This window comes from Aeromonas sp. 600282, from assembly GCF_049175755.1.
Lineage (GTDB): Bacteria > Pseudomonadota > Gammaproteobacteria > Enterobacterales > Aeromonadaceae > Aeromonas > Aeromonas veronii_A.
Genome location: NZ_JAAKVR010000017.1, coordinates 57,672 through 115,342 on the forward strand (window position 1 = coordinate 57,672; position 57,671 = coordinate 115,342).

The 57,671-nt window shown below is 61.0% G+C and carries 46 protein-coding genes and 1 pseudogene (1 of these 47 only partly in view); 21 read left to right on the forward strand and 26 right to left on the reverse strand.

Features of this window, described 5'->3' with window-relative positions:
* The 6 genes from G5137_RS16000 to pdxY form a co-directional block, all read left to right on the forward strand.
* On the forward strand, positions 1-733 hold the 3' portion of the coding sequence (locus G5137_RS16000) for a LysR family transcriptional regulator (protein WP_421172083.1). It extends 167 nt beyond the left edge of the window; the window shows 733 of its 900 coding nt (coding positions 168-900); its start codon lies beyond the left edge, outside the window; its stop codon occupies positions 731-733.
* A 101-nt stretch (positions 734-834) separates the two neighbouring features.
* A complete protein-coding gene (yjeH, locus tag G5137_RS16005) occupies positions 835-2,115 on the forward strand; it encodes an L-methionine/branched-chain amino acid transporter (protein ID WP_216977219.1) in 1,281 nt (426 codons plus the stop codon).
* 392 nt (positions 2,116-2,507) lie between these two features.
* Positions 2,508-4,061, forward strand: coding sequence for a lysine decarboxylation/transport transcriptional activator CadC (gene cadC, locus G5137_RS16010; protein ID WP_158111218.1), 1,554 nt, complete (start codon positions 2,508-2,510; stop codon positions 4,059-4,061).
* Positions 4,062-4,808: 747 nt separating this feature from the next.
* Positions 4,809-6,143, forward strand: a complete 1,335-nt coding sequence (gene cadB / locus G5137_RS16015; RefSeq protein WP_005338486.1) for a cadaverine/lysine antiporter — start codon at positions 4,809-4,811, stop codon at positions 6,141-6,143.
* A 77-nt stretch (positions 6,144-6,220) separates the two neighbouring features.
* Positions 6,221-8,353, forward strand: a complete 2,133-nt coding sequence (locus G5137_RS16020; protein ID WP_106842406.1) for a lysine decarboxylase CadA — start codon at positions 6,221-6,223, stop codon at positions 8,351-8,353.
* A 93-nt stretch (positions 8,354-8,446) separates the two neighbouring features.
* Positions 8,447-9,307, forward strand: coding sequence for a pyridoxal kinase PdxY (pdxY, locus tag G5137_RS16025; protein ID WP_047435702.1), 861 nt, complete (start codon positions 8,447-8,449; stop codon positions 9,305-9,307).
* A gap of 76 nt (positions 9,308-9,383) precedes the next feature.
* Here pdxY and G5137_RS16030 read toward each other — a convergent pair whose 3' ends face one another.
* Positions 9,384-9,827: a PliI family lysozyme inhibitor of I-type lysozyme gene (locus G5137_RS16030; RefSeq protein WP_421208777.1), complete on the reverse strand. Its 444-nt coding sequence runs from the start codon at positions 9,825-9,827 to the stop codon at positions 9,384-9,386.
* A 58-nt stretch (positions 9,828-9,885) separates the two neighbouring features.
* Positions 9,886-11,919, reverse strand: a complete 2,034-nt coding sequence (locus tag G5137_RS16035; protein WP_421208776.1) for a M13 family metallopeptidase — start codon at positions 11,917-11,919, stop codon at positions 9,886-9,888.
* A gap of 180 nt (positions 11,920-12,099) precedes the next feature.
* Between G5137_RS16035 and tilS the strand changes: the two genes are divergently transcribed.
* A complete protein-coding gene (tilS, locus tag G5137_RS16040; RefSeq protein WP_421208775.1) occupies positions 12,100-13,458 on the forward strand; it encodes a tRNA lysidine(34) synthetase TilS in 1,359 nt (452 codons plus the stop codon).
* Between the two features lie 78 nt (positions 13,459-13,536).
* On the opposite strand, the gene G5137_RS16045 is transcribed toward tilS, so the two are convergent.
* A complete protein-coding gene (locus G5137_RS16045) occupies positions 13,537-14,439 on the reverse strand; it encodes a GGDEF domain-containing protein (protein WP_005347848.1) in 903 nt (300 codons plus the stop codon).
* Positions 14,440-14,557: 118 nt separating this feature from the next.
* Here G5137_RS16045 and G5137_RS16050 point away from each other — a divergent pair, with 118 nt between their 5' ends.
* Complete coding sequence (locus G5137_RS16050) at positions 14,558-16,510, forward strand: monovalent cation:proton antiporter family protein (RefSeq protein ID WP_005338473.1); 1,953 nt, start codon at positions 14,558-14,560, stop codon at positions 16,508-16,510.
* 28 nt (positions 16,511-16,538) lie between these two features.
* Here the strand turns inward: G5137_RS16050 and G5137_RS16055 are convergent, their stop codons facing one another.
* The 4 genes from G5137_RS16055 to G5137_RS16070 all read right to left on the reverse strand — a co-directional run bounded on the left by G5137_RS16055 (position 16,539) and on the right by G5137_RS16070 (position 20,111).
* Positions 16,539-17,684 carry a patatin-like phospholipase family protein gene (locus G5137_RS16055; protein ID WP_421255658.1) on the reverse strand — a complete coding sequence of 382 codons (1,146 nt, stop codon included), beginning with the start codon at positions 17,682-17,684 and terminating at the stop codon, positions 16,539-16,541.
* A gap of 111 nt (positions 17,685-17,795) precedes the next feature.
* On the reverse strand, positions 17,796-18,674 hold the full coding sequence (locus tag G5137_RS16060; RefSeq protein ID WP_270904695.1) for an alpha/beta hydrolase: 879 nt from the start codon (positions 18,672-18,674) through the stop codon (positions 17,796-17,798).
* An 82-nt stretch (positions 18,675-18,756) separates the two neighbouring features.
* On the reverse strand, positions 18,757-19,353 hold the full coding sequence (locus G5137_RS16065) for a TetR/AcrR family transcriptional regulator (protein ID WP_270904694.1): 597 nt from the start codon (positions 19,351-19,353) through the stop codon (positions 18,757-18,759).
* Positions 19,354-19,466: 113 nt separating this feature from the next.
* Entirely contained in the window at positions 19,467-20,111 is a 645-nt protein-coding gene (locus G5137_RS16070) for a response regulator (RefSeq protein ID WP_005338467.1), read from the reverse strand.
* A gap of 170 nt (positions 20,112-20,281) precedes the next feature.
* Here G5137_RS16070 and G5137_RS16075 point away from each other — a divergent pair.
* Positions 20,282-20,793: pseudogene (locus G5137_RS16075) on the forward strand (glutathione S-transferase).
* A gap of 75 nt (positions 20,794-20,868) precedes the next feature.
* Here the strand turns inward: G5137_RS16075 and G5137_RS16080 are convergent.
* The 5 genes from G5137_RS16080 to G5137_RS16100 form a co-directional block, all read right to left on the reverse strand.
* The gene (locus tag G5137_RS16080; protein ID WP_421255659.1) at positions 20,869-22,980 is read right to left on the reverse strand and encodes an alpha-amylase; all 2,112 of its coding nucleotides are present in this window, start codon (positions 22,978-22,980) and stop codon (positions 20,869-20,871) included.
* Between the two features lie 228 nt (positions 22,981-23,208).
* On the reverse strand, positions 23,209-24,375 hold the full coding sequence (locus G5137_RS16085; RefSeq protein WP_421255660.1) for a hypothetical protein: 1,167 nt from the start codon (positions 24,373-24,375) through the stop codon (positions 23,209-23,211).
* Positions 24,375-24,746, reverse strand: coding sequence for a GtrA family protein (locus G5137_RS16090; RefSeq protein WP_005338463.1), 372 nt, complete (start codon positions 24,744-24,746; stop codon positions 24,375-24,377). The genes G5137_RS16085 and G5137_RS16090 overlap by 1 nt, the downstream gene beginning before the upstream one ends.
* Positions 24,743-25,762, reverse strand: a complete 1,020-nt coding sequence (locus G5137_RS16095; protein ID WP_058056731.1) for a glycosyltransferase family 2 protein — start codon at positions 25,760-25,762, stop codon at positions 24,743-24,745. The genes G5137_RS16090 and G5137_RS16095 overlap by 4 nt, the downstream gene beginning before the upstream one ends.
* A 55-nt stretch (positions 25,763-25,817) precedes the next feature.
* Complete coding sequence (locus tag G5137_RS16100; protein ID WP_088869915.1) at positions 25,818-26,363, reverse strand: hypothetical protein; 546 nt, start codon at positions 26,361-26,363, stop codon at positions 25,818-25,820.
* A gap of 316 nt (positions 26,364-26,679) precedes the next feature.
* Between G5137_RS16100 and G5137_RS16105 the strand changes: the two genes are divergently transcribed.
* From G5137_RS16105 to G5137_RS16120, 4 genes are all read left to right on the forward strand, one after another.
* Complete coding sequence (locus tag G5137_RS16105; protein WP_374995065.1) at positions 26,680-27,444, forward strand: substrate-binding periplasmic protein; 765 nt, start codon at positions 26,680-26,682, stop codon at positions 27,442-27,444.
* A gap of 92 nt (positions 27,445-27,536) precedes the next feature.
* Positions 27,537-29,021 carry a L,D-transpeptidase family protein gene (locus tag G5137_RS16110; RefSeq protein WP_421205215.1) on the forward strand — a complete coding sequence of 495 codons (1,485 nt, stop codon included), beginning with the start codon at positions 27,537-27,539 and terminating at the stop codon, positions 29,019-29,021.
* A gap of 164 nt (positions 29,022-29,185) precedes the next feature.
* Positions 29,186-29,731 carry a DUF882 domain-containing protein gene (locus G5137_RS16115; protein ID WP_005338458.1) on the forward strand — a complete coding sequence of 182 codons (546 nt, stop codon included), beginning with the start codon at positions 29,186-29,188 and terminating at the stop codon, positions 29,729-29,731.
* 47 nt (positions 29,732-29,778) lie between these two features.
* Positions 29,779-30,030, forward strand: coding sequence for a lipoprotein (locus tag G5137_RS16120; protein WP_005338457.1), 252 nt, complete (start codon positions 29,779-29,781; stop codon positions 30,028-30,030).
* A gap of 85 nt (positions 30,031-30,115) precedes the next feature.
* Here the strand turns inward: G5137_RS16120 and G5137_RS16125 are convergent, their stop codons facing one another.
* On the reverse strand, positions 30,116-30,730 hold the full coding sequence (locus tag G5137_RS16125) for a trimeric intracellular cation channel family protein (RefSeq protein WP_005338456.1): 615 nt from the start codon (positions 30,728-30,730) through the stop codon (positions 30,116-30,118).
* A 146-nt stretch (positions 30,731-30,876) separates the two neighbouring features.
* Complete coding sequence (cysZ, locus tag G5137_RS16130; protein ID WP_005338455.1) at positions 30,877-31,641, reverse strand: sulfate transporter CysZ; 765 nt, start codon at positions 31,639-31,641, stop codon at positions 30,877-30,879.
* A 214-nt stretch (positions 31,642-31,855) separates the two neighbouring features.
* On the opposite strand from cysZ, the gene G5137_RS16135 reads away from it, so the two are divergent.
* From G5137_RS16135 to ligA, 3 genes are all read left to right on the forward strand, one after another.
* The gene (locus G5137_RS16135) at positions 31,856-35,230 is read left to right on the forward strand and encodes an AAA family ATPase (protein WP_421205217.1); all 3,375 of its coding nucleotides are present in this window, start codon (positions 31,856-31,858) and stop codon (positions 35,228-35,230) included.
* A gap of 15 nt (positions 35,231-35,245) precedes the next feature.
* A complete protein-coding gene (gene zipA / locus G5137_RS16140; protein ID WP_421255661.1) occupies positions 35,246-36,415 on the forward strand; it encodes a cell division protein ZipA in 1,170 nt (389 codons plus the stop codon).
* Between the two features lie 99 nt (positions 36,416-36,514).
* Entirely contained in the window at positions 36,515-38,527 is a 2,013-nt protein-coding gene (ligA, locus tag G5137_RS16145; protein WP_266134289.1) for an NAD-dependent DNA ligase LigA, read from the forward strand.
* A gap of 197 nt (positions 38,528-38,724) precedes the next feature.
* Here ligA and ygjK read toward each other — a convergent pair whose 3' ends face one another.
* The 4 genes from ygjK to G5137_RS16165 form a co-directional block, all read right to left on the reverse strand.
* Positions 38,725-41,205: an alpha-glucosidase gene (gene ygjK / locus G5137_RS16150; RefSeq protein WP_421255662.1), complete on the reverse strand. Its 2,481-nt coding sequence runs from the start codon at positions 41,203-41,205 to the stop codon at positions 38,725-38,727.
* 195 nt (positions 41,206-41,400) lie between these two features.
* Entirely contained in the window at positions 41,401-42,201 is an 801-nt protein-coding gene (locus G5137_RS16155) for a helix-turn-helix transcriptional regulator (RefSeq protein ID WP_042054529.1), read from the reverse strand.
* 11 nt (positions 42,202-42,212) lie between these two features.
* Positions 42,213-42,749: a YbhB/YbcL family Raf kinase inhibitor-like protein gene (locus G5137_RS16160; RefSeq protein ID WP_005353872.1), complete on the reverse strand. Its 537-nt coding sequence runs from the start codon at positions 42,747-42,749 to the stop codon at positions 42,213-42,215.
* A gap of 196 nt (positions 42,750-42,945) precedes the next feature.
* Positions 42,946-44,202: an adenylosuccinate synthetase gene (locus tag G5137_RS16165; protein WP_005334922.1), complete on the reverse strand. Its 1,257-nt coding sequence runs from the start codon at positions 44,200-44,202 to the stop codon at positions 42,946-42,948.
* 170 nt (positions 44,203-44,372) lie between these two features.
* Here G5137_RS16165 and G5137_RS16170 point away from each other — a divergent pair, with 170 nt between their 5' ends.
* The gene (locus G5137_RS16170) at positions 44,373-45,287 is read left to right on the forward strand and encodes a LysR family transcriptional regulator (protein ID WP_042658174.1); all 915 of its coding nucleotides are present in this window, start codon (positions 44,373-44,375) and stop codon (positions 45,285-45,287) included.
* A 104-nt stretch (positions 45,288-45,391) separates the two neighbouring features.
* Here G5137_RS16170 and G5137_RS16175 read toward each other — a convergent pair whose 3' ends face one another.
* Together G5137_RS16175 and G5137_RS16180 are read right to left on the reverse strand one after the other, a co-directional pair.
* Entirely contained in the window at positions 45,392-46,804 is a 1,413-nt protein-coding gene (locus G5137_RS16175; protein WP_227342144.1) for a TAXI family TRAP transporter solute-binding subunit, read from the reverse strand.
* 81 nt (positions 46,805-46,885) lie between these two features.
* Complete coding sequence (locus G5137_RS16180) at positions 46,886-48,031, reverse strand: MalY/PatB family protein (RefSeq protein WP_421172064.1); 1,146 nt, start codon at positions 48,029-48,031, stop codon at positions 46,886-46,888.
* Between the two features lie 182 nt (positions 48,032-48,213).
* Between G5137_RS16180 and G5137_RS16185 the strand changes: the two genes are divergently transcribed.
* Positions 48,214-49,386, forward strand: coding sequence for an MFS transporter (locus tag G5137_RS16185; RefSeq protein ID WP_421255663.1), 1,173 nt, complete (start codon positions 48,214-48,216; stop codon positions 49,384-49,386).
* Between the two features lie 13 nt (positions 49,387-49,399).
* Here G5137_RS16185 and G5137_RS16190 read toward each other — a convergent pair whose 3' ends face one another.
* Positions 49,400-50,314, reverse strand: coding sequence for a LysR family transcriptional regulator (locus G5137_RS16190; protein WP_216975527.1), 915 nt, complete (start codon positions 50,312-50,314; stop codon positions 49,400-49,402).
* A gap of 132 nt (positions 50,315-50,446) precedes the next feature.
* Positions 50,447-51,202, reverse strand: a complete 756-nt coding sequence (locus G5137_RS16195) for a YciK family oxidoreductase (RefSeq protein WP_040069067.1) — start codon at positions 51,200-51,202, stop codon at positions 50,447-50,449.
* Positions 51,203-51,424: 222 nt separating this feature from the next.
* On the opposite strand from G5137_RS16195, the gene sohB reads away from it, so the two are divergent.
* The gene (sohB, locus tag G5137_RS16200; protein ID WP_421255664.1) at positions 51,425-52,432 is read left to right on the forward strand and encodes a protease SohB; all 1,008 of its coding nucleotides are present in this window, start codon (positions 51,425-51,427) and stop codon (positions 52,430-52,432) included.
* A gap of 200 nt (positions 52,433-52,632) precedes the next feature.
* Positions 52,633-53,856, forward strand: coding sequence for an MFS transporter (locus G5137_RS16205; protein ID WP_421255665.1), 1,224 nt, complete (start codon positions 52,633-52,635; stop codon positions 53,854-53,856).
* A gap of 36 nt (positions 53,857-53,892) precedes the next feature.
* On the opposite strand, the gene G5137_RS16210 is transcribed toward G5137_RS16205, so the two are convergent.
* Entirely contained in the window at positions 53,893-54,246 is a 354-nt protein-coding gene (locus tag G5137_RS16210) for a DsrE/DsrF/TusD sulfur relay family protein (protein WP_043822380.1), read from the reverse strand.
* A gap of 158 nt (positions 54,247-54,404) precedes the next feature.
* Here G5137_RS16210 and G5137_RS16215 point away from each other — a divergent pair, with 158 nt between their 5' ends.
* Positions 54,405-54,800, forward strand: coding sequence for a DUF1090 domain-containing protein (locus G5137_RS16215; protein ID WP_227342149.1), 396 nt, complete (start codon positions 54,405-54,407; stop codon positions 54,798-54,800).
* 168 nt (positions 54,801-54,968) lie between these two features.
* On the opposite strand, the gene G5137_RS16220 is transcribed toward G5137_RS16215, so the two are convergent.
* From G5137_RS16220 to G5137_RS16230, 3 genes are all read right to left on the reverse strand, one after another.
* Positions 54,969-55,217, reverse strand: coding sequence for a YfhL family 4Fe-4S dicluster ferredoxin (locus G5137_RS16220; protein ID WP_005334896.1), 249 nt, complete (start codon positions 55,215-55,217; stop codon positions 54,969-54,971).
* A 1-nt stretch (position 55,218) separates the two neighbouring features.
* Positions 55,219-56,583, reverse strand: coding sequence for a tRNA 5-hydroxyuridine modification protein YegQ (gene yegQ, locus G5137_RS16225; protein WP_421205236.1), 1,365 nt, complete (start codon positions 56,581-56,583; stop codon positions 55,219-55,221).
* A 256-nt stretch (positions 56,584-56,839) separates the two neighbouring features.
* Entirely contained in the window at positions 56,840-57,577 is a 738-nt protein-coding gene (locus tag G5137_RS16230; protein WP_421205238.1) for an EAL domain-containing protein, read from the reverse strand.
* Between the last annotated feature and the right edge of the window lie 94 nt (positions 57,578-57,671).

The window sequence follows — 57,671 nt, forward strand, 5'->3', positions numbered from 1 at the left end:
GACTCTCACCGAACTGGGCCAGCTCTTTCTCGCTCGTTGCCAGCGGGTGCTGGAGGAGCTGGCTCTGACCGAGTCACTCACCCAGAATCTGCTGGCCGAGCCGGCCGGACGGCTGCGCATCGCCGCCCCCCTCAGTTTTGGCCACCACCGGCTGGTGCCGCTGTTGCCCGCTTTTCTCGACTGCTACCCCAAGCTGGAGGTGGATCTGCAGCTTACCCCGCGCTGGGTCGATCTGGTGGAGGAGGGGTTCGATGCCGCCATCCGTACCCTTCGCCCGCAGGATGAGGCGCTGATTGCCCGCCCGCTGCTGACCCAGCACTACCGGCTCTGCGCGGCGCCCGACTACCTCAATCGTCACGGGGTACCCCGTCATCCGGCCGATCTCGCCCGCCACCAGTGTCTGCACGGCAACTGGGGCGAGCACGAGCGCTGGCAGTTTGTTGGTGAGGATGGTCAGAGCGAGGAGGTGCGGGTTGCCTCGCGCCTGCGCATTAATCACTGGCCAGCCTTGCTGACGGCTGCGCTCTCGGGGGCTGGCATCACCTTGCAGCCGGCCGAACAGGTGCGTGAGCATATCGCTGCGGGGCGTTTGCTGCCGCTGCTTGGTCGCTATCAGAGCCCGGCCAAGACCCTCTACTTCATCTATCCGGCGGCGCGGCGGCAGGTGCTCAAGATCACCCTGCTGGGGGATTTTCTGGCCGAGTCCCTGCAAGCTGAGCCCGAGCCTGAATAAAAGGCTGCATATTCTCGCCACCGCGCTTAACCATCGTGCTTAACAAAGGGGCGGAGCAGGCCTAACATGGCGGGATGTTTTTCTAGTCGGGACAAAAGGATATGTCTGGGTTGAAAAAGGATCTCGGGCTCTGGCAGGGGATGGGGCTGCTCGCCACCTCGCTGCTTGGCACCGGGATCTTCGTGGTACCGGCGACCGCCGCCTCGCTGGCGGGTGGGGCCTCGCTCTGGGCCTGGTTGCTGCTGATTGCGCTGGTGCTGCCCATCGCCTTTACCTTTGCTCGCCTCGGCCGTCGCTATCCCCATGCGGGCGGCGCGCCGCACCTGATCGGCCTCGCCTTTGGCAACGGCGCCGAGCGCTTCTCCGCCTTCCTCTTTCTGGCTGTGCTGCCGGTGGGGCTGCCTGCCGCCCTGATGATTGCCGCCGGTTTCTGGCATGCCCTGTTCGAGATGGGGGAGTGGACCCTTTGGGCCATCCAGTTGCTCACCCTGCTCGGGGTCTTTCTGCTGGGGCTGCGCGGGGCGCGCTCCTCCGGCAACCTGCAACTGTTGATAGCGCTCGCCATTCTGGGGCTCACCCTGCTGATCTGGTTCAAGGGGGAGGTGAGCTGGCGCGATGCGGCCCGGCCGCTGCCTAGCGCGGATGAGTGGCCCCCTATGGCCACCGCGCTGGCGGTGATGTTCTGGTGTTTCGTCGGGCTGGAAGCCTTCGCCCATATGGGTGAGGAGTTCAAGCGGCCGGAGCGGGACTACCCCATCGCCCTGCTCGGCGGGGTGCTGCTGGCGGGGCTTATCTACTGGGTGCACTCGCTGGTGGTGCTCAAATATGGCCTCTACGGCGATGAGGCGAAAAACGCCACCGCCATCCCCTCCCTGCTGGCGCTGCTGTTCGGCCCCACCGCCAAGTGGCTGGTGGCGGTGCTCGGCTACCTATCCTGTTTTGCCAGCATCAACATCTACATTCAGGGCTTTGCCCGGCTTATTTGGAGCATGGCACGGGAAGGCAAGTTGCCCCCCTCGCTGGCCGTGCTCACCGCGCGCGGCGCGCCGCTGCGGGCGCTCGGCCTAGTGCTCGCCATCTGTCTGCTCTGCATCACCCTCATCATCTGGTTGCGACTGCCGCTCGATGAGCTGATCCGCTACGCCAACGGCAACTTCGTGCTGGTCTACCTGCTCTGCATGGCGGCGGGCTGGCGTCTGCTCGGCGGGGTGGGCAAGGGACTGGCGGGCGTGAGCGTACTGCTCTGCGCTCTGGTGCTGGTGGCACTCTCCACTCAGGTGCTCTATGCGGTGGTGCTCAGTCTTGGCTACGGCGGCTTCTCGTTGTGGCGGCGTCATCTGCGCCGCAGTCGTCAGCAGGATGCGCTCCCGCTGGCGAAGTAACGTCTCCCCGATGGTCGAAGAAATGAGAAAGCCCTGATGTTCAGGGCTTTTTGATTGCGGCATATGGGATGTTCATATGAATACCAGTTGGCACGCTATTTGCTGAAAAGTGCGGTGTCGGATCAACTCAACGGCGATTTATAGCCAAAAAAAGTGGGATCCAGCTCCCGTTTTGCTTAAAGTGATCCCTTCCGATCCCGGTGGTCGGAATGCCCGCAAGGATGCCCTTCAGACGTAAACAGGATGGCCTGGCCAGACTGACTCTCAGAGATGTGATTGCTTCGGTTCTCTTTTTATCTGTCACCTGTGGTGATAGCGCCTTGTTCCGTTCAGTCAGCCCGGGTTTTGCGTCTCTCTCATCGTGCATTGTCACCATCTGCAGCGAGTGAATCATGAGCGAATCGGTTTTTGAGATCCACGACTGGACCCTGAGCGTTGACGACAACATGTTGTGTCGCCCCGACCGCGAGGTCTACCTCGAACCCAGACTGGTCAATCTGTTGCGGTTTCTTGCCCATAATGCCGGCACCGTGTTTGGCCGCGATGCCCTGATCAACGAGGTGTGGGATGGCGCCGAGGTGACCGATCAGGTTGTGACCCAGTCCATCTTCGAACTGCGCAAGATCCTCAAAGATGGTCGCACCGATGCGACCGACTATATCGTCACCGTACCCAAGCGCGGCTACAAGCTGGTGGCACCGGTGCGGCCGCTGCAGGTGGTTTCCGTGGTGATGGCGGACGAGCAACCCGTGCCCGCGGTCAATACCGCTCTCTCCGACAACCCGACGCTCTCCGATCTGAGCCCGCCCGCGGCTGATCAAGATGATGATGCACAGCCCAATGTCGCCCCTTTTCCCGCCGGGCCCCTGACCCGCGCCATCTCCACCCATGCCAAGGATGCTCGCAGCCGCTGGAAGATGGTGAGTTTCGATATCTTCGTTGCCATCGTGCTGATCGCTATTGTCAGCATGCTCAGCTACCAGCACACCAGTCCCCAGGTGCATGCCATGCTGGATCCCAATCTGCTGGTGTTCCGCTTCCACTCCGGCATGGATGACAACAACGAGAACGTGCGCCTCGCCGATGGCATTACCCGCGCCCTGATGGGGGAGGTGGCGGTGGCTACGCCGCTGCGGGTGCAGTACGGTGCCACCACTCTGATGGGGGGCATCATGCCTGGCAAGGAGCTGAGTGTGCGGGTCACCCGCCAGCCGCGCGGCACCTATCTCGATCTGGAGTATCGCAATATCAACACCAACCGGGTGCTGTTCAGCCATCAGTACCAGCTCAGTCGCCACAGTGTGCACGGCGTGTTGCAGGCGAGCAGCCAGGATCTGCTGCGCGCCCTCGACCAACCCGATGCCGAGCCGGGGATGGGCTGGCCGACCGATGATGCCTCCCTGATGGCGATGATGGAGGCGCAGTACTACATCAACAGCCGGGATCCGGTCGCCCTCAAGCGCGGCATCGATCTACTGGAGCAGGCGCTGATTGCCCATCCGGATCAGCCGCTGCTGTTGGCGGAGCGCTATCTGGCGGGCGAGGCGCTGGCCACCCTGGCGGGCAAATCCGAGAGCGAGCGGTTGCAGGGGATTGGCACCCATCTCGCCAGCGTGGTGCAAAACAGCGGCGCCCTGCCAGCCCGGGTGTGGGAGGCGTTGACCCTGCAGGCGATCCTCAACGGCCAGCAACAGCAGGCCAACTATCTGCTGGAGAAGGCGGCGAGTCGCGGCCGCTCGGTGCTCTATTACATACTGCAGGGCAAGCTGGCGGAGCTGGACGGTCGTCCCGAGGCGGCGGGGGATGCCTACAGTCAGGCCTTCCTGATGGAGGCGACCGAGCAGACCTATCTGCTCTGCCAGCAGCTCGGTTTCTACAGCAATATGGAGAGCCTCACTCCGGCTCTGTTCAATGCGCTGGGCCAGAGCAAGGTGAAGCTCTTCTAACACCGCAGTGTTGGTTTTCCCCCGGTCGGCGCGGTTGCCGACCTCATCCACAGGCTGCCTTCGGGCGGCCTGTGCGGTTTCTGCTTGTCTCAATCCTGCTTCTTTGCCACTGGGGATAGTCGCTCTGGTGCGGCCCGATTTATCCCCCGCAGCTCCCCACTTGCCTTTGTCTTGCCCGCGGCATTCGCGGCACTCGCGTTTGTTCGGCTTCACGCCGCGCACACAGCTTGTGACATCTGCTCATGGTTGGCGGCGGGATAAGCTGTCCGTCACGACCCATTTCTCATTGCTGACCGGTTATCGCCGTTGTGCTTTACCTCTGAGTTTGGATTGTGATGAGCCGAGCGAAGGGGAAAGCAGGAGGTGAGCGGCCACTCAGGGTGATGGTCAGCTGGGCGTTCGGATGGTTACAAGGGGAGGGGGCGCAATGGGAGCTGCTTTATCCCGGGTTTATCTGGCCAAAAATATCAAGACGGCGAGATAAGGGGGTTATCAAGGGGCAAGAATGGGGCAGAAGGATATCAAGGTTTTATCAAGACGGCTGTGTAATGTGATGTCAATGTACTGTTTTTAAATGGTTTTTATCAAAAGTGACGAGGCGGCGAAAAAAGTTGTCTCATATTTTTATCCGTTAGCTGGTCTTTATGTTTTCCGGGGATGAGAGGCCTAGTCTGTGCCCATTCTTTGGCGGGGCGTTCCGCCAAATGTGTATGTGACGACCCGACCTTTTATAGAACCGGAGATCTTATGTCCCTCGATACGAGCAAGAAGATTGGCCTTATCGCCTGTACAGGTGTGGTGGCCGGCAACATGATGGGGAGTGGCATCGCGCTGCTGCCTTCGGCACTGGCCACCATCGGCTCCATCTCTGTCTTTAGCTGGGCAATCTGTCTGGTAGGCGCCATGGGCCTCGCCTTCGTCTTCGCCCGCCTTGCTACCAAGAACCCGCAAGAGGGTGGCCCCATTGCTTACGCTGGCGAGATCTCTCCGGTGTTCGGTTTCCAGACCGGTGTGCTTTATTACCACGCCAACTGGATCGGTAACCTGGCAATCGCCATTACCGGCGTCTCCTACCTCTCGGTCTTCTTCCCCATTCTCAATAGCCCAATTCCGGCCGCCGCAGCCACCATCGCTGCCGTCTGGATCTTCACCTTCGTCAACCTGCTTGGCGGTAGCTGGGTGAGCCGACTCTGTACCCTGGGTCTGGTGCTGATCCTGCTGCCGGTTGTCGGTACTGCGGTGATGGGCTGGGGTCATTTTGATGCCACTGTCTACAGCCAGAACTGGAATACCACCAGCGGCAGCGATCTGCATGCGGTCATCAGCGCCGTGCTGATCTGCCTCTGGTCCTTCGTCGGTGTTGAATCTGCCGCCGTCTCTTCCGGCATGGTGAAGAACCCCAAGCGCACCGTACCGCTCGCTACCATGCTGGGTACCGGTATCGCGGGTGTTATCTACATCCTCTCTACCCAGGTGATCAGCGGCATGTTCCCGGCCGGTGAAGTGGCTGCTTCCGGCGCCCCGTTTGCCATGGCCTCTTCCGCCATCTTCGGTAGCTGGTCTGCACCATTCGTCTCTGCCTTCACCGCCCTGGCCTGCTTCACCTCGCTCGGTTCCTGGATGATGCTGGTGGGCGAGGCGGGCAAGCGTGCCGCCAACGACGGCAACTTCCCGAAAATCTACGGTGAAGTGGACAAGAACGGCGTGGCCAAGAAGGGTCTGATCCTGGGCTCCCTCAAGATGACTGCCCTGATGGTTGGCCTGACCGCCTTCACATCCCAGTCCGCCCACGCTGCCGATCTCTTCAACGTGCTGACCACAGATGCGGTGCTGCTGACCATGCTGCCCTACTTCTACTCCAGCATTAACCTGATCCGCTTTGAGGGCATGACCTCCCGCAGCATCGGCGCCATGATCTTCTCCGGTGTGGCCTGTGTCTTCTGTCTGGTGGCCCTGATGGGTGCCAAGGGTTCCAACCTTACCGCTACCTTCGTGGTGTCGCTCATCATCCTGATGTTCTACGCCAAAAAACAGGGTCTGCGTCAGCACGACGCCCTGCTGAGCGAACAGCCCAGCAACTAATTCCCCCTTTTATCTTCCGAGCGCTCTTCACTCACCATCCCTGATGGAGAGCGCCCCTTTACGTGTGGAGCATTACGATGAATATCATTGCCATCCTCAACCACCTGGGCGTTTTCTTTAAAGAAGAACCCATTCGCCAGCTGCAAGCCTCCCTCGAGCGCAAGGGTTTCGAGGTTGTTTATCCGGTCGATGTGGCCGACCTGCTGAAACTGATCGAGAAGAACCCCCGCGTTTGCGGCGCCATCTTCGATTGGGACAAATACTCTCTGGGCCTGTGCAAGGAGATCCACGATCGCAACGAGAAGCTGCCGATCTTCGCCTTTGCCAACGACCAGTCCACTCTGGACATTCACCTGACCGACCTGCGTCTGAACGTGCACTTCTTCGAGTACCGTCTTGGCATGGCCGATGACATCGCCCTCAAGATGGGTCAGGCCACTCAGGAGTATCAGGACGCCATCCTGCCGCCGTTCACCAAGGCACTGTTCAAATATGTAGAAGAGGGTAAATACACCTTCTGTACTCCGGGTCACATGGGCGGTACCGCCTTCCAGATGAGCCCGGCCGGCAGCATCTTCTATGACTTCTACGGCCCGAACGCGTTCAAGGCTGACGTATCCATCTCCATGCCGGAGCTGGGCTCCCTGCTGGATCACTCAGGTCCGCACAAGGAAGCCGAAGAGTACATCGCCCGTACCTTCAACGCCGATCGCTCCTACATCGTTACCAACGGCACCTCCACTGCCAACAAGATCGTCGGCATGTACTCAGCGCCGGCCGGCAGCACTGTGCTGGTTGACCGCAACTGCCACAAGTCGCTCACTCACCTGATGATGATGAACGACGTGACGCCGATCTACTTCCGTCCGACCCGCAACGCCTACGGCATTCTGGGCGGTATCCCGCAGAGCGAATTCAGCCGCGACACCATCGCTGCCAAAGTCGCTGCGACGCCGGGTGCCCAGGCTCCCCGTTACGCCGTCGTCACCAACTCCACCTATGATGGCCTGCTCTACAACACCGGCTTCATCAAGGAAGCGCTGGATACTCCTTACATCCACTTCGACAGTGCCTGGGTGCCTTACACCAACTTCAGCCCGATCTACGAAGGCAAGTGCGGCATGAGCGGCGAAGCGATGCCGGGCAAGGTGTTCTATGAAACCCAGTCCACCCACAAGCTGCTGGCGGCCTTCTCCCAGGCCTCGATGATCCACATCAAGGGTGACGTGGAGGAAGAGACCTTCAACGAAGCCTTCATGATGCACACCTCCACCTCGCCGCAGTACGGCATCGTGGCATCGACCGAGATCTCCGCTGCCATGATGCGTGGCAACACCGGCAAGCGTCTGATCAAGGACTCCATCGATCGCGCCATCTCCTTCCGCAAAGAGATCAAGCGTCTGCGTGATCAGAGCGAAGGCTGGTTCTTCGACGTATGGCAGCCGGACAACATCGACACCGTCGAGTGCTGGAAGCTGGATCCGAAAGATGACTGGCACGGTTTCAAGGACATCGATGACAACCACATGTACCTGGATCCGATCAAGGTCACCCTGCTAACCCCGGGCATGGGTCGTGATGGCAAGCTGCTGGAGAAGGGTATTCCTGCTTCACTGGTCTCCAAGTTCCTGGACGAGCGCGGCATCGTGGTCGAGAAGACCGGTCCTTACAACATGCTGTTCCTTTTCTCCATCGGTATCGATCAGTCCAAGGCGATGCAGCTGCTGCGCGCCCTGACCGAGTTCAAGCGTGGTTACGATCTGAACCTGACCATCAAGAACATACTGCCGAGCCTCTATCGTGAAGACCCTAGCTTCTACGAAGGGATGCGCATTCAGGAGCTGGCCCAGAGCATCCACGATCTGACCTGCAAATACCGTCTGCCGGAGCTGATGTTCAAGGCGTTCGACGTGCTGCCGGAGATGAAGATGACCCCGCATGCTGCATGGCAGCAAGAGCTGGCGGGCAATCTGGAAGAGGTGCCGTTGCGTGACATGGTTGACCGCATCAGCGCCAACATGATCCTGCCGTACCCGCCGGGAGTACCGCTGGTACTGCCGGGCGAGATGGTGACCCAGGATTCTCTGCCGGTGCTCGAGTTCCTCGAGATGCTGTGCGAGATCGGCGCCCACTACCCGGGCTTCGAGACCGACATCCACGGCCTCTATCGTCAGGCCGATGGCAGCTACACCGTCAAGGTGCTGCGTTAATCGACAGTGACAACAGTCGAAAGTGACAACAACGGGCCGCAAGGCCCGTTTTCCCCTCCGGAATTCCTGTTCTTATTGCGTGAGTCGCCAACCATGAAGCGAGTGCTCTCCATTCAATCCCACGTAGTCTTTGGCTGTGCCGGCAACAGCGCCGCCGTTTTTCCCATGCGTCGCCTCGGGATCGAGGTGTGGCCGATGAACACGGTGCAGTTCTCCAACCACACCCAATACCGTGAAGGCTGGCAGGGGATGGTGATGCCCGGCGGCCATATCCGTCAGCTGGTAAACGGCCTGGCGGAGATCGGTGTGCTGGCCGAGTGCGATGCGCTGCTGAGCGGCTACCTCGGCTCGGCCGAACAGGGGGAGGAGATCCTGGCGGCGGTGGCTCGGCTCAAGGCGATCAATCCGGCCGCCCTCTACTTTTGTGACCCCGTGATGGGTCACCCCGACAAGGGCTGCATAGTGGCACCCGGCGTCGCCGATTTTCTGAAAAACCGGGCACTGGCCTGCGCCGATATGCTGGCCCCCAATCTGCTGGAGCTGGAACAGCTCACCGGCCGCGATATCCGCAATGTGCCGGAGGCCATCGAGGCGTGCCAGCAGCTGCGCGCGCAAGGGGTCAAGCTGGTGATGGTCAAGCATCTGGGCAAGGCCGGTTTTGCCATGGACCGCTTCGAGATGCTGCTGGTGTGCGAGGAGGGGACCTTTCATCTTTCCCGCCCGCTCTACCCTTTTGCCCGCCATCCCATCGGGGTGGGGGATCTGCTGAGCGCCACCATGCTGGCCAATCTGCTGGCCGGTTGTACCCCGGTAGCGGCGTTCGAACTTACCAACGCCAGCGTGGATGCGGTACTGGCCCGGACCTGGCTGGCGGGGGCCTACGAGCTGCAACTGGTTGCTGCCCAGCACGAGATGGCGCTGCCGCAGGTCTCCATCCGGGCGACCCGCCTCTGAGCTGTTTGTACCAACAGCAGAAACAACAAAGCCCTGATCATCAGGGCTTTTTATATTTCAGATTCGGGGAGAGGGCTTAGTCTTGCGGGCTTTTGAGCGCCTTGACCACATCCTCTTTGGGCTCCAGCTCCTTGACCTGATTGAAGATCTCCAGCTCCCCTTGCGGGCTGACGGTGTAGGCATCGGCATCCTGATAGCTGCCGCTGCCGGCGCTCTCGATGATGACCACCAGCTCGGGCTGCTTGTCGCCATTCAAATCGACCAGTTTCAGCTCCCGGATAAAGCCGTTGCGAGCCATCACCTTGCCATCCTGAAACTCATCCAGTGGAAACTGGGCGTTCTGACCCGAATAGAGTCGCACGTCATAGCTGCCGATGGAGGCAGGTTCACCGACCCCCTGCGCCACCCGGATCACCTGCCCGGAGGGCAGGGTCAGTTGCTTGTTAAATCCCTCTTCGGCTTGTGCTTGCGCCGCCAGCGGCAGGGCCAGCAGCCCTGCCATGATCAATGCTCTGTTCATCTTGCAACCTCTTGCTGTCTGTTGAGGGCGGGCTCCCGGGGAGCCCGCCCTGATGCTGTTACCAGATCTTCACCCGCTTCTGGGGTGGCAGATAGAGCTTGTCCCCCGGCTGGATGTTGAATGCCTCGTAGAAGGCGGGAATGTTCGGCACCACGCCGTTGACCCGGTACTCGGGGGGCGAGTGGGGGTCGGAGCGCAGCAGCATCTGCATCAGCTCGGGGCGATACATCCCCTTCCACACCTGCGCCCAGCCGAGGAAGAAGCGCTGTTCGCCGGTGAAGCCGTCCAGCACCGGTGCCTCCTTGCCATCCAGCGACAGCTCGTAGGCCTTGTGGGCGATGGTGAGACCACCGAGATCACCGATGTTCTCCCCCAGGGTAAACTGGCCGTTGACGAACTGGCCGTTGATGGGCTCGAAGCGGTTGTACTGGGCCACCAGACGGCTGGTGCGGAAGCGGAACTCCTTGAGATCTTGCGGTGTCCACCAGTCGCGCATCATGCCGTCGCCGTCGGATTTGGCCCCCTGATCATCAAAACCGTGGCCCATCTCGTGGCCGATCACCCCGCCGATGGCGCCGTAGTTGACAGCGTCATCCGCCGTCATGTCGAAGAAGGGGGGCTGCAAAATGGCCGCAGGGAAGACGATCTCGTTGTTGCTCGGGTTGTAGTAGGCGTTCACTGTTTGCGGCGACATGTGCCACTCGTCCCGGTCGACCGGCTTGCCGAGGCGCGCCAGACTGTCTGCATATTCAAAGGCTTGCGAGCGTTGCAGGTTGCCCACCAGATCATCCGGTTTGATGGCGATGGCGCTGTAATCCTTCCACTTGTCGGGGTAGCCGATCTTGGGGCGGAACTTGGCCAGCTTCTCGAGGGCCTGCGCCTTGGTCTCGGGCGACATCCAGTCGAGCTCCTTGATGCTCTGGCCGTAGGCGGTGCGCAGGTTCTCCACCAGCTGCTCCATCCGCTCCTTGGCCGCTGGCGGGAAGTAGCGGGCCACATAGAGCTGGCCGACCGCTTCACCCAGATGATCGTTCAGCACCCCGAGCGCCCGCTCCCAGCTGGCGCGCTGCTTGGGCGTGCCGCTCAATGTGGTGCCGTAGAAGGCGAAGTTGGCGCGGTCGGTCTCGCTGTCGAGATAGGGGGCGTAGTCGGTCAGCAGTTGCCACTTGAGGTAGGCCTGCCAGTCGGCGATGGGGGTCTGGGCCATCACCTGATCCAGCGCGCTCAGATAGGTCGGCTGACCGATAATGAGCTCCGGCTGGGAAGCAATGCCCGCGGCGTTCAGATAGGCCTGCCAGTCGAGGTGGGGGGCGAGCCGTGCCAGTTCGCTGGCGGGGCGCTTGTTGTAGTTCTTCTCCCGATCTCGCAGGGCGACGTTGTCCCACTGGATGGTGGCGAGCCGGGTTTCGAGGGCCAGAATCCGTTTGGCCTTGCCGCTCGGGTCAGATTCCCCGAGGCGGCTCAGCATGGCGGCGATATGCTGCTGGTACTTCTGGCGCAGGGCCTGACTCTCGATATCCTGCTTGAGGTAGTAGTCCCGATCCGGCAGCCCCAGTCCACCTTGATAGAGGTAGACCGCATAGCGGTCGGGGGACTTGGCATCGGCGTCGATCCAGATGCCAAACGGCGCGCCGCCGCCCATGCGGCCCGACTGGGCAAAGGCACGGGCCAGTGCTGCCTGATCACCGATCCGGTCGATATCGGCCAGCGCCGGCGCCAGCGGGGTGAGCCCCTTGGCGTCACGGCCTGCCTGATCCAGATAGCTGGCGTAGAGATCGCGGATCTGCTGGGTCGGCGTGCCGGTGGCGGCCTCCTGCTTGGCCAGCCCCTCGACCAGCACCCGCACATCGGCGAGGGATTTGTCCCGCAGCATGTAGAAGGCGCCATCGGCGGGGCGATCGTCGGGGATCTTGGCGGTGGCGAGCCACTTGCCATTGACGTAGCGGAAGAAGTCATCGCCGGGTTTGACCTGGGGGTCCATATTGGCCAGCGCCAGCCCGGAGTGTTTGGGGGAGTCTTGCGGTGCCTGACTGCAGCCAGCCAGCAGTGCCAGTCCAATCAGGCCGGCCAGTAAGCTTTTCTTATTGTTCATCTTGTTTGATTCCAATTCGGATTGTTTGCTTCCCTGCCCATCTTCCTTGCTCCAATCAGTTGTGCGACCGCCTTGCGGCCAGCCTGGTGGAGAGGGCGGGCGAGCCTCACTCTAGCAGCAGGGTTGCAGCTTGATAAGCCCGACTCTGCTAAGATCGGCCGGTCCGTTTTGGGGAAGCCTATGATTTCTCATCTTTATTCTCGCTTTTGTCTGACTATGCCAGCACCAGAAGGTTCCACCGGTCTGCTGGTAGCCTTCAGTGGCGGCCTCGACTCTACCCTGCTGCTGGTGCTGGCGGCACAGTATGCCCGCGAGCACAGCCTGTCACTTCGCGCCCTGCACGTGCACCACGGCCTCAGTCCCCATGCCGATGAGTGGGTCGCTCATTGTGACGCCGTGTGTCAGCAATTGGCGGTGGAGCTGCTGGTCGAGCGAGTGACTCTGGCCCGTGGCAATGGCGAGAGTCTGGAGGCGCAGGCTCGCACCGCCCGTTATCAGCGGCTGACCGCTAGGATGCGGGAGGGGGAGTGGCTGCTCACCGCCCACCATCAGGACGATCAGCTGGAGACCCTGCTGCTGGCCCTCAAGCGCGGCGCCGGTCTGCGCGGCTTGGCGGGGATCTTGCCAAGCCAGCCCTTTGCTGGCGGCCTGTTGCTGCGGCCGCTGCTCAATATGAGTCGCGCCGAGCTGGCCGAGGCGGCAGCGAGCCTCCCCTTTGGCTGGGTGGAGGATGAGAGCAATCAGGATGTGAGCTATGACCGCAACTTTTTGCGCCAGACGCTTATCCCCCAGCTCAAGGCGCGCTGGCCCGCCATGGCCCAGACCGCTGCGCGCAGCATGGCCCTGTGCGCCGAGCAGGAGGCGCTGCTGGAGGAGCTTGCCGAGAGCGACTGGCAGCTGGCGGGCGAGGGGGAGGCACTCCATATCGGCCCGCTGCACGCCCTTTCACCCACCCGGCGCAACAACCTGCTGCGCTACTGGATCCGCCGTCAGGGGGGGGAGATGCCATCCCGTGAGCAGCTTGCCCGGCTCTGGCAGGAGGTAGCGCTGGCGCGCGGCGATGCCAATCCCCAGCTCAACTGGGGGCGCCAGAGCTGCCGCCGTTATCAGGAGCGGCTCTATCTGGTGAGCCCTGACCTGCAACCCTGTCATCAGGTATTGCCGCTGACCGTGGGCGAGCCGCTGACCCTGCCGGACGGGTTGGGCGAGCTGGTGGTGCGCATGGCGGAGCACGGCGAGGATCTGCTGCGCTCCCCCCGAGCGGATGAGCCGCTCTCGGTGCGTTTTCAGGTGACGCCCGGGATCCCCCTCAAACCGGTGGGGCGGAGCGGCAGTCGGCGGATGAAAAAGTTGCTGCAGGAGTATGGCGTGCCTTCGTGGCAGCGGGGGCGCATCCCCATCCTCTACTATGGCGAGCAGGTGGCGGCGGTGGTGGGGCTCTTTGTCTGCGACGGCTTTATGGCTGAGGGAACTGGTCTGGTCTGCCACTGGCAGGGAAGCGGTGCCGCCCCCATCATGCCCGAGCAGGATCTTGCCTGAGGTGATCTCGGCGTAACCTCAAAAAAAGAAGCTCCGGTCACATGGCGCGCATGTGCCGGAGCAAAGAAGAGTTCGGGATTATTCGTTAGGGCTGGCCTTGCCTGCTTTCTTGCGGGCGTAGAGGTGGCTGTCGGCCGCCTCGTAGAGGCTCGGCACATCGACCCCGGATTGCCAGCTGGCGGCGCCAAGGCTGCATCCGACCGAGAAGGTGCTGAGCTCCTTGTTGGTCATCAACATATGCTGCAGTCGCAGCCAGACCGGGCGCCACGCCTCGGGTTCGGCCGGTTGCAGCAGCAGGGCAAATTCATCTCCCCCGAGCCGGAAGGCTTGATCCGTGCTGCGGATACACCCCTTGAGCAGCTGGGCGAAGCGGCTCAGCACCAGATCCCCCACCGGATGACCCCAGGTGTCATTGATCTGCTTGAAGCGATCGAGATCCAGCAGCACCAGCACCAGACCGTGAGGCTCGCGGCTATGCTGCTCGATGGCGCGACCGATGGCCTCGTCAAAGTAGGAGCGGTTGCCAAGGCCGGTCAGGTGATCGAGCCGGACCAGCTGATCCAGTTTTTCCAGCCGCAGATAGAGGGGCAGCAGCAGGCAGAGCAGCTGATGGTATTGCATCAGTACCCGTTGCTGGCTGCCGCTCAGCGGATGTTCCAGCTCGTAGTGGAGCTGGCCGAGCAGCTGGCCATGCTGACCGCGCAGTTCGAACGGATAGTTGTGCAGGTTGAGGGTGGCCAGCGGCGGGTGCTGGATCAGCACATGGGGCTGGCCACAATCGAGGTAGAGACCGTGGATCCTGACAATTCTTGCCGCACGATCGGCAAAAGTTGTCAGCAGACCGCCGAGATCGCTCTGCCCCAACAACTGCTCGAGCAACTGGTTGCGTTCAACGCTGGGCAACGGCGTGAGCCGCTCCATCTGGCGAACCCACTGCTCGATGCCATGGCTAAAGCCATTAAGTGACGACGTATTTTCCATGGTCTTCCACCTGTAACACCTGACTACTGTCTCCTCCCTGCAATTGGCATGCCCAATATATCTTTCCTGCCCGCCAGATCGGCTGACTAAGCTTAAGTCGATAAAAGGAGAGGGAAATTTGTACACCGACCTGTTGATCCTGCTGTTCGCCGCCGTGCTGCTGGTGGCAACTTTCCGGCGTCTCGGCTTGCCGGTTATTCTCGCCTACCTGATTGCCGGCGTCTTGCTCGGCCCCCACGGGCTGGCGGTGATCACCGGTCAGTCGATCATGCAGACCATTGCCGAGCTGGGGATCGTCTTTCTGATGTTCTCGCTGGGGTTGGAGTTCTCCCTGCCGAAATTACTGGCGATGCGTCGGTTGGTGCTGGGGGTGGGGATGTTGCAGGTGCTGCTCACGTCACTGCTCTTCTTCGCCATCGGCTGGTGGTGGGGGCTGGGTCTGGCCCAGTCGCTGGTGGTGGCGGGAACGTTGGCACTCTCCTCCACGGCTGTGGTGATCAAGCAGCTCGGCGAGCAGAAGCAGCTCCATACCCGCCGCGCCCAGCTGGGGGTGAGCGTGCTGCTGTTTCAGGATCTGGCGGTGGTGCCCCTGCTGGTGATGATCCCTATCCTCGCCCAGCCGGAAGTGCAGGGCAGCGCCCTGGCCGCCGAGATCGCCTGGGCCACCCTCAAGGGGCTGTTTGCTCTCTTTACTCTGCTGGCGGTGGGCAAGTGGTTGCTGCCGCTGCTGTTTCACGAGGTGGCGCGAGCTCGCTCCGACGAGTTGTTCGTGCTGAGTGCCCTGCTGGTGGCGCTGCTGGCCGCCTACATGACCCATTCGCTGGGGCTGTCGATGGCGCTGGGGGCGTTTCTGGCGGGGATGATGCTGGGGGAGTCCCACTACCGTCATCAGCTGGAGGTGGACATCAAGCCCTTTCGCGATGTGCTGATGGGGCTCTTCTTTATCACCATCGGCATGGCCATGGAGTGGGAGCTGGTGGCGCGGGCTTGGTGGCAGGTACTGATCTGCGTGGTGCTGCTGGTACTGTGCAAATCCCTGCTGGTACTGCTGGCCGGGCGGCTGATGGGGGAACGAAAGCGCGACAGCATGGCCGCCGGTATCATGCTCAGTCAGGTGGGAGAGTTTGGCTTCGTGCTGCTGGCACTGGCACTGCACCACGGCTTGCTGGATCAGCAGCTGGTCTCACTGCTCATCGGTATCGGCATCATCTCCATCGCCATGACCCCCTGGCTGGTGACCCAGGCCCATTCGCTGGCCCGTAGCCTCACCGATCCGGCGCTGCTGACCCGCTCCGAGGTGGCACAGTCGGGCCTGAGCAAAAACCAGCATGTCATCATCGCCGGGTTTGGCCGGGCGGGGCAGACCTGTGCCCGCTTTCTCAAGATCGAGGAGATCCCCTTTCTGGCCCTAGACCTCGACCCGGAGCGGGTGAGCGAAGCCAAGCTGGCGGGGGAGCAGGTGGCCTTCGGCGATGCCAGTCGCCGCGATATTCTGCTGGCCGCCGGCTTGTTGCGGGCGCGGCTGGTGATCATCACCTTCGATGACCGCAAGCGGGTGGAGGCTATGCTGGCACTGATCCGCGAACTGGCGGGGGATCTCAAAGTGCTGGTGCGTACCCGGGATGACAGTTTTCTGGAGCAGTACAAGCAGGCAGGGGCTTTCGAGGTGATTCCCGAATCCCAGGAGGGAGCCCTGATGCTGGTCTCCCACCTGCTGCTCAATTGCGATATCCCAATTGGCCGGGTGATCCGTCGGATGGAGCTGGAGCGCAGCAGCCAGTATCGCTTCCTGCACGGCTTCTACTGGGGGGATCAGAGTGCCAGCAATCTGGAGGCGGATCAGCTGCTTGAACGTCTCCACCCGCTGCTGCTGCACGATCAGGCGTGGGCGGTAGGCCGTGAAGTGCGCGAGTTGCCGCTTGATGAGGTGCGGATCAAGGAGGTGCAGCGCGGGGATCAGAGTCTGGAGCCCAGACCCGAGCTGGTGCTGGCGGCTGGCGATCGGCTGATCCTGTTTGGTACCGTGGTGGCGATGGAACAGGCTGAGCAGCGTTTGCTGGAGGGGCGCTGAGTCCCCTTGCACTCATCGGCCGCCCCCTTTACTCCCGCTCTTTTGGTAGCCCTTCGATATCGAGGAAGGCGACGACCCGCTCCCGCTCCCTCAGGGTGTCCTGATAGCCCAGCTTGATCAACTGCTGGCAGTAACCCGGATAGAACATCAAAAAGCTGGCCAGACTGCTGGTCTCATCCCCCTTCACGCCCAGCACCCGCAACAGCCGGCGCAACTTTAGCGGCAGTTTGCGCAGATAGGCCAGTGCGATGGTGTCGAGATCCTGACTCGGTTTCAGCACACAGGTCTCCACCCGCTTCAGCTTGAGGCGGTTGCGCTCCCGCTCCGGGATCAGATCCAGAGTCTGGTTGATGCGCCACAGCCGCTCCAGATCGGAGTTGAGGGTGTCAGTAAAGACCGTATCGAGCAGATGGCTGGCAATATTGGAGCTGGTGAGGTGGCCGTGGTGATGGGTCGGTGCCGAGTGCGCTGGCGGATCCAGGGCGATCAGAAGGATCCGTTCAGCCCCCAGATGGATGGCGGGGCTGAGCGGGCTCAGCTGGTGGATGGATCCGTCGCCGTAGAACTTCTCGCCGATCCGGGTGGCCGGAAAGACGAAGGGGAGCGCCGAGGAGGCGAGCAAATGCTCAGATGTAAGCACTGTGCGCACCCCGCGCCGTCTGGCCCGCTCCCACGGATGGTGGTCGGCACGCCCCTGAAAGAAGGTGGTGGATAGGCCGTCATCGTAATCCGACGCCGTGATGGCGAGCGCCTCCAGACTGCCGTAGAGGATGTTATCATCGATCCGATGATAGTCGATGAGCTGATCCAGCAGGCGGTGCAGCGGCGCGTTGTCAAAGAGGTGAAAGGCGTGGTTGGTGTGGGGGTTGATCAGCCCCGCCGACCCCTCGTACAACAACCGCCACAGCAGGCGCCCCGGGTGAAAATCGAAGATGTGGTGAGTCTCGAAGCGGCGCCAGACCCACTCCAGCTTGCGCACTCCCAGATGGAAGCAGGAGGCGTAGCAGGCCAGTGCAGTGACATTGATGGCCCCCGCCGAGGTGCCACAGAGGATGGGAAAAGGGATGCCGAGATTGCGCGGGTAGAGCTCCGCAATCGCCTTGAGGGCACCGACCTGATAGGCGGCGCGAGCACCGCCACCGGTGAGCAACAACGCTGTATTGGGTCTGGCCATATGCTGGCGCCTTATTGTGTACTGACAAGAATGTTCCCACTGACAAGTTAACTATAAGGCGCTGTATCAAATATAAAAACGGGCGCTCGCCCGTTTTTTCATGGCCCCATGTCAAAGGGCGCGGTGAGGATTTTCCGGCCGCGCCAGCTGATCGAAGGCGGCGAATACCGGGGCGCTGGCGAGGATGCGACCGTGGCCCAGACCCCGGGTGCTCACCAGCCGGGTATGACCATCCTGACTGGCCCGCAAGGAGTCGCTATGGGGGGCGAATCTGTCCTCCTCGTCATGCACGATCATTGCCGCACCGCTGCGACTGGCGAGGCGACCCAGCGGATCGACCGTGCTCAAGGGGTGCTGGTACTCTTGCTCAATTTCCTTGACCACCGCATCGAACAACCGGATGGAGTAGCCGGAGCGCGCCACCATGCCGTAGAGCTGGGGCACATAGTCGAGCACCGGCGAAATCAACAGCAGCGGCAGGGTATCGATACCCGGCTGACGGCTGGAGAGGGTGACGGCGCCTCCCATGCTGTGGGCGATGACCCCGTGCAGCGGGCCTGCTTCGCTGGCCAGCTTGGTCGCCAGCTCGTCGAAGGCGCGCACGAAACGGGGCAGGTGACCAGTGTTGCCCGCGCTCTGGCCGTGGGCCGGATGATCGTAGGCAATTGCGGTGAAACCCTGCGCGGCGATATGGCTCATCAGCGGATAGAACTGGCTGGCGCTGCCGGACCAGCCGTGCATCAGCAGCCACAGCGGCCCCTGACCGAGCCGATAGCTCATCAATACCCCTTCGCTGGTATGGACGGCCTGCTTCACCAGACCGGCTGGTTCGTGGCCACCGCGCTGGTTGCGCTGGGGGGTGAGCAGCAACTTGCTGGCGGTGCGCTTGGCATGGGTGGGGGCGAGTCTGTGGTGCAACCGGGTGCCGATCCCCAGCAGCCATTTGCTCGGGCTGAAGCGGCGGGTGTTGAAGTAGATCTTGCTGCTCATGGTCATCCTGTGGTTTTTATGTGCGAACGGTCGTGCTTTTTTGTCGGTTTTTAAAAAGTCGTGTTGAACGGATGCTAAAACATCAGCGCCAGCTGGCGAGCAGAGCATCCACTTCGGGCCAGAAGTGGCGAGCCGGATCCTGACACAGTTCGAGGTCGTTGAACACCTGATCCGCCAGATAGAGGCCATAGAGGCGATAAACGGCGCGCCAGGGATCCATCTCGCGTCGCCACTCGCCTGCGGCCTGACCCTGCACCACCTGACGGGCCAGATAGTCGAGCCAGAAGCGCACCAGTTGCCGGGCGGCTTGCTGCACCTGGCTCTTTTGCTCATGGCCATCCTGCACCGAGGTCCAGGCGTCGAGGAACATGCAGCGTCCGGCGAAGCAGTGGTTCCAAGCCTGCCAGGCACGCAGCAGGGCGATCAGCTTGTCGTGCTGGCTCTGGTGCTCCTGCTGGCGTACCGGCTGGATCACCCGCAGCCGGAACACCTCGGCGGCGTACTCCAGCACGGCGATCTGCAGATTGTCTCGGGATTGAAAGTGGGCAAACAGGCCGCTTTTCGACATCTCGCAGGCGCTGGCCAGCGAGCCGATGGTCAGGCTCTCCAGCCCTTGCTGGCTCGCCTGCTCAAAGGCTGTCTGCAAAATGTTGTCCCGGGTCAGGCGACCTTTGCTCATCACTCTCTCCTCGTTGGCGCTGGCAGCATAAAGTACGATCGTGCTAATTGTCGAGCAACAAATAGCCAGCATGGCTGGCTATGTCGTCTCGCGCGTGTCGCCGCGTTCGGGGCTCAGCTCTCCTTGATATCGAGCTGTTGCAGGGCGATAACCGCCTGAGTGCGGTTCTTGACGCCCAGTTTTCTGAAGATGGCGGTGATATGGGCCTTGATGGTGGCTTCAGAGACGTTGAGCTCCCAGGCGATCTGTTTGTTCAGGCTGCCATCGCGCAGCATGATCAGCACCTTGTACTGCTGGGGGGTGAGGCTGGCCAGCTTGCTGGCGAAATCGGGGCCATCTTCCGATTCGGGATGGAGCGAGATGCCTTCCGGCACCCAGTTATCCCCCCCGATCACCGTATTGAGGGCATTGACCAGCTCCTTCATCGGTACCGATTTGGGAATGAAGCCGAGCGCCCCGAGCCGCAATACCTGCTGGATGATGGCCGCATCTTCCGAGGCGGAGACCACCACGATGGGCAGGTCGGGATACTGGCCGCGCAGGTGGGCCAGCCCCTCGAAGCCATTGGCTCCCGGCATCTTGAGGTCGAGCAGCAACAGGTCAACTTCGGGGTGCTCGCCGAGCAGGCTGGTCAGGCTATCGATGGAGTCCGCTTCCAGCAATTGAGCGTCGTTGATGGCCATGTGCACCGCTTGGTAAAGGGCGCCCCGAAACAGGGGGTGGTCATCTGCGATGACGATGGTAAATTGGCTGTCCATATTTCGGTTAATGGCTCACATTGTTGCTAACTGATTGTTTTGAAAAATCAAACTAGCATCGCTCACCAAGAGGGTCAAACCCGCCGGTGCGCAAATGTGAAGCGACCATCGGATGTTTTGCCATCAGGGCAGATCGGCCGGTCGCAGGCAACTCATGCAGGAGGCAACAGATGGGATCCTTGGTATTGGCGGTGGGCACCGGCTCCACCTGGGCGATGCGGGCGGCACTGGTGCTCGCCATGAGCGGGCTGACGTGGCAGGAGCAGGTGTTCGATCTGGAGGATGCCAAGTCGCTGGCGCGGCTCAAGCGGCTGGCACCAGCCGGTCTGGTGCCCTGGCTCGCAGTCTTTGTGCCGAGTTGCACGCCGGATTTCGGCAGATCCGTTCTCTGTTCCCCTTCTTTCTTGGGGCGCCAACCCGTATCGATCCCCCGGTGGAGGTGGTCGGTGAGCTGGCCCGTTTGCAGGAGATCTGGTCGCAGGCGCGGGGCCCCTTCTACTTTGGCGAGGCGGGCATTGTCGATGCCTTCTATGCGGTGATGGCCTATCGGCTGGCCAGCTACGGCATCCTGTTGCCCGGTCAGGCCGGAGCCTATCAGCAGGCGCTGCTCTCTTGGCCTCTGTGGCAAGAGATGTTGGTCAAGGCGCGGTTGCAGTGGCCGGCGGCGCGCCAGCCACAGTGAACCGTGGCAGATAGATAAACGAGAGAGGGGAGCCACTGGCTCCCCTCTCTGTTGCTGGTCAATGTGGCTCAAGGGTTACTTCTGCCGACCGGCAAAGACCACCACTACCTTGTCATCCCCCTTCTCCCGCACGAAGGCGTAGGGAGCATCCGAGAGTTTCTGGTGGCTGCCTGCCGCAATGGCCGGATGGGCGGCGCGGAATTGGCCCAGTTGCTGCCAGTGCTTGACCAGCTCAGCCTTGTCTCCGCTGGCCAGCTCCTGCCAGTTCATGTCCGAGCGCAGCGCCTGATCGAACACACCGCCATCCTTGGCCAGCCCTCGGCCGGACTCGTCGCCGTAGTAGAGCTGGATGCCGCCTGGCAGCAGCATAAAGCTGTTGGCGACCCGGCGCTGTAGCGGCACATCCTGATAGTCGCCAAAGAACAGCTTGGTGTCGTGGGAGCTGATGTAGCTCAACACGTTGAACTCGGGATCCTGATTGATGCGGCTGGCGTAGCTGGCATAGGTGGGCTCGGCGCTGGCCATGCACTGGGCCTGGGGCAGGGCGAACTCGCGCTGATAGTCGAAGTTGATCAGGGAATCGAAACCGTTCTGATACCAGAAATCCTTGGCCACCCCGTGATCCCACACCTCGCCCACCATGTAGAAGGGCAGATCGTCGAGGGCCTTGCTCGGGTTGTTGGTCTTCCACTCCTTGAGTGCAGCGGTGCCCGCCTGCTTGAGCTTGGCCCACACCTCGGGCTCCAGATGCTTGACAGTGTCGGCGCGGAAGCCGTCGATGCCAAAGCGGCGTACCCAGTCGGTGTGCCAGGCGATCAGGTAGTCGCTCACGGTCGCGTCGGGCAGCGCCTTGGCGAGGGTATCTTTTTTCGCGGCCAGCAACGGCGGCAGCCCTACCGGTTTGGTCGATTCGGTGAGAAAGTCCGGCAGCCCCGCCACCGAGCCGGTGACATCGTCGGTGCCGGGCTGCGGGTAGCCGGGCAGACCGGCGCGCACCCAGTCACCACTCCACCACTTGTGCCACGCGGGTGATTGATAGTCGATGAACTGGTTGTAGCCATGCCAGTTGAGACCGCCGCTCGGGCGCCACTGGTTCCAGACGGTCGGCAGCTTGTCTGTGTTCTGTGTGAGATCGGTGAGCCCCAAATCCTGCAAGTCGGCGAGGGTAGCGTAACCGGCGTGGTTCATCACCACGTCGAGGATGATCCGCATGCCGCGCTTGTGGGCCTCGTCCACCAGGGTTTTCAGGCTCTCTTCATCGCCGTAGTTGGGGTCAATCTTGGTGAAGTCGAGCGCCCAATATCCGTGGTAGGCGTAGAAAGGGAAGTTGCCCTGCTCGCCACCGCCGATAAAGCCGTGCACCTGCTCCACCATGGGGGTGATCCAGATGGCGTTCATGCCGAGGCTCTTGATGTAGTCGAGCTTCTCGGTCAGCCCCTTGAAGTCGCCGCCGTGCCAGGTGGCCACCTCGTCCTGACCATCCTTCTGGCGGCCGAAGCTGTGGTCGTTGGCAGGGTCGCCGTTGTGGAAGCGATCGGTCAGCAGGAAATAGACGCTCGCCTGATCCCAGCTGAACGGTGCTGGCTTGGCTGCCTTGACCGGCTCGAGCAGCAGCAGGCCGCCGCTCTCTTTACTCGGGGTCAGGGTCAGTTTGCCCTGTTTGACCACCGCCTCCTGTTTCGAGTAGGCATCCCTCAGTCGGGTGCCGTCGGGCCAGACCCCTTTGAGCGATACCGTGACCGGGCCGCCATCCCAGCTGATGCAGGGCTCTTGTGGTGGCTGGCGTTTGAACTCGCTCTTCTTGGTCGCCCGCAGCACCTTGAGGCTGGGGGTATCCGGGTTGAAGGTGAACTGATACTCCCCGGCCAGCATCACCCGAAGGGTAAAGCTCTGATCCTTGCTGCATTTGTCCATGGGCTGGGCGGTGCCGAAGGGGAGCGGCTTGCTCTCGCTCGGGCCAAAGCTGGTACCGCAACTATTGTCTGCGTCGCTGATGCGGATCTGGTGGCTCCCCTTAGCAAGGGGATGGGTCAGCTCCACCGTGCCCTTGTCCAGCACGATCGGGGTCGCCACCGGTTGACCATCCACATAGAGGCGAACCTCGGGGGCGGCCATCGCCTGTTGGATGAACAGAGGGGCGGCCAGCAGGGCAAGCCAGAGAGGGGATAAGTGATGAGCACGACGCATAAGCCATTCCTTGAGCAGGGCAGTTCGGACAATGGCCCATTCTAGGAGCAGCAAAGCGCGCCTTGGATCGGCAAAATGCCGATTTGTGACTTCAGTTCAAATGGTTACGTTTTCAAGCCGAGGAAAGTGTGACGGAGAGGAGATGGGAGGCTCTGTCGATAAAATAGCGGCCATAAAAAAATGCCGGTCAGGTGACCGGCATTTGGTGTATCAGGCATCGTCGTCACATCAGACGGTGAAGAACTTGAAGTTGACGAAGGCCACCGCGATGAAGGAGGCAACCATGCCGCTAATGCAGAGCACAGCAGGGCGGATGGCGGGCCAGCGATGGGTCAGCAGAATGATGGCCAGCAGGGTCGGGTAGAGCCCGAACATGTAGCGCGGCATGGCGTTGAGGCCGGTCATCAGCGGGATGGTGCAGCAGATGAACATCAGGGTCGCTTCGGCCCAGCGCTTCTGGCTGAACAGGTAACCGTTCAGGCACCAGCCGAAGATCACCATGATGGAGAGGTAAGCCTTGCGGCCGCCCAGCTCGAAACCGCTCAGCCACCAGTCCAGCGGGCTGTCCATGTAGCGACCCCAGGCCACCTGAATGTGCTTGAAGGCGAAGGCATCGCCGGTCAGGTGATAGAGGTAGACCATGTAGGCAAACAGGCCAAACGGGATCATCCAGAGGGTGAAGACCACCTTGAAGGCTCGCTCGGTAAAGCGGAAAAATTCCTGCCAGCCGTAGGCCTGCAGCGCCAGGATCAGCACCGGGAAGACCATCATCACCCCCAGGTTGCGGGTGGCGGAGATACAGACCCCCAGCACGGCCACCATCAACCACTGCTCCCGATAGGCGAACAGGAACATCCCCAGCATCAGCGCCATAAAGGTCGACTCGGTATAACCGGAGACGAAGTAGGCGGAGAAGGGGGAGAAGGCGAGCAGCCAGACGCCGAAGCGGGCGGTATCGTCACCCAGCTTGAGCTGCCGCAACACCAGCAGCATCAGTGGCATGCTGGCGAAGAAGGAGATATTGGTAACAATGATGAGGCCGATCAGGCTCTCGACATTGAACAGGTTGGAGATGGCACCGGAGACCATCGGATAGAGCGGCATAAAGGCCCAGTTTGCCGCATTGCCCTTGCTCAGCCAGCGCGGGTAGAGATCGTAGCCATTTTCGATGATGCGCTGGAACCAGACGCAGTCGAACTGGCAATAGGCCTGCAGCGGGCCGATGTCGGGGGAGCCATAGAGCTGGACACCGAAGTAGCCCATGCCATACAGCGCCACCCGGCTCAGCATGAAGGCGGCGATGATCATCAGCCAGTCACGACCGCTGATGCGCAGTGACGGGCGATAGGGGAGTGCAGCCCCGGTTAGCGGGACAGTATTGGTCATATCATTCATCAGGCAAAAACCCAGACGCGAGAGAGAACGTAAGTGAGGACGGTAACGGTCAGGGTGGCGATGACCACCGGCAGCAGACCGGAGAGCCCCGCAAACAGCAGGCCGCTCAGGATCAGGTTACGCACCGCCAGCGAGAAGAGGGCAACCAGCAGAAACTTGCTGGCGGCTCCCTGCTTCTGGAAGGTGATGTAGCGGTGACCAAAGAAGGAGAACCAGAATGCGATGGCAAAAGCCAGCGTGGTAACCAGGTGCTCCGAGATGGTGGGCCAGGTATGAAACAGTGCGATGGAGGTGCCAAGGTCGACGAGGGTAGCCCCCCCGCCGACAAAACCGAAACGTACCAGCCGCCAGAATTCCTCGCGGGAGATCATTGAGGCGCTTGCTCCTGCTGCTCTTGCGGGTTGCTGTCAGCGCTCTGCGGTTTGGCCGCATCCTGCTTGGCATACTGGCCATAGACCCCTTCAATGAGGTAGACCGGGCGCTGTTTCACTTCCACGAACATGCGGCCGATGTACTCGCCGATGATGCCGAGCGACAACAGCTGGATACCGCCGAGGAACAGCACTACGGACATCAGGGAGGCGTAACCGGGTACGTCGATGCCGAAGAAGATCACCTGGGTGATGATTTTCAGGATATAGAGGAAGGCCACCAGCGAGACGCTGACACCCACATAGCTCCAGACCCGCAGCGGCCAGCTGGAGAAGCTGAGCAGACCGTCGAGGGCGAAGTTCCACAGTTTCCAGTAGTTGAACTTGGTTTCACCGGCGTGACGGGCCGGGCGCTCGTAGGGGACGCCAACGGCACGGAAACCGGCCCAGGCAAACAGCCCCTTCATAAAGCGGTTGCGCTCGGGCAGCAGCTTGATCGCCTCGACCACGCGACGGTCGATCAGGCGGAAGTCACCGGCGTTCTCCGGCAGCTTGGTGCTGGTGGAGAGGGCGTTGAAGAAGCGGTAGAAGCCACCGGCAGTCAGGCGCTTCATCGGGGTATCGGCGCTGCGATCGACGCGGATGCCGTAGACGGTGTCATAGTCACCGGTCTGCCACAGTTTGACGAACTCCAGGATCAGGGCGGGCGGGTCTTGCAGATCCACGTCCATCGGCACGATGGCATCCCCTTTGGCCTGATGCAGACCGGCGGTCAGGGCCGCTTCTTTACCGAAGTTGCGTGCCAGGTTGACCAGGGTCACGCGCGGGTCACGGGCGATGGCCTGCTCGACCACTTCACGGGTGCGGTCACGGCTGCCATCGTTAACGAATACAATTTCAAGCTGGTCTTTCAGCGGGGCCAGTTCGTTGTCTATCGCGTTGATGAAGGCATCGATGCTCTCTTCCTCGTTGTAAACGGGAACGACCAGAGAGAGTCGAAAATCTGGATGCGACATAAGAACGTCCTTATTTGGGATAGTTGTTTTTATAAAATGGTATTCGGGGCAAGGATCACTGGGCTACGGTCAAACGTACCGACTGCACATTGATGGGAGTAGGTGCCGAGAGCGCCAGAAAATTGGGGCGCTTGGGATCTGCCGTGAGCGAGTCACCGGGCAGACTGAGGCGGATTTCGTTGATGCCCGCTTTGGCCAGTTTCACCGTGGTGGTGAAGTCGTGACCCAGCGCCACTTTCAACAGAGCGCCGGCTTCCGGGCTGTTGATGCGAGCCTGTACGGTAAGCTGATCCGGATTGGCCGCCTGCTTGGGCAGCACAAAGTAGAGACCGCCCTGACCGCTGAGCAGGGTACCGTCATCGCTCGGCTTCTTGGCCCAGCCTTCGCTGGAGAGGAAGCGGCTCGGCTTGGTCAGATTGAGCTCGTTACCCGGCTGATAGGTCATGCTGGAGTTGTGTTCCCAGAAGCGGGTCTTGCCTTCCAGATAATAGAGTTTGTAGGCCAGGCTCACGTTGGGGTGAGCAGCCAGATAGAGGGTGTAAAGATAAAAACCGCTTAACGCCAGAATGGCAGTCAAAAAACCGAACTTTTTGTACGTCATATCACTCTCTATGCCTGACAGAATGGGTAGGCCGATGTCGCGCATATGCTAATCCAATTGCAAAAAAAGCATAGTGGATCACAAAAAAATATTTGGTCACATATTAACCCCTTTTTACCCCTGTTCCAAACGTTGCTGTTTCCCGGTTAAACAGGTCTCGCGGGGTGCAGGTTGCCAGTGGCGCTCCGGCGGAGCAATTGGCAAATAGACGTGCTTTGCTGCGTCATTTTCTAGCGGATGCGATAGTCATCTGGCCTCTATCGCCATTTTGCAGGGGGCGATTTATGATGACTCACTTATTCGTCAAGGATGACATATGAAGTGGATCTCTTGCTGTCTGTTGCTTGGATTATGGGCGCCAATGGCATTGGCCAAGGCCCTGTGTCCCGAGCCCATTCAGGTCGGTTACGATAACTGGCCCCCCTACCATTATTACGAAGCCGATTCACCGCAAGAGGTGCGCGGTTATGCCGCCGAGGTGCTGACGGCTGTGCTCACTTCCATGCACTGCAAGGTCCATTATGTGGAGCTGCCCTGGAAGCGGGTACTGCACGAAATGGAGCATGGCGAGATAGACATGGCGATGGAGGCGAATATCAATGATGAACGCGCCCGTTATGCCTGGTTTTCCGACTCCTACAACCCGGGGCGCACTTTGCTGTGGATCCGCAAGGGCAGCCACTATCCCGAGCAGGATCTGGCGAGCTGGCTGGCCAGTGGTTACTCCCTCGGCGTCACCAAAGAGTACTTCTATGGTGAGGAAGTGATGTCGCTGCTCGCTCGCTATGCCAAACAGGTGAGTGCGGTGAGCGACCAGCAAAATTTTGAGAAGCTGGCCCGCGGTCGGATCGACGGTTTCCTCGGTGACATGCTGGCTACCCCCAGCGCCCTTAACAAGGAGGGGATGAGCGGTCTGTTCACCAGTCACCCCATGGTGGTATCTGAATCGCCAAGCTTCTTTATGTTGGGCAAGCGCAGCTTTTCGCCGCAGTTCTTGCAACAATTTAATCAGGCGTTGGCGCGGTTCAAGGAGACAGATGCGTATGACATTATCTGGCAGCGTTATGCCCCCGGGCGCTAGCAAAGTATTGGCCGTTCACGCATCATGAGCGGCCTGAGTATCGGGTCTGCTTGTCAGGCCCGACAGAGTGAACAAACCGTTTTGAGGTACCCATGGGGATGAAGTATTGGCTGGCCCTTGCCAATCTGGTGTGGCTGGGATGTTTGCCCGCTGGCGCGGTACATGCGACCGAAGCACAAGTTGTGGTGGCGGCCAGTGAAACCGGACACGACTGGTATCAGGGCAGTCAGGCCGAACAGGCCCGTGTCGAGCTGGAGCAGCAGTTGCAAGAGGCTGTGCTTGCCCAGCTGCATCCCGATTTTTTCACGCTGTGGAAGCGTCTGCAGGCCACCCATGCAGACAAGCGTGGTGCCATCTATGACGACATTTTTACCAAGCTGAGCCGTTTCCAGCACGCCTGGCGGGGGATGGATCTGGTCTCTCGCGAGCAGATGAAGACCCTCAAGCTCGATTTGAACCGCCCTGTGGTGACCCAACCCAGCGATGATGACCTGCTCACCCAGGTGAAATCCCTGCGCCCCCAGGTGGCGGAATACGAGGCGGTGCGAGCCAAAGTGCACAAACTGCTGGCGATGCCGATGGCCAGCAAGTGGCCGACCCTCGATATGCCGACCCTGCGTGCCGGAGAGAGCTCCGCCGAGCTTGGCCAGATCCGCGCCATGCTCAACGAGCTGGGCGACAGCGCCCCGAGCCATGGTGATCAGATTTACGATGGTGATACCGAGCAGGCCATCAAACAGTTCCAGCGTCGTCACGGTCTCACCGCGGATGGCATTATCGGTCGTCAGACCCGCTCCTGGCTCAATACCGGCCCGCAAGTGCGCGCCAGCTTGCTGCTGCGTAACCTGTGGCGTCGCGATCTGGTGGATCAACTCGCCGGTGGCCGCTATGTGTTGGTCAATATTCCCGACTACCGCCTGAGTGTGGTGGAGTCCGGCAACGAGGTGTTTACCAGCCGGGTTATCGTCGGCAAGGAGCAGCGTGCCACGCCCATCCTCGCCAGCGAAATTCGCTCCATCGTGCTCAACCCCTCCTGGCATGTGCCGCGCTCCATCCTGAGCAAGGACATCCTGCCCAAGCTGGGTCGGGATCCCGCGTACTTGAGTCGCGAGCAGTTCGAGGTGATCGACAGTGAGGGCAATCCGGTGCAGTTCACCGAAGAGGGGTGGCATCAGGCGCTGGCCGCCGGTTTCCCCTATCGCCTGCGGCAAAAGCCGGGGGATCACAATGCCCTGGGGCGCTACAAGTTCTACCTGCCCAACAATGATGCCATCTATCTGCACTCCACTCCGCGCAAGGCGCTGTTCGAGCAGGGGGCGCGCGCCTTCAGTTCGGGCTGTATCCGGGTGGAGCATGCCGACGATCTGGCCGAGCTTTTGCTGGCCGATTCCCGCTATCAGCCGGACAAGGTGGCCAATATCCTCAAGGAGAGCCAGACCAAATGGTTGCCGCTCACCACGCCGATCCCGGTCTTTACCGTCTACTGGAGCAGCTGGATCGACGAAAATGGTCGCCAGCAACTGCGCAACGATATCTACGGATTTGATCGGGTCAGCTTCCAGAGCCGCCTGCTGTGATCCCTGCCACAGAGTGAAAAGCCCGGCCTGTGCCGGGCTTTTCTATGGGCGATTGAGGTTTGACAGGGCCCCCTGCCGGAGGGTAGTTTCAAGCGCCTGTATCACATTCAGTCAGTGATCTTATTCAACTATTTTCGCTTGAATCTGCGATGGACGAACCCCTTATGCTGGAACAAGAGATAAGTCGACGTCGCCTGTTGCTGGGAGCCGGTTGCCTGCTGGGCAGCTCGCTGATCTCCTTCCCTGCACTGGCCAGCCGCAGTACCACCGGGCGTGAACTCAGTTTCTTCAATCTCAATACCGGCGAGCGGGTGCGCGCCAGCTATTGGGAAAATGGCCACTATCTGAGCGACGGGTTGGCCGAGCTCAACCACATCTTCCGTGATTACCGGCGCAATGAAGTGTTCAACATCGACAAGAAACTTTTTGATCAACTGTTTCTGTTGCAGCACAAGCTGGGTCGGCGCAGCGAAATCCAGCTGATCTCCGGCTATCGCGCCCCGGCGACCAATCGTCAGAAGCGCCACAAGAGCCGCGGCGTGGCCAAGCACAGCTACCACACCCTGGGGCAGGCGGTGGATGTGCGGATCCCCGGCGTACAGCTGGCCCATCTGCGCAAGGCGGCGCTCCAGCTCAAGGTGGGTGGGGTCGGTTACTATCCCCGTGATAACTTCGTTCACCTCGATACCGGCCCGGTGCGCAGCTGGTAAAGGGGTTGGCAAGCTGCCAAGCTCTTCCCACCAGAGAGGAGATAGCGATGAAAAAGATAGTGATTGGCGGCCTGATCGCCCTGTTGTTGACCGGTTGCAGCAAGCTCAACCGTGAAAATTACGACCAGTTGAAGATGGGGATGAGTTACGCCGAGGCCAGCACCATTCTGGGCAAGGCGGAGCGTTGTGATGATGCCTTGGGCACTACCAGCTGCCTCTGGGGCGGGGAAGGGAAGAACATCAAGATCCGCTTTATCGCCGACAAGGCGACCTTCTTCAGCTCGGAAGGGATTAACTGAGTCGCAGACCGTCCATGAAAAAAGCGCCGCTCGGGCGCTTTTTTGTTGCTCGCAATCCAACCCGCCTCGCCAGAAGCTGGCGTACTCAGTGGGTCGCGTACTGGTAGTTGAAGGTGGGCAGACCCCACTTGAAGCGTACCGCCAGCAGCCGCAGTACAAAGCCGATCCCGATGGAACCGAACGCGGCCCAGTTGGTCGGCAAGCCCTGATCCAGCGCCAGACAGTAGAGGGCTGCGGTGATCAGCGAAATGGCTGCATAGAGCTCGCGACGAAATACCAGTGGAATGCGCTGGCAGAGCAGATCCCGCAGCACCCCGCCAAAGACCCCGGTCACTACCGCCATGATGCAGGCAATACCGGCGCCGTGGCCCATATCCAGCGCTCGGGCCGCACCGAAGATGGAGAAGACCACCAGTCCCAGGGCATCAAGGGCCATGAACAGCTTGCCGAGGTAGCGCATCAGGGGGGCGGAGACCACACCCGCCATCGCGGCTGCGGCAACCAGCAGCACGTATTCCGGATGTTCAATCCAGAGCAGCGGATAGTGGCCCAGCAGCACATCGCGAATGGTGCCACCACCGATGGCCGTCGCCGAGGCGATGATCACCACACCAAACAGATCCATCCGTCGCCGACCCGCGGCCAGCGCGCCGGTCATCCCTTCGGCCACCAGGCCAACCAAGAAGAGTGCATGTAACATGAGATATCCCAGGGAACGAGAAAGGCCAGAATCCTACCAACTCGTGTCATATGGGACAAGCTATCGAATGCATGCATTAATTTAATTCATGCTAAATGTGAAAAAGGCACCGTTTCGGGTGCCTTTTTCTAATCAATGTTCAAGGGTTAGCGCCCCAACTGCTCCTGCCGGTAGTGATCGACCCACATGGCGGTGGCGCCACAGATGGCGACCGGCATCACGAAGAGGTTCACCACCGGAATGGCGGAGAAGAGGGTCACCAAAGCGCCGAAGCTGAGGCACTTGCCACGGCGTTGCTTCAAGGCGTCACGCATGGTGATGAAGTCGATCTTGTGGTTGTCGAACGGATAATCCACATACTGGATCGCCATCATCCAGGCGCTGAACAGGAACCAGAGCACAGGCGCCAGGGTCTGGCCCACCACCGGGATCAGAAACAGGATCAGGCAACCGATAGCCTTGGGCAGGTAATACTTCAGCTTGGTCCATTCGCGGCCGAAGGTACGTGGCACATCCTTGACGATATCCAGCATGCCGCTGTCATTGGCGGGCTGGCCGGTGAGGATCTGCTCCACCTTCTCCGCCAGCAGGCCGTTGAAGGGGGCTGCTACCCAGTTGGCAACCGAGCTGAAGATAAAGGAGAAGACCACCAGGATGGTGATGAGGGCGATGGGCCACAGCAGATAGTCCAGCCAGTCGAGCCAGGCGGGGATCTGCTGATGGAGCCAGGCGAACAGGCCGTCCAGTTGCAGCAGCAGGGCATAGAAGGCCCCGGCAAACAGCACGAAGTTGACCAGCAGGGGGATCAGCACAAAGGTGCGGATGCCCGGTTGGCGAATAAGGGAAAAACCGCGCAGAAAGTAGTCTGCACCGCTGATTGAATCTTTGACCATATGGGGTGATTGGCTCATGTGAGCTCCATCTATGCATGGGAGAACTGCCAGCATATTACAAACAAGCCTTTGATTTGGTAAAGTCGCCGACTATTCCTTATTTCGTGCCGTGGCGACTGAAAATCGGGCATTGAATGGGGATGATGCCTGCATATTACAAACAAAGCCGGGTCTGGATTTGGTAAAATCGCCTGCCCGCCTCCTCATTATTTAGCCACTGATACAGGTCGCCATGCGTCTGAAACTGATCAAACTCGCCGGCTTCAAGTCGTTCGTCGAGCCGACCCGCATCGAACTGTCGGCAGACATGACCGCCGTGGTGGGCCCCAACGGCTGTGGCAAATCCAACGTCATCGACGCGGTGCGCTGGGTGCTGGGGGAGAGCTCCGCCCGCCATCTGCGCGGCGAGAACATGACCGATGTCATCTTCAACGGCTCCATCAATCGCAGTGCGCACGGGCGCGCCTCGGTCGAGCTGGTGTTCGACAATCCCCACAACCGGGTGCCCGGTGAGTTCGGCCGCTTTACCGAGATCTCGGTGCGCCGCGAAGTGCTGCGCGACGGCTCCAACCACTATCAGATCAACGGCCAGAAGTGCCGCCGCAAGGATGTGACCGACCTCTTCCTCGGCACCGGTCTTGGCCCCCGCAGCTACGCCATCATCGAGCAGGGCACTGTCAGCCGACTGGTGGAGTCACGTCCGGCCGATCTCAAGCTCTTTATGGAAGAGGCCGCCGGGGTTTCCCGCTACAAGGAGCGGCGCCGCGAGACCGAACAGCGCATTCGTCACACCCAGGAGAACCTGGAGCGCCTCGGCGATATTCGCGGCGAGCTGGGCTCGCGCCTTGACCACCTCAAAGCCCAGGCCGAGACCGCCGAGCGCTACAAACAGCTCAAGAGTCGTTCGCGCGCAGCTCGCGCCGAGCTGATTGGCTCCGAGTTGTGGGCGCTGGAGACGCGCCTTGGCGAGGCCAAAACCGAACTGGCGCAAGCCGAGCAGGCGCTGGCGGCGCTCGATGCCAAGCGCACCGCCGATGAGGGGCGCCACGTCACCCTGTCGGTCGCCAGACAAGAGGCGCAAGCCGAGCAGGCGAGCCGTCAGCAACAGATTTTTCTCGGCGGGCAGGCCATCGCCCGTCTCGAGCAACAGCAATTGCACCAGAGTGAACTGGGGCGCGACTGGCAGGCCCGTGCAGAGGCGCTGGGCGAGCGGATCGCCACCCGCAAGGCTCAGCTTGCCAGCCAGCAGGATCAACTGACCGAAGGGGTGTTGCGCGCCGAGCAGGAGAGCGCCCGGCTGGAGCAGTGTGAGCAGTTGCTCACCGAGCAGCAGGAGGCCCGCCAGCAGGCTAGCGAGGGGCTGGAGCAGGCCCGCCTGCGCCAGCAGCAGTGGCAGCAAGAGTTGGCCGGGTTGCAGGGCCAGCTCAACCAGACTCGCACCCGGTTGGGTGGCCTGCAGGAGCTGCAAGCCAAGACCCGGCTGGCCCGCCTCAAGCTGGAAGATGAACGCGCTGGCCCCCTCGGTACAGAGGCCGACGATCTGCAACCGGCCCTCGATGCCCTGAGTGGTGAGCTGGAGCTGACGCGGGCGGCCAATGGCGAGCTGACCGAGCAGCTGGCGCAGGCGGTCGACGCCCATGAACAACTCAAGCAGCAGCATGGCCAGCAGTTGAGCCTGCAGCGGGAGTTGGAGGCGCGGCTGGCGACCCTGGATCAGATCCTCGGCGAACAGATGGAGGGGGCGACCCTGGCGGATCGACTGCAGGTTGCCCCCGAGTGGGCACAGGCACTCGACAAGGTGCTGGGTCGCTGGCTCACCGCAACGCCGGCGGACGAGTGCGATCTGATGCAAGAGGGGCTCTGGATTGGCCCGGCGCAACCGGCGGTTGCCGGTACGCTGGCGGCGCAACTGGGCGGCGAGCACATTCCCGCCTTCCTCAACGCCATCTGGCTGGTGGAGAGCCGGGAGGCCGCATTGATCCGCCAGCCAAGCCTTGCGGCCGGTGAGTCGGTACTGACTCCTGCTGGCGACTGGCTGGGGCCAAACTGGGCCGATTTGGGACAGGGCGCGGCGCTCGGCACCATGGCGCTGCTGGGTGAGCGTGAGCGGTTGCATACCGAGCAGGAGAAGGTTGCCGCTGGGCTGGCACAGCTGAGCGAGCAACTTGTGGCTGCCGATGCCCGGCGTGCCCAGCTTGCCAGTGCGCAGGAGTTGTCGCAGCGAACCTTGCGCGAGCAAGAGCAGAAATGGCAACAACTGCGCGAAGCCTGGAGTCTGCAACAGGGTCAGCGGCAGGAGCGGTTGCAGCGGCTCGGTCAGCTCGGCGAAGAGCTGATCCGGCTCGATCAGGAGCAGGCCGAAGAGGCAGAGCGACTGGCCAGCGCCCGTGAACAACTGGAACTCGATGAGGCACGCCTTGCCGAGTTGCAGGTGCAGGGGGAGCCGCTGAAGCAAGGGTTGCAGCTCGCTCAGGAGCTGCTGACCCGCTGCGAGCGGGCGGTCGACGAGGCCCGTGCGCGCCGCGAGCAGCAACAAGCGGCCTGCCAGCGTTTGCAACTGGAGTTGGGCAATCTGCGCCAACTCATAACCCTGGGCGAAGAGGAGTTGGCGAGGCTTGGGCTGGAGCTGGCCGGGCTGAAAGGGCCGGATAGCGAGGCAGTGCCGGATCTGGCGCCCCTGCTGGCCGAGCAGCGCAATCTGGAGGCGCAGCAGCTCGCCTGCCATCAACGGCTTGCGGAGCTGGAGCGCCAGCTCGGTGAGCTGGAGCAGGCCAGAAGTGCCGATCACAAGCAGTTGGTGACGTTGCAAGAGAAGCTGGCAACCCTGCGCCTTGAGCGCGAACGCAACCTCACCCGTCGACAGGGGCTGCACGAGCAGTTTGAAGAGCTGGGGGTTCGACTGGTGGATCTCGATCAGGCGGTGTTGATCGCCGCTGATCGTGGCAAGCTGCGGCAGGAGATCCAGACTCTGGAGGCGCAAGTGGAGGCGCTCGGCGCCATCAACCTGGCGGCGCTGGAGGAGTACGAAGAGGCGAAAACCCGGGCAACCTATCTTGAAAATCAGTGCCAGGATCTCGAGCAAGCGCTGGAAACCTTGAGCCAAGCCATTAAAAGAATTGATAAAGAGACACAAATACGGTTCCGGGACACTTTCGATAAGGTCAACGAAGATTTAAAATCCCTGTTTCCAAAAGTGTTCGGTGGGGGCAGTGCCTGGCTTGAGCTCACCTCCGATGATCTTTTGGAGGCCGGAGTGAGCATCATGGCGAGACCTCCGGGTAAGAAGAATGCTACCATTGCCCTGCTTTCCGGGGGGGAGAAGGCGTTAACCGCGCTTGCGCTGGTTTTTGCCATCTTCAGACTCAACCCAGCACCTTTTTGTCTGCTGGATGAGGTGGATGCACCGCTCGATGAAGTGAACGTCGGTCGCTTCTGTTCTCTTGTCAAAGAGATGTCGAGCACAGTACAGTTCGTTTACATCAGTCATAATAAGGTCTCCATGGAGATGGCTGAGCAGCTGGTTGGCGTCACGATGCAAGAGCCCGGGGTTTCTCGCATTGTGTCGGTCGATATCGGTGAAGCCGTCGCTTTGGCTGAGCAAAACTAGAAAGAGAAGCAGCTAATGCAGGAATTGCGTTACATCTTGGTTGCCCTGGGCGGTATTGCTATTGCGGCATTGCTCATTCACGGGTTGTGGAGCAACAAAAAGAATCGTCAGGCACCGATCAAAGAGAAACCGATTGGACGGATGGACTCCAAGTCGCGGGATCGTGATAACGACGCCTTCGACAGCGATGGCATCGGCCAGGTACGCGTGGTCAGTGGTGGCCGTCGTGCCGAGCCCAAGCTGCGCAGTGAAGAGAGCCGCCAGCCGGAACTCGGTCGTCGCCCTGCCGTCCCCGCCTTTGATGATGAAGATGACGAGGACGATCTGCCGCCGCCCGTAGTGCGCAAGCCTGCTGCCCGCCCGGTTCCGCCGCCTCCTGTCTATGAAGAGGAGCAAGCGTTCGACGAACCGCTGCCCGAGGAGATCGACGAGGCGCCCGCCGCGCCGGTGCGCAAACCTGCTCAGGTCAATCGTCGTACCCCGGTCTACCGTTCCCGTCCCCAGCGCGAGCCCATGATGCAGTCGCTGGATGACGAGCCGCTGGTCGAGCCCGCTTACGCGACCGCCCCGACTTTTGGTGCCCGTGCAGAGACAGTCCGTACCGCCGACACAGTGCGTGCCGAACCGGTGCGTGCACCCGAGCCGGAATATCAGCCGCAGCCCCGTCATGTGGCTCCCGAGCCTGTTTATGAAGAGCCGGCCTATGTGGCACCTGCACCTGTGGTTGAAGAGCCGCGCATGGCGCCCCAGCCGGTCGAGAAGATCTGGCAGGATGTCTATGTCATCAACCTGATGGGCCGTCCGGGTCACGACTTGCAAGGTGCGACCCTGCTCTCATCCCTGATGGCGCTGGGCTTCAAGTTTGGCGAGATGGATATTTTCCACCGTCACGAAGATCCAAACGGTAAGGGTGAAGTGCTCTTCTCCATGATCAACATGGTCAAGCCAGGCACCTTCAATCCGTACCGGATGGAACAGTTCACCACGCCGGGTGTCTCCCTGTTCATGCAACTGCCGCTGCGCAGCAATGCCGCGTTTGCCTTCGAGGACATGCTGCAGGCTGCCGATCAGCTGGCCAGCGATCTCGATGCCATGCTGACCGATATGGATCGCAGCCCGCTGAGCGACGAGACCATTGCCCGTTACCGTCACGAGCTGGCTGCCTACGAGGCCAGTCGCGACTAATACGCCATGCGGGTCGAGTGAAGAAAAAGTGCGGTACCCTGGTACCGCATTTTTGTTTCTACCCCGGCCGTATGTTCAATCACACTTCGAGACTTTTTCATGAGCGACACCCTCTCCCGCCACCGTCAATTGTGTGAACTGCTTACCGAATATGGTCACCAGTACTATGTGCTGGATAACCCCACAGTGCCGGATGCCGAATACGACCGTCTGATGCGCGAATTGATCGCTCTGGAGGCTGACCACCCCGAGCTGAAAACCCCGGCTTCGCCGAGTGTGCGGGTCGGCGGTCAGCCGCTGACCGCCTTCAAACAGGTGCGCCACGAGATCCCCATGCTGAGTCTGGATAACGTCTTTAGCAGCGAAGAGTTGCTGGCGTTCGAACAACGGATGAGCGATCGCCTCAAGCGTGACGTGCGTTTCACCTTCTGCTGCGAGCCCAAGCTCGATGGTCTGGCGGTGAGCCTGCTCTATGTAAATGGTCAGCTGGTGCAGGCGGCCACCCGGGGTGATGGCGCCACCGGTGAGGAGATCACCGAGAACGTGCGCACCATCAAGGCCATTCCGCTCGCGCTGCGTGGCACTGGCTGGCCAGAGCGGCTGGAAGTGCGTGGCGAAGTCTTTATGCCCAAGGCCGGTTTCGAGGCGATGAACGCCAAGGCGCTGGCCGCAGGCGAGAAGGTGTTCGTCAACCCGCGCAACGCCGCCGCCGGCAGCCTGCGTCAGCTCGATTCACGTATCACCGCCAGCCGTCCCCTGAGCTTTTACGCTTACGGTGTCGGTGTTGGCGGCGAGCAACTGGGCGACTCCCACTTTGGCCGTCTCACCCAGCTCAAGGAGTGGGGGCTGCCGCTCAGTCCCGAGGTGAAGCTCAAAGAGGGGGCAGCCGGTTGTCAGGCGTTCCACGACGACATTCTGGCCCGCCGTGGCGAGCTCCCTTACGAGATCGACGGCGTGGTCTACAAGGTGGATGCTATCGCTCTGCAAGAGGAGCTGGGCTTTGTGGCCCGCGCCCCGCGCTGGGCGACCGCCCACAAGTTCCCGGCGCAGGAGGAGATGACAGAGCTTGAGAACGTCGAGTTTCAGGTCGGCCGCACCGGCGCCGTGACGCCGGTGGCCAAGCTCAAACCTGTGTTTGTTGGCGGCGTCACCGTCTCCAATGCCACTTTGCACAACGCCGACGAGATCGAGCGCCTTGGCGTGATGGTCGGCGATACCGTGATCGTGCGCCGGGCAGGGGACGTGATCCCGCAGATCGTGGCCGTGGTGGAGGCACAGCGCCCTGTTGATGCGCGTGAAATTCTCTTCCCGACCGAGTGCCCGGTGTGTGGTTCGGCAGTGGAGCGGCTGGAAGGGGAAGCGGTTGCCCGCTGCTCCGGTGGCCTGTTCTGCGAGGCGCAGCGCAAGGAGGCGATCAAGCACTTCGCCGCCCGTCGCGCCATGGATGTGGACGGCCTTGGCGACAAGATTGTCGAGCAGCTGGTGGACAAGGGGCTGGTGAAGACCCCCGCCGATCTCTTCAGCCTCAATGCCATCCAGCTGGCCGGTCTTGAGCGGATGGGGCAAAAATCGGCCCTCAATCTGGTGGCTGCTATCGATGCTGCGCGCAGTACCACCCTGCCGCGCTTCCTGTTTGCCCTGGGGATCCGTGAAGTGGGGGAGGCGACTGCGCTCAACCTTGCCAACCACTTCCTCACCCTGGATGCCCTGCGCGCGGCCTCGGTGGAGCAACTGCTCGAAGTGGCTGACGTGGGTGATGTGGTGGCCAAGCATGTCTACTACTTCCTGCGTCAGCCCCACAACGTGGAGGTGCTGGAAGCCTTGCTGGCTGCCGGCATCCACTGGCCGGCCATCGAGAAGAAAGAGGCCGCGGAGCAACCCTTTGCCGGCAAGACCTTCGTGCTGACCGGCACCCTGACCACCTTGTCGCGCAACGACGCCAAGGCGGCATTGCAGGCGCTGGGGGCCAAGGTGGCGGGCTCTGTATCTGCCAAGACCGATGTGCTGGTCGCGGGGGAAGCGGCCGGTTCCAAGCTGGCCAAGGCACAGGAGCTTGGCATTACCATCTGGAGCGAAGAGGAGTTGCAGCAGGCGCTGCAAGGCCAGAGCTGAGTTCGTCTCTCTGATAAAAAAACAACCCGGTATTCGTGCCGGGTTGTTTTTTATTCCCCCGCTATCACCATTTTTTGCGGGGGTGCAGCAAGCGCCTGAGCAATATTTCCCGAGTGCTCAGTTTGCTCAATCAGTATGGCAACACTCTACAAGGCCACCTGATGCATCAAGCCGAAGGGCGCATCCTCTCTCGAGGCTTATTCCTGTGGCTTGAGGAAGTTGCGATAGAGCATGTAGAGGTGGGCCGAGCTCCAGCTGAAGTTGCTGGCCCCCTGCATGGCGCCGGTCTCCGGATTGTAGTTTTCGCGGATGGGGCCGCTGCCCGCCAGTCCTTCGGCATTGTTGAACAGCTTGTTGACCAGTGCTTCGGCATCGCTGCGGTAGCCGTAGTTCTCCAGCCCCTTCACCCCGAAGTAGAACTGATCGAGCCATACCCGGCCGCGCCAGTAGATATTGGGATCGTAGGCCGGGTTGGTCAGCGCGGCTGTGCCCAGCGGAATCTTTGTGTTGAACTCCTGAGCGTTGAGCATGACCTCGCGCACCCGCGCCGCTTTCTCCTTGTCGGCGACCTCTGCCCAGAGCGGGCTCCACCCTTCCGGGCCACGGCCGCGGGCAGTCAGCAATTTGCCGACGCAGCCGTTGCCGTCAGCAACATCCCCCTGACCAATCTGGCGATCGTAATAGAAGCCTGACGCCTCATCGAACATGCAGCTGTTGATGTAACCAGCCAGCTGGGTCGCGCCATCGCGGTAGCGGCTCGCGTCGTCCGGCTTGCCAAGCAGGTCGGCCATGTCTGCCAGAATGCGTTTCTCTTTGGCGAGGAAGGCGTTGAGCTCCACCGACTCCTGATCGATGGAGAAGCCGATCAAATCGCCATTGTCCTGATGGTTTTCAAAGAAGGCGACGTTCCAGTCCTGACGTGCCTTGGCCAAATCTCCGCCATAGGTCTTGTCGGCATAACGTTGCAGCTGGCCCGGTTCGATAAAGCCGAAGCGGGCGGCGTTGTCCATGCCGGACTCCCAACCGGCGCCGTGCTGGGCACCGATATCCATGTCGCTGTAACCGCCCACGTTCAACACCTGTTGATAGAGCGGCATACCGGCGCAGGCATACCAGCTATCCCCCTCACTGGTACAGCTGGAGAGATCCAGCCCGGCGGGAATACCGTTGGAGTACTGCACCTTGAAGGTGATATTGCCGTACTCGTCATTGTGCTCCACATGCTTGGTGGCGCCATATTCGATGATGCCGTTGCGGTTGTTGTCCCGCGCGCGGTACCACCAGTCGTGGTAGGCCTGCAGCTTGGGATACATCTCGGCGATAAAGGCCTTGTCCTTGGTGGCGCTGTAGATTTCCCAGATGGCCCAGGCGGAGAGGGGCGGCTTGGTGTCGCGCTCGTTCCAGTTGCCGCCATCGCCACCGCGATCCGCCTGCTTGTTGTAGAAGATGGCGTCGATCACCATGCCCGCATCCTGTGGTCGCACCGGATCATCCGGCTGTACCTGATAGTCATACATGGCGCGCACGTTGTTCTTGGCCACCTCAGGGTTGAAGTGTGCCATGGCATAGGCGTGCTTCCAGCTGTCCCAAGCCCAGACGCCGTCGAACCAGCGGGCGGTATTGGAGGGGGTTACCCCGTCGTGGAGGATGGCGCCAGCTGGGGAGCGCCAGTTGCCATTGAGGGTCTCCATCGCCTTGACGGCGATGCGACGCTCCGACTCGGGGATCCCCTGATTGGAGAGACCCTTGGCAAGGTAGCCCTCCCAGCGGCGGATGGAGTCGGCAAAATAGCTGGCCGGGTTGGCCAGCAGGGCCTGACGGCTCTGCTGATAGCGGCTGGCGTCATCTGCGGAGTGGAGATAGCTCTGCAGGGTGTAGATATCCTCGCTCCCCTTGGCGGCCAGGGTAATGCTGGCGTCGCTTTGGTAGCCCAGTGTCTTCTGGTCGAGGGTGGTGCGACTTGGCAGGGTGCGGTCGATTCGATAGCGGGCGCTGCCGCTCTGCATGATGTTCCAGGTGCTGCGCAGTTTACCGAACTGGAATTCGATTCCTTTGTCGCTCTCGCTGATGGTGCGTGTCCAGCCTGGATATTTGCTGGCAATCGTATCCTTGGCATCCCATTGATTGAGCAACTCGCCCTGCCAGTTGAGGTTGAGGGTGAGCGGTGCATCGGTCTGGTTGATGAGTCGGGTGCGGATAAGAGCGGTGCGGGCATCGCCATAACGCAGCTCCAGCTCCAGCGTAAAGGGCTCGAACTCGAAGCGTTGCACCAGCGCTCCGGGAATGGCGTACACCTCCTGCTTGCGGGCGCTGGTGAGCGGGAACGGGCGGCCGCTCGCATCGCTGAGGGTAAGCTTGTCCAGCTCGCTGGCAAAGAAGAGGCTGTACTCCTCGGAGATGACCATGGGGCCGGTAAAGCCCCCCCACTCCTTGTCGCTGGCAGGCAGCAGGAAACCGTGCCATGCCCCCAGATCGAGCAGCGGGTTGTATTTGAGGTTGGAGTAGCTGTCAAAGTCGCGGAATTGGGTCGGAGTTCCCCGACGGTCGATCACGTCCTTGTACTGGATGGCCTGCTCCGGTTTGGCGACTGTGCTGCTCTCTGTCTGGTTATCGTTGCAGGCGGTCAGTCCGAACAGGGCGGTGCCTAGGGCTATCGAGAGTAAAGTTTTACGAAACATTTCTCGCTCCAATTCCGTTTATGTAGGTTAAAAGGAAGATTTTTTACGCTTATTTTTAGTGAAAAGGTGTTCGGTAGCCATTGTATGGCAAGGGGAAAGGGAGCGCTGGCGCGAGATCACACTCTGAAGAGGCGGCAATGTGAGCGGGATCACCGGGTTACATCAGGTTACATAGAATGGTGTTTAAGTAATATTTTACTTTTCGTTGCTCGCCAATCTGGCAGGGCAGGTGTGCAGGTATTGGTGGGGCGTCAGGCCGAACTCCTGTTTGAAGCGGGCGGCAAAGCGACTGGGGGAGTCATAACCGCAGGCGAGGGCGACCTCCAGCGGGGTCAGGCCCTGTTGCAACAGGTTGAGGGCGTGGCTCATGCGTACCTGAGCCAGCAACTGGCGAAAGCTGCGACCTTCGGCGGCCAGCTTGCGCACCATGGAGGCGCGGCTCATGGAGAAGTGGGGGGCCACCGCCTCCAGGGTGTGATCGATGCCGGGTTCCACCGCCAGGTAGCGTGCCAACCGTTCTGCGAGGGTCATGGTGCTGGCGGGAAAGAGTAACCCAAGGGCGTTGGCGGCCCGCAGCTCGGCATAGAAACCGCGCAGCAGTTCGGCCTGGGTCGCCTCGCTCAGTCCCCGTTCGGCCATGGTGCTGATGAGCTCGAAGCAGAAGGCGAGCCCGGGGGTGACCTTGACGGCGGGTTCCTCCAGATCGGCGTGGGAAGGGGCTGACTCTGCCAGCCATTCTGGTGGCGGCGGAGTGAGCAGCGTGATGGCGTGGGAGCGAAACTTGCCCTGCTCCGGCTGATTGACGAAGGTGAGCTGGTGGCCTGCCGGGATCAGCAGCCACCGCTCCCTGTCAAACGACAGACGCCGCTCGCGCCACCACAGTTGCTTGCTCCCCTGGGTGACCCAGATAAGGGTCGGGGCATAGATGAGCACCCGGTGCAGGGGCTGCTGGCGGATCCCGAGATAGTGGCTCTGTTGCAGCAGGGGAGTGCTCATCCGGTTGGCTCCTAGGGAGTGACAAAGGTGGCGGTCAGGGTGGCTTTGCCGAGCGCCATGCTGTTGAGCATGTAGCCTACCATAGCCGGCGGGGTATCAGCCTTTACCTCGAGATCATGAGGCAGGGCCCAGGCGGTGAACTGATAACGGTGCATGCCGTGACCAGCGGGCGGGCAGGGGCCGCCGTAACCCTGGCTGCCAAAGTCGGTGCGGATCTCCAATCCCTGCTTGAGCTTGCCGGAGGCATTGCTGGCCAGTTCGCTCTGGGTGGCAGGCAGGTTAACCACCAGCCAGTGCCACCAACCGCTGCCGGTAGGGGCATCGGGGTCATAGGCGGTGATGGCAACACTCTTGGTGCCTGCCGGCAGATCCTGCCAGCTAAGTTGGGGCGAGTGGTTGTCGCCGCTGCAGCCAAAGCCGTTGAAGCTGAACTGTTTGTCCATCAACTGGCCTTCGTGAATATCCGTGCTCTTCAGGGTCATGGCAAAGGCTGGCATGGCCGTCAGGCAGAGCAGTGGCAACAGGGCACTCTGTTTGAGCAATTTCATCGGGTGACTCCTCGTGTGGTAACGGGTTCACTTTAGCGAGAGCAGGGCAAAATAATATTGCAGAACGGCTCAATGTGAGGTCGATTGGTGAGTTAATTGAGCTTTTGGGTGATTTTATGGCAAGAAGGTAAACGGCTGCCATAAAAAAACCGGCATCAGGGATGCCGGTTTTTTGTTTGACGATGAGAGGTGCGGCTTAGCGCAGGATCATCTCGTCACGGCCCGGGCCGACGGAAACCATCGGAACCGGTACGCCGAGCAGCTCTTCGATACGCAGCACGTACTGCTGGGCCGCTTTGGGCAGCTCTTCGAAGGTGCGGCAGCCGGTGATATCTTCGCTCCAGCTTTCCATCTGCTCGTAAACTGGCTTCAGGGCTGCGGTTTGCGGCCAAATCGGGTTCTCGGTGTGGGCACCTTCGTAAGCCACGCAGATCTTCAGATCCGGCAGGCCGGTCAGGCAGTCCAGCTTGGTCAGAGCCACTTCGGTGGCGGCTTGCAGCTCGACACCGTTCTTGGTGGCAACAGCGTCGAAGTAGCCGACATCACGGGGACGGCCGGTGGTGGCACCGAACTCATTGGTGATCTTGCGGAACTCGTCCTGGTTCTCCATGGCGGTCAGCAGGGTGCCGGTACCGACAGAGGAGCTGAATGCCTTGGCTACAGCGATGACGCGCTCCGGGCGCAGACCAGGCAGACCGCCACCGATACCGGCGTAGGCGCCAGATACGTGGGAGGAGGTCACCCAGGGGTATTCGCCGTAGATCAGGTCACGGCCTGCGCCCAGCTGCGCTTCGAACAGCAGGGTCTTGCCTTCGGCCTGCAGCGCTTTGAGCGGCATGCTGACGTTGCACACGGCGTCGATCCAGGGTGCAGAGACTTCCAGCAGCCAGTCAGCCATCTCTTGGGCAGTCTGGGTGAATTCGAAGGAGGGGTAGATAGCCTTCATCTGCGGCAGTTTCCAGTCCAGCATGAACTGGATGCGCTCGACCAGCACGTCCGGCTGTTTCAGCCAGCCGACCAGGATCGCTTTTTTCATGACGCGATCGCCGTAGGCAGGGGCGATGCCCTGACGGGTGGAACCATAGGCGCCGTCACCCAGACGTTGCTCTTCCAGGGTATCTTCCAGTGCGTGCAGCGGCAGGCACAGGGTTGCGCGGTCAGAGATGGCCAGCTTCGGAGTCACGCCGGAGGCTTTGACTTCGTCGAGCTCGACGGTCAGTTTCTCGGGGCTGATCACCATGCCCGGGCCGAGGACAACCAGGCAATCCGGGTTGAATACGCCACTCGGAACCTGGTGCAGCTTGAAGGTGCCAAGGTCGTTGACCACGGTGTGGCCAGCGTTGTTGCCGCCCTGGAAGCGAATGCTGGCGCCAGCTTGACCTGCCAGATAATCCACGATGCGGCCTTTGCCTTCATCACCCCAGTTAGCACCTACGACTACGATAGACGACATGACTCTTTCTCCTAAGACGTTAGGCGTCCATCCTAGGAGCCTGATGCGGATTAGAAAAATTAATTATCTTTATAATTCCGATAAGAGAGCCATATAATTATGGCCAATTAAGCGGCAAACCGTCCGATTTTGCCTGGCAAGCCCCGCACATCGCGGGTTGAGGGACTCTTATGCTGGATATTCACTGGCTGCAAACCTTTGTCACCCTGGCCCGATTGCAACATTTTGGCCAGACCGCCACCGAGCTGCACATGACCCAGCCCAATGTCAGCCTGCATATCAAGCGGCTGGAGCAGGCGACCCGGGTGCGGCTGATCGAGCGCAGCCCGTTTCGCCTGACGCAGGCGGGGGAGCGGCTGCTGCAAAGCGCCGAGCGCACCATTGCCGAGTTGCAGCTCTGCCAGTCAGACCTCAATGCCCTCAACCAGCTGAGTCAGGGGACGCTGGCCATCGCCGCCAGCGACATAATCTCGCGGCTGTTGCTAATCCAGCCGTTCCAGCGCTTCAAGCGAGAGTTCCCCGGCATCGACCTTACCCTGTTCAACACCACTTCGGATCAGGCCGCCGAGCTGGTCAAGGCGGGCAAGGCGGATCTGGGTTTTGTCATGGCGCAAAAGCGCAGCGAACCGCTCTTCTATACCGAGCTGCAACAGGTGACCTGGTGCGCGCTGGGGCACGGCCTTGCCCGTTGGCAGGCGCGGGCGGTGGCGGGGGAGAGCGACCCCCTCGACGAGCCGACCCTGATCCTGCTCGGTCACGACACCCGTACCCGGGCGCTGATCGACCCGTCCCTGCCGCTGCTGGCCTTGCCCCCCTGTCGCATCATGGAGGTGGGCAGCGTCGATGCCCAGCTCGATTGGGCCGAGGCGGGCTTTGGTGTCGCCATCGTGCCGGACTTCTCCCTGCATCCGCGCCTCAACCTCACCGCGCCGGTCACCAGCCTCGGCGATTTTCCTGGTACCAGTCTGGGTTACGTGGTACGCCAGAATCAGGTGTTGTCTCGGGCCATCAAGCAGTTGCTGCATTGGGTGGAGGAGGAGATCCAGAAGCCCAACCCCTATCTGACCCGGGTGATAGAGCCATAGCTGTACGGCAAGGTGAACAGGCCAATCGACTGCGCCACTATCGAACGCATATCAATAATCAGGGCAGCCGAGGCTGCCCTGATGCGTTTGTGGGTGCTGACCACTCAGTGCTGCGGCGGTGTGGCTGCACTGGTGGCAGGGGAGGGAAGTATATCGGTTTTATCCTGCGGTGGAGTTTCGTCAGCAACCGCGCTGCTGGCAGGCTGGGTTGCCTGCTCTTGCTGCGAAGTTGCCGCAGAGGCGCTCTGTGGCAACTGAGTCGAAACGGCAGCCGATGGTGATGGAACCGTTGACGCTGCGGCAGAGGGAGCCACTCTTTCCCCCTCGGTGGTTGGCGTAGCAGTGAGTTCGGGGGTGACCTCGAGCGCCTCTTCGGGCAAGGGATTAACCTCTGTTGCTTCTGTTGCCACTGCGGCACTGCTGGTGGCGGTCGCGTCAGAGGGCGCAGTCGCCCCGTCGGCGGCACTCACCGGCCCTGTCGTGGGCGCCGCCTCCGAGGCCGATGGCGCTGGTGCTAACGGCTCCGGCATCAGCTGTTCCGCGGTTAACTTCTCGGGGGTCAGTGGCAAGGGGGCTGGCGGTTGATCCGACATCCCCGCATGGAGGGGTAGCTCGGTTTGCGCCTGCAACTGCTCGGGGGTCACCTTGCTCAGGGCAGGATGCAGCCGACTGAACTGTTTGACCCGGGCCAGCAGGGTATCGCGCACGGTTCGGACGATGGGGTCCGGCAGGCTGGCCAGCGCCACCAGTTCGGCACTCATCCCGATGTTGTTGATAGCTGTAGTCTGCCCCGGATAGAGGTTGGCGGCGATGCGGCTGCGCTGGTAGTAGGGGTGCTGCTTGAGCAGCGTGTCGATCTGCTCCCCTTCGATGGGGATGAGGCGCACCTTGCAGCGGCTGATCAGGTCGCCGACCGCCAGACTGGGGTGACCGGCTACCACAAAAGCGGCATCCAGCGAGCCATCGCACAGCCCTTCCAGCGGTTCGCTGTCCGATTTGAGCTGATAGGCAGCAAACTGCCCGGGTTGCCATCCCATGGCTGCCATCAGGGCCTGGCTGGTGATCTGCTCACCGGCGCCCTTGTTGCCCGGATAGACCCGCTTCCCTTCGATATCTGCCAGGGTGGTGATGCCGCTATTGGGGGCGGCCAGCAGGGCCAACGACTCCTGATAGAGGCGAAACAGGCTGCGCAGCTCATTGTTGGCCCCCTGCCCACTGAAGGGGCCGGTGCCGTGCAGAGCGTGGTGCAACACATCGGACTGCACCAGCGCCAGCTGTACGTCCCCCTTGTCGAGTGCCTTGAGGTTGGCCATCGAGCCACGGGTGCTCTGCACGGTGCAGCTGTCCCCATGCAGGGCATGGCCGGCATTGAGCACCCGGCAGATGGCGCCACCGGTCGGGTAGTAGACCCCATTGAGCGGGCCCGTTCCGATAGTCAGCGCCTGGCTGCCAAAGGGGAGCAGCGCAGAGAGTGCACAGAGTGGGAGCAGAAGGTGATGCAAGATCCGTAGAGACATAATTGACCGTTGACTGAGTTGACCGCTGGCTGATGACACAGGGAAAAAGGGATGGGGCTTGCCCATCCCGTTGCTGGCTGATCAGGGCTTGTTGTGGTTGAGGATTGCCCGCTCAATCCGCGCCAGCGCGTCGGTCAGCCGTGCTCTGGTGCAGCCGAAGTTGAGCCGCACGAACTGACCGTCGCCAAACTGGGCGCCGGGGGAGAGACCAACCCCGGCCTGCTCGAAGAAGGCGATGGGATCGGCAAGGCCAAGGGCGCTCACATCGATCCAGGCCAGATACGTCGCCTGATGGTTGGCCAGCTTGACGCCGGGCCAGCGGGCAACCGCCTGCTGGATCAGGGCCAGATTGGCCGCCAGATAGTCGAGTTGCTCGGTCAGCCACTGTTCGCCACCCTCATAGGCCGCTTCGGCGGCGACAAAGCCCAGCAGGTTGACGTCGGCGCTGATGCCGCGCATCGCCTGTTGCAGCCTGAAGCGCAGACGGGCGTTGGGGATAATGGCGAAGGAGCAGCAGAGACCGGCGATATTGAAGGTCTTGCTCGGGGCCATCATCACCGCGCAGCGTTCGGCCGCTTGCGCACTGATGGCGCCGTAGGGAATGTGGCGGGCGTTTTTATCCAGCAGCAGATCGCAGTGGATTTCATCGGAGCAGATCACCAGATTGTGGCGCGCGGCGATGGCATCGATGGCCAGCAGCTCGTCACGGGTGAAGATGGTGCCGCCCGGGTTGTGGGGGTTGCAGAGCAGCAGAAGATCTGCGGCGGGGGCCTGACGCTCAAGCTCTGCCAGATCCAGCACCCAGCGACCGGCGTCTTCAATCATCGGCACGGTAAGCAGGGGACGATCATTGAAGCCCGGCGCCTGCAGGAAGGGGTAATAGACCGGCTTGGGGGTGATGATACCGCGGCCATGCTGGCTCCACGCCTTGCAGGCAAGGTTGAGCCCCGGCACCACGCCGGGCAGGAACACCAGCCATTCGGGCTCGATGGCCCAGCCATAGCGGGTCGCCATCCGTTCGATAATGAGTTCGATCAGGCGCGGCGAGGGGCGTGAATAGCCGAAAATGCCGTGGACAACTCGTTTGGTCAACGCCTCGATCACGGACGGGGGGGAGACAAAGTCGGTATCGGCAACCCACATGGGCAGCACATCCTGACCCTTGTACTTGTCCCATTTCAGGCTCATGGTGCCACTGCGGTCTACTTCCTGATCAAAATCAAACATGCGAACTCCTTGTGCTGGCAGGATGGGCTTTCACTCTACGGGGTCGCGGCCTCCCTCGCAAGGCGCACGCCCGCTTATGCCATCCTTGAGCCCGCTCTTGATAGTGACATAAGATAGGCGCCGAATTTTCATACGGCTGCCGCCCGTTAGCCCGTATCGTCCTTCCAATCAGTGGTAACCCTATGAGCTTGTCGATAGCGGCGGTCAAACGCCCGGACCCCGTCTCTCTTTCATTTCTTGCCGTGACCTTTATGACCGGCGTCGCGGTGGCACTGCAGGTGCCTACCTTAAGTCTGTTTCTGGCCGAGGAGGTGCAGGTGCGCCCCTTTCTGGTCGGGCTCTTCTATACCATCAATGCGGTGGTGGGCATTTTGGTCAGCCAGTGGCTGGGCCACCGCTCCGACAACAAGGGGGATCGCAAGCGACTGATCTTGCGCTGCTGTTTTGCCGGGGTGGCGCTCTCCTTGCTGTTTGCCTGGAACCGTAACTATTGGCTGCTGGCGAGTCTGGGGGTGATGCTGGCGGCGCTGGCGGCCACGGCCAGTCCCCAGCTGTTTGCGCTGGCGCGGGAGTATTCTGACAGCCGCAACCGGCGGGCGGACATGTTCAGCTCGGTGATGCGGGCCCAGTTTTCGCTGGCCTGGGTCATAGGTCCGCCCATCGCCTTCGCGCTGGCCATCGGCTACGGTTTCGAGCTGATGTACCTGGCCTCGGCACTGGCCTACCTGCTCTGTGCGCTGGTGGTGTGGCGCTGGCTGCCCTCTCTGCCACTGCCCAAGCAGGCTGAAGAGAGCGAGCGGGTCAGCAGCTGGCGGGATCCGGCGGTGCGGGCGCTCTTTATCGCCTCCACCCTGATGTGGACCTGCAACAGCATGTACCTCATTAATATGCCGCTCTACATCACCCGGGAACTGGGGATGGATGAGAAGCTTGCCGGGATCCTGATGGGCACGGCGGCGGCGCTGGAGATCCCCTTCATGCTGCTGGCGGGTTACTACACGGCTCGCTTTGGCAAGCGCCCCATGATGTTGCTGGCGGTGCTGGCTGGCGCGGCCTTTTACACAGGTCTGGTGACCCTCACCGACCAATACGCCCTGATCGCCTTGCAGCTGTTCAACGCCATCTTCATCGGTATCGTGGCGGGGATCGGCATGTCTTACTTTCAGGATCTGATGCCGGGGCGAGCCGGGGTGGCGACTACCCTGTTTGCTAACAGCATCCGCACCGGCTCCATCATGGCGGGGGCCATCGCCGGTGTGGTGGCGGAGGTGTGGAGTTTCCACGGGGTCTTTATGGTGGCGTTGGGATTGGCACTGGTGGCACTGGCCGCCAGCTGGCGGGTGCCCAACGTCTGACGGGGGCTGGCTGTTATTTGTCGTGCCGGGGCTGGGCGTGCGGGAGCGGCGATGACTCGCCCTGATATTCGTTGCGCAGGCAGCGCAGCAGCAGCTCGGTCGCAGGGCCGAGGGATTCGGGGGAGAGGGTCAGCAGGTAGGTATAGAGGTGGCGCTCGTTGCCGCTCTCCAGATCCAGCTGTATGAGTGACCCTTCCGCCAGCTCCCGCTCTACCAGATGGCGCGGCAGCCAGGCATAGCCGAGGCCAAGGCGCAGCATGGCGAGCACTTCGTGGTAGTGGGTCGCCTTCCAGCCGGTGTCATCCGCATCGTTCCAGTCCACCGAGCGGTGAATGGGGGGATGCAGGCTGATCTGGTTGTGGCCGGTCAGCACATCGCTGCGGATGGCCCCCTCCTCCTGTGCCAGCGGATGGCTGGCGGCGCAGAGGGGCAGCAGGCACACCTCGTCCAGCAGCAGGCCGGTGCGATCGCCGGGCAGGTGCTCGGAGAGCATCAGATCCCCCGGTTGCAGGGCGTTGAAGTGGCAGTGAATGCGTTCGTGCAGGTTGACCCGGCAACCCCGGCTGCGGGGATAGAAGCTGGCCAGCGCCCGATAGAGGCGATCCCTTGGCTGCAGCGCCGAGACATAGAGGTTGATCTGCGGCTCCCACTGCCGCTCCAGGTTGTTGGCCAGATTCTCCAGCTCCTCCACCTGCTGGCTCAGCTGACGGGCCCGCTTGAGGAAGATCTCGCCCGCCGGCGTCAGCACCGCCTTGCGGCCGCGCACCTCCAGCAAGGGCACCCCCAGACTCTGCTGCAACTTCGCAACCGCATGATTGAGGGAGGACTGGCTCTTGTTCAGCGCCTCGGCCGCCTGGGCGTAGCCGCCGCAGTCGACCACCGCCTGAAAGATCCGCCATTGCTCAAACGTGCTCTTGGGACGAAACATAGTTCAACCTGATTGGAGATAGGATGGTCAGTGGTTCGAACAGGGAGCCTGTGCCCCCTATTCAATTTAACCCTTGCCGCACAACACTCTGGGTATTTTATTGATTTATTTGGGCTGGGCCACGCAACTTGTTTATTTTGGCTGAGCCACAAAGGTCTGGCCGGTTTTGCCGCGGCTGTCCGACCCCATCAGGTAGAGGTAGAGCGGCATCAGGTCGGCCGGAGTCTTGAGGTTCATGGGATCTTCCGCCGGGAAGGCGCTGGCGCGCATCTTGGTACGGGTACCGCCCGGGTTTAGGGTATTGACCCGCACACCGGTGTTCTCAAGCTCGTCGGCCAGCACTTCCATCATCCCCTCGATGGCGAACTTGGAGATGGCATAGGTGCCCCAGTAGGCGCGCCCCTTGCGTCCCACGCTGGAGGAGGTGTAGACGATGGAGGCATCGCCCTGCGTCTTGGCGGTCTGGCGCAGCAGCGGCAGCAGCGCCTGGGTCAGCAGGAATTCCGATTTGACGTTGACCTGCATCACCTCGTCCCACTCCTTCTCCTGAATATGTTCAAACGGGGAGAGGGTGCCGAGCAGACCGGCATTGAATAGCACGCCATCGAGGCGGCCAAACTGCTGGGCGAAGGTTTCGGCCATGCCGCGGTAGTGGGCGGCGGTGGCCCCTTTCAGATCCACCGGCACGATGGCTGGCAGCGGATAACCGGCCGCTTCAATCTGGTCATACACGGCTTCGAGTTTGGCGCTGGTGCGGCCGAGCAGGATCACGGTGGCACCGTGGGCAGCGTAGGTGAGGGCGGCTTCGCGGCCGATCCCGTCGCCGGCACCGGTGACCAGAATTACTTTATCCTTGAGCAGATCGCGGGGTGCCTGATAATCGAGCATGACAACTCCTGTTAACAAATTCCGGCCATAAGTGCATGGCAATCGGCGCCAAGTGTACTGATCCGCGCGCCTGTTTGACCAGCCAGCGGCAAGAAAAATGTGAAGAAAATAGAGAGGTTGTGATGCTCGGGTTGGTTTTTTCGGGCACTGGCTGCGATTTTTTGCGCGCATTCACCAAACTCCCTAGAATGTGACGAAAACCGATCCATTCTGGAGTCCATCGTGACATTTCTGACCGAATATGGCCTGTTTCTGGCCAAGACAGTGACCTTCCTGCTGGCCATCGGCGCCATCATCCTGATGATCGTCAGCACTCGCCAGCCGAAAGCGCGCAAGGGTGAGCTGGTGGTGACCGATCTCTCGAGCGAGCTGGAGCAAGGGCAATTTGCCCTCAAGAGCGCGCTCGCCAGCAAGACCGAGCGCAAGGTACTGGAAAAGCAGCAGAAAGAGGAGCAGAAAAAGCGCGCCAAGGCGGGGGATGAGCGCAGTCGCCTGTTTGTGCTCGATTTCAACGGCAGCATGGATGCCAAAGAGGTGGCCTCCCTGCGCGAGGAGGTGAGCGCGGTGATTGGCGTCGCCCAGCCCGGCGACGAGGTGCTGCTGCGGCTCGAATCCGGTGGCGGCGTGGTGCATGGCTACGGCTTGGCCGCCTCCCAGCTGCAGCGGCTGCGCGATCGTGACATCAAGCTCACCGTGGCTATCGATAAGGTGGCGGCGAGTGGTGGCTACATGATGGCCTGTGTGGCAGACAAGATCCTGGCAGCCCCCTTTGCCATCGTCGGCTCCATCGGGGTGATCGCCCAGCTGCCGAACTTCAACAAGTTGTTGAAAAAGCACGATATCGAATTCGAGATGCACACTGCCGGTCAGTACAAGCGCACTATCACCATGTTCGGCGAGAACGACGATCTGGGGCGCGAGAAGTTTCGCGAGGAGCTGGCGGCGATCCACGAGCGATTCAAGGCCTTTGTGGCCGAACACCGCCCGCAACTCGATATCGATCAGGTCACGACCGGTGAGCACTGGCTGGCGAGTCAGGCCAAGGGGCTGGGGCTGGTGGATACCCTCTGCACCAGTGATGACTATCTGCTGGCGCAGGCCAGCCACCACAAGGTGATCGGCATCAGCTATCGCAAGCCAAAAAGCCTGACCCAGAAGCTGGGGCAGCAGGGCGCGCAGGCGCTCGAGGCAGGACTTGGGCGGCTGTGGCAGCAGAGCCCCTGGCGCTAAGCCTGGCCCTCTGGCTATAGCCAGAGGGAAATCCCGCGATAAAAAGGCCAGTCGATGCCCATCGGCTGGCCTTTTTGCATCCGGTTGCACCTTGTCGGTGAGCGAGGGTTGTTTCTATTGAGGCCCTCTGTTACAACTGAATGCTTTCCCCGTTTATGACAGGATCTTGTGGTAAGAGCTGCGGGGCATGGAGCAAAGCGATGTCATGGAGCACCTTCAGGCAATTTACCCCGCTGGTCTGGATCGTCATTCTGGGCACCTTTATGGTGCGCACCAGCTACTACATGGTGTGGCCCTTCCTCTCCATTCTGCTCTATCGGGAGTATGACCTTTCGGCCACCTTCATCGGTCTGTTGCTGGGTGGCTCGATGGCCCTCTTCACCCTGGTCAGTTTTTACGGCGGCTGGCTCTCTGATCGCTTCGGGCGGCGCAGCATACTGCTGGCCGGTTGTGTGGTGGCGATGATCTGTTTCGGTCTGCTCGGTTTCTCCCATGCGGTGTTCTGGCTCGGGGTCGGGGTGATGGGCAGCGGCCTCTCGTCGGGGCTCATCGATGCCCCCGGCAAGGCGCTGATGGCCGACAGTCTGGCCTCGGCCAAGGCGCGGGAGCTGGCACTGCACCTGCGCTATTTTCTGCTTAATCTGGGGGCCGCGTTGGGGCCGCTGCTCGGGGTGACCCTCGGGATCAACGCCCAGCAGGAGACCTTCCTGTTTCTGGTGGTGAGCTATCTGCTGCTGGCGCTGGCCTTTGGCTGGGGATTTCGCCGTGCTGGCAGCACAGGCAAGCTGGGTGCTGCTGGCCCCGGACTGCGGGATGCCATCAAGGTGTTGCTGGCGGATCGCGCCTTCCTGCTGCTGGTGATGGCCAATCTCCTGATGGTGCTGGTCTACTCCCAGTTTCACTCGCCGCTGGTGCAGTACCTGACCCGGGCCGGTATGCCGCAGGTGGCCGAGCTGGTTGCCCTGCTGGTGGCGACCAATGCACTGACCGTGGTGCTGCTGCAGTTTCCGCTGCTGCGGTTGTTGTCACGCTGGCCGGTGCGGGTACGGCTTCATATCGGTATGGCGCTCTTTCTGGCGGCCCAGCTGCTCTTCGCGCTGGGGGACCCGATGGTGCGCAGCCACTGGTTTGGCGCCGTGCTGCTGCTCAGCATCGGCGAGACCATCCTCTTCCCCCTGCTTAACGTGCTGATCGACCAGATGGCTCCCACCCACCTCAAGGGGAGCTACTTTGGTGCCAGCGCACTGGCCGGGTTGGGAGGGGCTGCTGGCGCTCTGCTGGGAGGCTGGATCCTCGAGCAGTGGAGCGGGCAGTTGCTCTATGTGCTGATGGCGCTGCTTTGTGTGGCGATTTTTGCGCTTTATGAAGCTGGCGCCCGACATCATGGTCGGCGAAGTGCCCGGCAGGAGTCGGTGATAGGCTAACGGGGCTGACTTCGCCGCTGGCCAGCCCCTTATGGTTCAGAAGGTCAGCACCTTGTCGGCAGCCAGGGTCCATTGGGCCAGCATCGGCAGGGTGCCGACCTCAATGCCCTCGATCAGCGGCAGGGCGGTGATGCCACGGGCATCGGTGCAGGTCTTGCACAGGCGAATGGTGACGCCTTGCGCCAGCAGGATCTCCAGCATCTGGCGCAGGTTGTATCCCTCGGCCGGTGCCTGACCGGCCAGCGCTGCACTCACCGCATCGGACATCAGGAACAGCTTGAGGCTGGCACCCCCCTGTTCGTTGAGGGCGATAGCGAGACGCAGGGCGTTGAACAGGGATTCGCTGCCATAGGGGGCCCCGTTGGCAATGACCACAATTTGTTGACTCATAACAGACTCCAGATTGAAAAGAGCGCCATTGTAGAACCAACAGGTTGCCAATTGCGTGATGTTGCACAACTTCTGTCGCACCTTTTTCCCGCTTGCTTGACCCTGCTGCCGATCGAGGTTTTTATGGTCAGCTCGCAAACAAGACCGGATGAATCGAGATGTGGAAAGTATTGGGAGCCGGCTTGCTGCTGTTGGCGGGTCAGGCCTTTGGCAGTGAGGCGGTCGGTTGCAAGGCTCGTCTGCAGGCCGTCAATGACCAGCTGGTGTTTGCCAAAGCACACAACAATGCCGGGCAGATTGCCGGGCTCGAACAGGCAGCACGCAATATCAAGGCCAACTGTACTGATGAAGGTCTGCTCAAGGAGCAGAAAGAGCGGGTTAACAAACTGCGCGGCGAGGTGGACGAGCGCCTGCTCGAGCTGCAGGAGGCGAGAGTCAGTGGCAAGCCGGACAAGATTGCCGACAAGCAGAGCAAATTGGAGCAGGCACAGACCGACTTGCTGACGGCGCAGCGGGAACTGGATGAATTGCACCGGTTGGTAAACAAAAAATAGCCATCATGGAGATGATGGCGGGATCAAAAAAGGCCGGGATTTCCCGGCCTTGTTGCATTTACTGTCGGTGCATCTGTACAAACTTCTTCATCAGCAGCGCTGCGGTTTCATCATATGGACGGGCTCCCGGAGGATGCAGCCTGTGAGTTGTTGATGCTGATACCGAGGTTACTGCCGATGCATCCGCACAAACTTTTCCATCAGCTGATCTTCGGTTTCCACATGAGCGGGATCCCAGATGATGCAGTCGATAGGGCAGACACTGATACAGGTCGGCTTCTCATAGTGACCGACGCACTCGGTGCAGCGACTGGGGTCGATCTCGTAAATCTCCTCACCCAGGCTGATGGCCTGGTTCGGACACTCGGGATCACACATGTCACAGTTGATGCACTTGTCGGTGATGAGCAGTGCCATCTCAGGCGGCCGAGTGGGGCTGACGGGTATCCTGACGCTCACCGAGGTTGCGCAGCAGGATGCCGTAGTTCACGTCCACTTCCTTCGGCACCGGCACATAGACTACGTGGCCGTTGCCCGGTGCGGTGTCGATCAGCTCGCCCTTGCGGTTCTGCATCAGCTCCAGATTGAAGCTGAGGTTGCCCTGCGGGGTCATCAGCTCCAGGCTGTTGCCCACCAGGAACTTGTTCTTTACCTCGACCTCGACCATGTCACCGTTGCGACCGGTGATCTCGCCGACGAACTGCTGGGTGTCGGAGACGGAGTAGCCGTAGTCGTAGTTCTGGTATTCGCTGTGGTTGTGACGGCGCAGGAAGCCCTCGGTATAGCCGCGGTGGGCCAGATTTTCGAGGGTGCCCATCAGGCTGCGGTCGAACGGACGGCCTGCAACCGCATCGTCGATGGCCTTGCGATAGACCTGGGCGGTACGGGCGCAGTAATAGAAAGACTTGGTGCGCCCTTCGATTTTCAGCGAATGGACGCCCATCTTGGTCAGGCGCTCGACATGTTCGACGGCGCGCAGATCCTTGGAGTTCATGATGTAGGTGCCGTGCTCGTCCTCGAACGCGCTCATGTACTCGCCCGGGCGGTTGGACTCCTCCAGCAGCACCAGTGCATCGCTCGGCTTGCCGAGGCCCAGCGTCGGGTCAACTTTCTGCACGGCGATGGGCTCCTGACGGTGGACGATCTGGCCCACGTCATCTTCTTTACCTTCGTGAACCTTGTACTCCCAGCGGCAGGAGTTGGTGCAGGTGCCCTGGTTGGGGTCGCGCTTGTTGATATAGCCGGAGAGCAGACAGCGGCCGGAGTAGGCCATGCACAGAGCGCCGTGAACGAACACTTCCAGCTCCATCTCCGGCACCTGCATGCGGATCTCCTCGATTTCGTCCAGCGACAGTTCGCGGGAGAGGATGACCCGAGTCAAGCCCATCTGATGCCAGAACTTCACCGTGGCCCAGTTGACCGCGTTGGCCTGCACCGAGAGGTGAATGGGCATATCAGGGAAAGCTTCGCGCATCATCATGATGAGACCGGGGTCTGACATGATCAGCGCATCTGGCTTCATCTCCACCACCGGACGCATGTCGCGGATAAAGGTCTTGAGCTTGGAGTTGTGGGGCTGGATGTTGGCCACCACATAGAACTGCTTGCCGAGGGCATGAGCCTCGTTGATGCCGAGCTGAAGGTTCTCGTGATCGAATTCGTTGTTACGCACCCGCAGACTGTAACGGGGCTGGCCGGCATAGACTGCATCGGCGCCATAGGCGTAGGCGTAACGCATGTTCTTGAGGGAACCTGCGGGGGAGAGCAATTCTGGTTTAAACATGTCGGACTCTTTATGTCTGATTGCAAATCAGGACAACGCCACCTGATGGCGTCGTAGTGGTTGAGTTGCGGTGCAAGATGCCCTCCGAGAGGATGCTCAATGCAGCGCGACCCGATGACGGCATATCCGGGGTTATCGAAAGAAGATGCGCCGGATATTCGGGGTGCGAGATTGTACTCGCCCCCACGTCATCATGCAATTTGGCAGGAAATTGTTGGCTGCGCGAGCCGACAGGATGCCGAAATGAAACAGCCGCTCAGGCCCAGCGGGAGAGGGGAGATGGCATGGCATGGGCATAACCCTGCTGATAGTCACAGCCGAGCAGGTTGGCTACCTCGATGTGTTGCTGGGTCTCAACTCCCTCGCACACCACCTTGGTGCCGAGCCGCTGCAGGTACTCTACCAGACCGGTGAGCATCCGCAGTGCATGGCTACTCTTGGTCGCTTGCAGCAACAGGGAGCGATCCAGTTTGATGATCTCGTAGGGCAGCGCCAGCACCCGTTGGAAGTTGCACTCCTGGGTGCCAAAGTCATCGCAGACGATATGGGCGCCGTGGCTGCGCAACACTTCAATCAGGGCCAGCTCCTTGTGCTGTAGCGGGGCGTGCTCGAGTACCTCGAACCAGATGTCGAGCCCTACCTTGCGCGCCTGGATCAGTACCAGCAACAACAGGTTCTGGTAGGTGGGGCTGTTCAGAGTCGGGTTGAGGTTGATTGAGAGCAGACTGGTGCTGCTCTGCGCGAGCGTCGGCAGGTCGCGCAGAATCGCTCTGAGCATGACGATGTCCAGATGAAGGGACTCCTCATCGCTGAGGGAGAGAAAGTCGATCCCCTGATAGCGCTGCTGGCGGGGTTCCCAGCGTCTGGCCAGCGCTTCAAAGCCGATGATCTGGCTGTTCCGGTCAACGATCGGCTGATAGAAGGGGATGGCAATATCCGCTGTTGCCAGGGATGCCACGTCACCGACCGAAAACTCTTCTTTGAACGCAAACATGGCGCTTACCTGTTGATAGACATAGGGGCGCATAATACAACAGGGATAGCAGAATGACCTGTAGGAATCATCTGATAATAAGAGTGCGCCTGTA

Coding starts and splice junctions, on each gene's coding strand:
- yjeH (WP_216977219.1), top strand. CDS start 835: ATGTCTGGGTTGAAAAAGGATCTCGGGCTCTGGCAGGGGATGGGGCTG.
- cadC (WP_158111218.1), top strand. CDS start 2,508: ATGAGCGAATCGGTTTTTGAGATCCACGACTGGACCCTGAGCGTTGAC.
- cadB (WP_005338486.1), top strand. CDS start 4,809: ATGTCCCTCGATACGAGCAAGAAGATTGGCCTTATCGCCTGTACAGGT.
- G5137_RS16020 (WP_106842406.1), top strand. CDS start 6,221: ATGAATATCATTGCCATCCTCAACCACCTGGGCGTTTTCTTTAAAGAA.
- pdxY (WP_047435702.1), top strand. CDS start 8,447: ATGAAGCGAGTGCTCTCCATTCAATCCCACGTAGTCTTTGGCTGTGCC.
- G5137_RS16030 (WP_421208777.1), bottom strand. CDS start 9,827: ATGAACAGAGCATTGATCATGGCAGGGCTGCTGGCCCTGCCGCTGGCG.
- G5137_RS16035 (WP_421208776.1), bottom strand. CDS start 11,919: ATGAACAATAAGAAAAGCTTACTGGCCGGCCTGATTGGACTGGCACTG.
- tilS (WP_421208775.1), top strand. CDS start 12,100: ATGATTTCTCATCTTTATTCTCGCTTTTGTCTGACTATGCCAGCACCA.
- G5137_RS16045 (WP_005347848.1), bottom strand. CDS start 14,439: ATGGAAAATACGTCGTCACTTAATGGCTTTAGCCATGGCATCGAGCAG.
- G5137_RS16055 (WP_421255658.1), bottom strand. CDS start 17,684: ATGGCCAGACCCAATACAGCGTTGTTGCTCACCGGTGGCGGTGCTCGC.
- G5137_RS16060 (WP_270904695.1), bottom strand. CDS start 18,674: ATGAGCAGCAAGATCTACTTCAACACCCGCCGCTTCAGCCCGAGCAAA.
- G5137_RS16065 (WP_270904694.1), bottom strand. CDS start 19,353: ATGAGCAAAGGTCGCCTGACCCGGGACAACATTTTGCAGACAGCCTTT.
- G5137_RS16070 (WP_005338467.1), bottom strand. CDS start 20,111: ATGGACAGCCAATTTACCATCGTCATCGCAGATGACCACCCCCTGTTT.
- G5137_RS16080 (WP_421255659.1), bottom strand. CDS start 22,980: ATGCGTCGTGCTCATCACTTATCCCCTCTCTGGCTTGCCCTGCTGGCC.
- G5137_RS16085 (WP_421255660.1), bottom strand. CDS start 24,375: ATGAATGATATGACCAATACTGTCCCGCTAACCGGGGCTGCACTCCCC.
- G5137_RS16090 (WP_005338463.1), bottom strand. CDS start 24,746: ATGATCTCCCGCGAGGAATTCTGGCGGCTGGTACGTTTCGGTTTTGTC.
- G5137_RS16095 (WP_058056731.1), bottom strand. CDS start 25,762: ATGTCGCATCCAGATTTTCGACTCTCTCTGGTCGTTCCCGTTTACAAC.
- G5137_RS16100 (WP_088869915.1), bottom strand. CDS start 26,363: ATGACGTACAAAAAGTTCGGTTTTTTGACTGCCATTCTGGCGTTAAGC.
- G5137_RS16105 (WP_374995065.1), top strand. CDS start 26,680: ATGAAGTGGATCTCTTGCTGTCTGTTGCTTGGATTATGGGCGCCAATG.
- G5137_RS16110 (WP_421205215.1), top strand. CDS start 27,537: ATGGGGATGAAGTATTGGCTGGCCCTTGCCAATCTGGTGTGGCTGGGA.
- G5137_RS16115 (WP_005338458.1), top strand. CDS start 29,186: ATGCTGGAACAAGAGATAAGTCGACGTCGCCTGTTGCTGGGAGCCGGT.
- G5137_RS16120 (WP_005338457.1), top strand. CDS start 29,779: ATGAAAAAGATAGTGATTGGCGGCCTGATCGCCCTGTTGTTGACCGGT.
- G5137_RS16125 (WP_005338456.1), bottom strand. CDS start 30,730: ATGTTACATGCACTCTTCTTGGTTGGCCTGGTGGCCGAAGGGATGACC.
- cysZ (WP_005338455.1), bottom strand. CDS start 31,641: ATGAGCCAATCACCCCATATGGTCAAAGATTCAATCAGCGGTGCAGAC.
- G5137_RS16135 (WP_421205217.1), top strand. CDS start 31,856: ATGCGTCTGAAACTGATCAAACTCGCCGGCTTCAAGTCGTTCGTCGAG.
- zipA (WP_421255661.1), top strand. CDS start 35,246: ATGCAGGAATTGCGTTACATCTTGGTTGCCCTGGGCGGTATTGCTATT.
- ligA (WP_266134289.1), top strand. CDS start 36,515: ATGAGCGACACCCTCTCCCGCCACCGTCAATTGTGTGAACTGCTTACC.
- ygjK (WP_421255662.1), bottom strand. CDS start 41,205: ATGTTTCGTAAAACTTTACTCTCGATAGCCCTAGGCACCGCCCTGTTC.
- G5137_RS16155 (WP_042054529.1), bottom strand. CDS start 42,201: ATGAGCACTCCCCTGCTGCAACAGAGCCACTATCTCGGGATCCGCCAG.
- G5137_RS16160 (WP_005353872.1), bottom strand. CDS start 42,749: ATGAAATTGCTCAAACAGAGTGCCCTGTTGCCACTGCTCTGCCTGACG.
- G5137_RS16165 (WP_005334922.1), bottom strand. CDS start 44,202: ATGTCGTCTATCGTAGTCGTAGGTGCTAACTGGGGTGATGAAGGCAAA.
- G5137_RS16170 (WP_042658174.1), top strand. CDS start 44,373: ATGCTGGATATTCACTGGCTGCAAACCTTTGTCACCCTGGCCCGATTG.
- G5137_RS16175 (WP_227342144.1), bottom strand. CDS start 46,804: ATGTCTCTACGGATCTTGCATCACCTTCTGCTCCCACTCTGTGCACTC.
- G5137_RS16180 (WP_421172064.1), bottom strand. CDS start 48,031: ATGTTTGATTTTGATCAGGAAGTAGACCGCAGTGGCACCATGAGCCTG.
- G5137_RS16185 (WP_421255663.1), top strand. CDS start 48,214: ATGAGCTTGTCGATAGCGGCGGTCAAACGCCCGGACCCCGTCTCTCTT.
- G5137_RS16190 (WP_216975527.1), bottom strand. CDS start 50,314: ATGTTTCGTCCCAAGAGCACGTTTGAGCAATGGCGGATCTTTCAGGCG.
- G5137_RS16195 (WP_040069067.1), bottom strand. CDS start 51,202: ATGCTCGATTATCAGGCACCCCGCGATCTGCTCAAGGATAAAGTAATT.
- G5137_RS16205 (WP_421255665.1), top strand. CDS start 52,633: ATGTCATGGAGCACCTTCAGGCAATTTACCCCGCTGGTCTGGATCGTC.
- G5137_RS16210 (WP_043822380.1), bottom strand. CDS start 54,246: ATGAGTCAACAAATTGTGGTCATTGCCAACGGGGCCCCCTATGGCAGC.
- G5137_RS16215 (WP_227342149.1), top strand. CDS start 54,405: ATGTGGAAAGTATTGGGAGCCGGCTTGCTGCTGTTGGCGGGTCAGGCC.
- G5137_RS16220 (WP_005334896.1), bottom strand. CDS start 55,217: ATGGCACTGCTCATCACCGACAAGTGCATCAACTGTGACATGTGTGAT.
- yegQ (WP_421205236.1), bottom strand. CDS start 56,583: ATGTTTAAACCAGAATTGCTCTCCCCCGCAGGTTCCCTCAAGAACATG.
- G5137_RS16230 (WP_421205238.1), bottom strand. CDS start 57,577: ATGTTTGCGTTCAAAGAAGAGTTTTCGGTCGGTGACGTGGCATCCCTG.